Below are 57671 nucleotides of genomic sequence, written 5' to 3' on the forward strand. Positions count from 1 at the left end.
GGGAATGCTTGTGTGAGTGGCTCTTGTGAGATTTATGGCTCTGTTTATGGCAATGCTAAAATCTCATATTGTGCAACAATCTGGGGGCGTGCTTATGGCAATGCAAAAATCAATAAAAAAAGCAAAGTAAGGTTAGTTCCAAAAAATTGTGAGGTTTATGAAAGGGATAAGCTTGTCAATATAACTGATAAAACAGAATAAAAACAGGTATGGGGGGCGTGCATTCTTTATGGTTATAAACGCATATAAAATGCATTGCTATAAACATATCATAAAAGAGAGAGTAAAATAAAAAAAAAGCCGTGCCAAATGATATGACGCGGCTTTCAAATAACGATTATAATGATAAAAAATAATCATCCACAATGGAGTAATGAATGCATATATACAAAACGTATCATATTGCAAGTTCTCTATTAGAGATATGAAAACTTATCAAAAGGAATGTAAATGTGCGTATGATCTTTAATCACTCATTTGAATGAGAGAACCTATAACGCTTGTTATGGCTATTAAACATATCAAACAAATCAAAATGCTCGGTAGCTTTAACAATCCAATCAAAAGCAAATGCATATTAAGTGAATATCTTATAACAAAACGGTTTTTTACATTTACGAGCATTGGTTTTTAAAAGCAGATTTTTATAAGAAAAATAAACAAACGCTTTTATAAAATGTAAGGTTTTCAAGATTTTGCTCTGCTGTGAAAGCTAAATCTTAATTTTCTCATAAATGAAACGTTTTTAAGAGCAAATGATAACTAAGTTATAACTGTTATAAAAAAAGTTTTAACGTTTCTTATAAAGATCTCATTTTATGTTTCAAACGTTTAAACGTGCATTTAAAGAGGTTCTCATAAGCGTATTTGTACTTTTCATTAAAACCTAATTTCTTTAAATATTAGCCGGTTCATTTTTGGGGATGTTATCTTAGAATAGAGCATTCTTTAAACATTACAGCTTTTGACTCAAAATTAAGTAAAAACCCATACCTTATGATGTTACAATGGTTTTGAAGTTTGTTTGCTTATCTTTGTCTTAATAGCTGCCCCCAAATTTGGAAAGAGCTCTTTTGGTTTCGTATTTTTAAACTATAACTTTTAAAACGTTTTTAGTACCAAATCTAAAGTAGATAGTTATTCTACTGCCATGGCATTATTTGCCTCCATTTTTTTGTGGAAGCGAATAGTTCCATTCTTAAAGACTAGCCTGCAATCTATTCATTAAAAGGCTTTTCATTTCATAAGATATAGCATTTTGAATTTCATGACCTTTATTTCCTACCTCGGTAAAAAATACCGTGGTTATAAAATCGATCTTGTCTTTAAATCCTTTTATGCAATCTTTATAAACTAAACCTATAAGCTTATAAAAGTTTTAAATGATTACCTTCTTATAGGATACTATAACAACTTTAGATTTTGCGCTCCCCAATTTTGAGGACTGCAAATCTTGTGTTTTTATCATGCGATTAACAATCCAATCATTAAAACAAGATGTGATCTTTAAACGTATGTTATCGATAATTCCAAACAACTAAATTTTTAAACAATGCGATTTTGAGTGATAAAAACGTATCATAAAATTTATGAACTGTTATAAATGATAGCTGCTTTTCATTTTATTTGAATACACACATGCGTTATAATATTTACATCATGATTTGCTTTTTATGGTCTATTCATGCATGGCAATCTTATATAAAAAATGGTCAAATGAATCATGCATAAAAGTGTGGGTTCTTAAGTGGATTCATATAAAATAATTGCACACAACATATTGACTTTATTGCGTTTTTTGATATTATATCGAATATGCCTTTAGATAGATACAGATAAGACAGACAGTCTATCACGTGTTCTTGTTCTTCGAACCACCTTTTAAAAAACATCCTTTGAATCGCACTTAGAGCACTTTCATCTGGTACAAAGATTATATATAAAAGGCAATTTAATAAATAAATAAAAACAATTAGTTATTAAATAGAACAAAGATAAACCGCGCTATCAGATGATATTGTAGAGAGTTCTAAGGGAAGAAAAAATTGGTGCACAAACGTGCACGCCGCCCGCATCGCTCTATGTGAATTTTCTTTATTTTCTCATTACTTAGATAGTAAAAACTCTCTTTAAATTTACTGTTTGTAACTCTATAACGATATTATAAAATGATAACTGTAATAATATGAAAGACGAATTAATCCTTCTTTGCTAACAAATATTTCAACCACACCTCGTGAACTAAAAATTTTTCATTCTTAACAATTAAGAATCTGAGTAACTCTTCCTTACCTCCTCATTCTCACTCAAAGTCAAAGCTCCCTTTTTTCACCATAAAATAGTATTTGCAATGCATAAGATTAAAAAATAAAGGCCCTATCAAAGAAATAGGACCTCTTAAATTTAAGCTCCTTTATCCTACAAAACTAGAATTTGTAAGCTATTCCTGCGCGAAAATCATTCGTCTTATACTTAACTTCAATCTCGTCTTTAAATTTCTTTTTACCAAAATCTGAGTAACGGTATTCCGCACGCACAACAAAATGGTCTGTCATTGCAAAATCAACACCACCACCGAGAGTATAACCCATCATCGTTTTTGTTACATCCGATGTCCTATTAAATGGCTCACTTCCCGTAATTACTGTCGACAAAATATCTTGAAACTGTCCATAAGAAACACCACCAGCAATATAAGGCATCACACGCCCTGCAGAAAACCCAACACGCACCCGTGTAGCACCTGTCCATTTTTGTTTTAACGTATGATTAAAAGTTAAACTGTCTTTCTCTTCTTTAGCCTCTGTAGCAGAACGAGAAAAGCCTCTACCCTGTCTCCTGACAAGTTTTGCCCTTTTTTGACTTTTTTTTTCTGTACTTGCATCAGTATCACTACCCGATTCTTTAGTACCCAATCCTTCAGTGTCCTTTCCATCAGTATCAGTCCCACCAGCACTCGATTCATCAGCCTGAAATTTTGTTTTTGTATCCTTTTTTTCCGTTAAAACGATATCCGTATCAATCCCCATAATAAAATTATTACCGAGATCAAAATTAACACCCGCATAAAAACCACCTATAAATCCAGAAAGATCGGGCAGATACTGTTTCTCGATGGGGATCCATGGTTTACTTTTACTCTCCTCAGTATGATGGAGAGGAATATCAACATGAGGCGTTATTGCAGAAATTTTACTTGAAAAGCCCCCAACTTGCCCCCCAAAATAAAAACCTGCCCAAGAAAAAGGTGAAGAAGCAACAACTTCTGAGGCAACATGTACTGGCTCTTCATGAGCCACCACATCTGCAGCCTGTACTATAGAAGGTGAAATTAACGAAAAAACAGATGCTGTTATAAATTTTGTATTCATAAAATTATACCCCATTGCTAAATTTAAATATAATCAAAAATCACATTTAGAAAAACAAAGTTTTATAAAATCTTATGCCGCAAAATCGCATGTACTCCTTTATAGTTACATTTAAATCTATCACTATACTAATATATCATTACATCAAAATTTAATATTATCAAATAAATTTTAAAATATTATAATAATCAATACTTCAAATAATAAATATTTAATAAAAAAACCTATTATATTTTTAAAAGGAAAAAATATAAAACATTTTGTACCAATAATACTGCAAAAAAATCACAAAATAGTACATTTTATGCATTTTTTATGAGAAAAAATTCTAAAAATGATGTAATAATTTTTAGAAAATTGATATTCATTAAAAATATTATAAATACCTCAATAATCTTACATCAAAAATGCATAACTGTAGATTCTACATAGTATAAAAAATCACACCTATTTTATACTAAAATCATACCTTTTTTCTACCATTTTCTAAAGGATGAGATTATTAATTACGCACAATATCATTATCCTTCTAAATCTTGTCCCCAAACAAAAATTCTCAATTATTTTATTTAAAAATTGCTCTTCCCCTATTGATTTCTATATTATCATCTGCCTTTATTGCAAAACGGTCTTTATTAGGAAAAGTTATAAAACATCCCTTCATACAAATTGTAATTGTTTGATGAGTATTTAAAGAAATTTTTGAAGGTATACTTCCTTCAACAACAATGAGAGATTGTATCTTTAAATCAGTATTCTTCACTGTTGCAGCAAAAGCTGTTATGGTAAAAATACTTAACAGAATAACTGTAATCAAAACATAAGTATATTTCAGCATTCTAAGATTCCTTCCTCAGCAAAACGCTTATATAGGCTAAATCGAAGAGCGTTGGTTATATGAGAAGGTGAAGTAATATTAGGCACATAAATAGCCAAATTAAAGGAAAAACTCTTACGATCAAATGCCGTAAAACTCACCTGTGGGATAGGATTTTTTAAAACGCCTTCTGTCGAAGAAGCAATCTCTAACAAAATTTCAACAACATGCTCTGGAGTAACCTTAGATGATACAATAACTGGTATATCAATTCGTCCTACTTTATTGCGTCGTGTCCAATTACTAACATTATTATTAATAAGGCTTGAATTGGGAATAATAATCGTCTTACGCTGAATAGTCTCAAGTTCCGTTGCACGCACACTAATACGCTTAACAATACCAGCTACTGATCCAGATTCTATATAGTCTCCTATTTTAAATGGTCTTCCAACTAAAATAATAAGTCCAGAGACAAAGTTTTGGACAATATTCTGTAAACCAAAACCTATACCCAGTGAAAGTCCTCCAGCAATAAGAGCGAAATTTCTAAGATCCAAACCTGCCATTGATAATCCCGTCAAAGCAGATACAACAATGCCTCCATAACTTATCACTGTTTTGATAGAATTACGTATACCAGAATCGAACTCTCCATGAACCAACACCACACTATCTAACCAACCAATAAATCGGCGAATAAGAAACCAGCAAACACAAAAAGAAATCATTCCTGTTACAAGAGAAATCAAAGAAAGAGTAATATTTCCAATCTGAAAACCGGTCACCGATTGCCACAAAACTGCTTTTAAATCAGAATAGGAAAATCCAAACTGTACAGCAATTGGTATTGCACAAAATATAACAATAAATAAATTGAGAAAAACGCTCACAAAAACTCCCAATTGATTCATCGTTTTTTCTTCTAAATGAAACCTCTGCATCAAAAGATGACCAACCGTTGTTTTCATAAATTGGTCTTTAGTTCCAAGTGCTTGAGCGCTTTGTATTCCTAAATACATGAGAACTAAAAATGCTCCATCAATCATAATTTGCTGCATAATAAAACGCGCAAGACCAACATAACCTAAAAAATTCAATACAAAGAGCAGTAATCCCAAGCCAATAAGAGGAATGCGTATGTAAAATGGACAAAAGTATGGCTCTTTTTTTTCTCCTTGAAAACGCCTACGTCTAAACCGCAAAGGTACAAATGATATTATAAACAGCAATATTGCTACAAGAAAAACAGCAATAAAACTTTTAGCAATTGTCAAAGATAGAGGCGCTGAAATGATTTCATAAATACTATCAAGAACAGCGTCAAATGCCAAAACACCCCCTAAAGAAGTGAGTAAAATCACTAATTGATAAGCAGATGATGGTGCAATACTGAGAAGACGCACATGGGGCATATTCGATGATAAAAGAACAATCGCTAAGCGATTGATTAAAAATACTAAAATAATTTGACAACCTATCATATCAAAAACTGTTGTAAGCTTACCTAGATCTAAGTTAAAACTACGAAACAAAAACAACACAAGATAAACGCAAAGAATACATACAAGTGAAGGTAAGAGAACTGAAATAAAGGCAATCAATAAGCGTTGTAAATAAGATATTTCCTCATTAGACTTCGTAAAGTGGCAATACACATGAACAAGAACTTTTTGAGAAAAATACGAAAGACCCAAAGTAATAAAAAGTGGAATTAAAAAGCAAAGGAATAGTTGTAAAAACTTGAAATAAAATATAAAATTCCACCAAGAATCTAACAACAAAAGAAAATCTGATGAAGCCTCTTTTGTTTTTTGGGCGAGATTTTTAACCATCGGAATCGAAAACTCAAGCCTATACGTAAGCGTGCGTTTAAAAAGCTCCCGAGATTGAGAAATAGAAAGTTCAGCTATTCTATTTGCTGCTAAGAAAATTGCTTCAAAACGAAGCATGATACTGTTAATTTTAGCTTTTTGCTCTATCAAGTAAGAATATTCCTTCACTGAGCTTTTCAGTTTTTTCACGTCACGATGGAGCTCCGTTAATTGATCAAGAAGTGTATTAATCTCATTAAGAGGAGGACGCAAAACAAATGCTGCCTCAATAGCACGTTCACTGATATCTTGTGCACGTAACCGCAATTCTTCTAAAGCACGCTCATCTTCTGGCTTTCTGTCAAAATCTCTTTTTAAAGTTTCAGTATTTTCTTCAAGAGTCTCAATAATCAACAGTTGTTGTTGAATAATTTCATCAACTGAATAAGAAGCTATCGTTTGTTCCACAATTGTATTTTGTGCCCCCCGATTCCCCCATGCACCAGAATTAAATACAAAGATAATCCCCAAAAGAAGGAAAAGTATGTGGATGTTTTTTCTACAAAATGAATACATATCTACCTTACAAGCACAAAAAGGATTTTATTCCTCTCTTTTAAATATGGTATAAAGCAGCTATTTTCAACTTTTATAGAATAATCTTATAAAAGCTTTCCCTTATCCTATAATACTGATAATAAGATAAAAGAATGATAAATAATATGAACTCAATAAGATTAACGAAGGCACTCTAGCATGTTTTTTTTGCACCTTTATTGCAAAAAAGAAGATTTTCTTCCTTTGACAACCTGGATTTTTCTATCCAGTTTAGGTGTATTCTTGACGAGTACCTTAGGAACGCGTGCTTACTTAATCAAACAATCACACACCAATAATATCATTAAAACGAATAGATTTGATTTACAAAATAAGTGTGATCAGTTGAATGCTACCACAACTGAAAACAAAAAACTTGTAACACCCCATGCAGAATCTATTTTTATGAGAACCGTTCAAAGAATCCTAACATTGGATTTCTTTTTAATAAAGGTTCCAGCTGTTGATACACGATTTCGTAACGTTAAAACGCAATATTTCTCAAATAAACGCGCTCCTCCCAATGAACATACTTAATTCTCTTCCTTGAATTATAAAAACGATCATCTTATTTTACTTGTGCTTTTAACTTTGAATAACTGTTAGATTGCCTATTAGCGGAATATATCATGCGTACACCTGGTTGGTTAACTACCCTTTATTGTTTTATTCTTTTAAGCAGCATTTATGTTGCCTTACCCAATTTATTTTCACAAGAACAAGTTAAAAACTCGAAATTCTTACCCGACACCCGTGTAGCACTTGGTCTTGACCTTCAAGGAGGCTCTTCTCTCCTGCTCGAGGTTGATAGCAAAACGTTAAAACGCGATCAGTTACATATAGTTTTAAGCAATGTGCGCAATGTATTGCGTGAAAAACAAATCCGCACCTCAAGTGTGCGTATCGTTGAAGATAGCGTTATTGCCCTTATTTCTGACCCATCGCAAACTGAAAAAGCACTCTCTGCTTTGAAAACATTAATAACCCCCATACACAGTAGCTTTGGCACAACAGAACATAACATCACGATCAGTGCTCAAAATGAAACTCTCCGCGTCACATTAACGGAAGCTGGTATAAAAGACCGTGTAAGCAATGCTATTGAACAAAGCTTAGAAATCATCCGTCGTCGTATAGATCAAGTTGGTGTTTCAGAACCAGCCATCCAAAAGGTTGGAAATGATCGTATTATGGTCCAATTGCCTGGCCTACAAGATCCAAAACAACTGCGTGATCTTTTAGGAACAACCGCTAAGATGAGTTTTCATCTTGTTCCTTCTAATGTGGATCCCAATAATCCCCCTATAGGTGTTTCTATTCTCCCTGGATACACTGATGCAACACAACATTATGCAATTTATGATCAAATTGCTTTAGATGGAAATGTCCTGAAAGATGCCCGTGCAGGTTTTGACCCCCAAATACCAGGACGTTCCATTATTTCATTTACTCTAGATTCCGCTGGCGCAAAAATATTTGCCGATATAACACGACAAAATATTAACCGTCCTTTTGCCATTGTTCTGGATAATAAGGTTTTAACCGCTCCGACCATCAATAGTGTCATTCCCAATGGACAAGGTCAAATTACAGGAAACTTTGACCCCAAAGAAGCCTCAACTCTGGCTGCTCTGCTTCGTGCTGGTTCCCTCCCCGCACCACTCACGGTCATTGAAGAGAGAACCGTAGGCCCAAATCTTGGTGCTGATGCCATCCAAATGGGACTTTACACCGGCATAATTGGCTTTATTCTTGTTGCAATTTTTATTTTTCTTCTCTACCGTATTTGGGGATTAATTGCCAATATAGCACTAGCTCTGCACACGATTTTAACATTTGCTGCACTGAGTCTTTTGGGAGCTACGCTTACGCTGCCTGGTATTGCTGGTATTATTTTAGGCATCGGTATTGCCGTTGATGCTAATATCCTTATCAATGAACGTATCCGTGAAGAAAGTCGAAAAGGTGTGGGTGCTTTTGCAGCCCTAGATCGTGGATTTAAACACGCTTTTGCAACCATTGTTGATGCAAATGTTACGGCAATTATAGCGACTGTCTTACTATTTTGGTTCGGCACCGGTCCCGTTCGTGGTTTTGCCGTAACAATGTTGCTTGGTATTATCATCTCCATGTTTACAAATATCACCATTGTACGCATCATCATGATTTGGATCGTTCGTAAATGGAAAATTAAAAAGTTGCATATTCACTCTGCTTTCAACATCATGCCACAAAACACAACTTTCCACTTTATGAAAGCACGCTTCATTGGTATTGGCGTCTCAATTGTTTTATCAATGGCTTCAGTTTTTCTCTTTTTTAAGCCTGGATTGAATTTTGGTATTGATTTCATTGGCGGAAGCCAAATGAGTATTACCACCAAAGCACCAGCAGATCTAGCAACTCTGCGTTCCAAGCTTTCTACTCTTAATGTTGGTGAAGTTTCCTTGCAAAATATTGATAACGAAAACACCGTATTAATTCGCATGCAGAAACAAAGCGGTAGCGAAGCACAACAAACCATCGCCATTGATAAGGTTAAAACAGCTGTACAAAATATCTATCCCGATACCACATTCGATCAAATAGAAGTTGTTGGTCCCAAAATTTCAGGCGAGCTTGCCACAGCTGCTTTTACTGCTGTTATTCTTGCGGCTATTGCCATGTCTCTCTATATATGGTTACGCTTCGAGTGGTTCTTTGCCGTTGGAGCAATTATCACTCTCATTCTAGACACCACAAAAATGATTGGCTTTTTTGCTTTATTTCAATTTGATTTTAATTTAACAGCTATCGCTGCGCTCTTAACAATTGTTGGATATTCTATAAATGATAAAGTTGTCGTCTATGATAGGATGCGCGAAAATATGCGTCTTTATAAAAAAATGCCGTTGCGCGAGCTGATTGATCTGTCAATTAATCAGGTTCTTGTACGTTGTTTTTTTACATCAGCTACAACAATTCTTGCGATGCTCCCCATGGCGATATGGGGTGGAAGTGCTGTTCATAATTTTGCATTACCCATGGTCTTTGGGATTATTATTGCAACATCATCCTCTATCTTTATTGCTGCTCCTATTTTACTCCTGCTAGGAAATTGGTGGCGTGAGCGAAATAATCGTGCAAATATCAAAGTGAAATAAAAATGCCCTTTAATGCGTATGGTACATCTCGCCTCTCTTCTCATAGAAATATAGTCGTTTTCATTCATTCGCTTTTTGATCAAGAATAGTAAATAATCCATGCTCCACGACACACCACTTATCACAACTATTGTTGCAGGCTTATGTTTAGCATTTCTCTTGGGAATGATTGCTAGCCGTTTACGTATTTCACCACTTGTAGGCTATTTGTTAGCTGGTGTTATTGTGGGACCCAATACAGGCGGATTTAAAATAGATTCCGTCATCATTAATCAACTTGCTGAAATTGGTATTATTTTGCTGATGTTTGGTGTTGGGCTCCACTTTTCATTAAAAGACCTTTTATCTGTCAAAGCTATTGCTGTCCCTGCTGCTATTGCACAAATGGCATTTTCTACTTTTCTAGGTTTGTGCCTTGGTCTGATTATGGGATGGGGCTTCAGTGGTAGTTTGATCTTCGGTCTTGCTTTATCCATAGCAAGTACTGTTATCCTGCTACGTGCTTTGCAAGAGCGTCATCTTATTGAAACAGAAAAAGGACGCATTGCCGTTGGATGGTTGATTATTGAGGATTTAGCAATGGTCCTTATACTTGTCCTCATCCCTTCCTTGGCAAGTGCTCTCAGCAATACCAAAAAAGAAGCGTTGGATCCTCTTGTTCAATGGTTGGATTTAAGTATTTGGGGTATTTTTGGTCTCACCATCCTGAAAGTAATTGTATTTATTGCACTTATGCTCGTCATTGGGCGACGCGTTATCCCATGGCTTTTAAAAATGAGCGCACAATCGGGATCACGTGAATTATTTCGTCTTAGCGTCTTTGCTATTGCATTAGGAGTAGCTTTCGGAGCTGCTCATTTATTTGGTGTTTCCCTTTCTCTTGGTGCTTTTTTTGCTGGTATGGTCATGAGCGAATCAGAATTAAGCCACCGTGCCGCGGAAGAATCTTTACCACTGCGCGATGCTTTTTCTGTTCTCTTTTTTGTTTCTGTAGGCATGTTATTTGACCCCGAGAAACTCTTAACTCATTTTTTCCCTCTCTTAGCAACCTTATTCATTATCGTAATCGGAAAATCTGCTGTTGCCTTTTTCATCGTTAAGGCTTTTCGCTATTCTAATGCAACAGCTTTGACTATTTCTGCAAGCCTTGCCCAAATCGGAGAATTTTCCTTTATCCTTGCTGGTTTAAGTTTAAGCTTAGGACTTTTAAACAATGACGCTCATGATTTAATTCTTGGAGGAGCAATTTTTTCTATTTTGCTTAATCCTCTTGTTTTCATTGCCTGTAATAAAATTAAAAAACGTTTAGAAAAAAATTCTGCATCTTCACAAAATACCCAAACAATTATTGATATTGATCCACAAGATCCTGACCAAGATTTTTTACCAATGACCTTAAAAAATAACCATATCGTAATTATTGGCTATGGTCGTATCGGTAAGTGTGTTGCATTATCTTTAATAAATAGAGGTGAACCTATAGTGATCGTAGAAGAATCAAAACGCCTCTCTGATAAAGCGATTGCAGATGGCTTTGAGGCTATTTGCGGCAATATCATTCAACAAGAAATAATGAACGCAGCAAATATAAATAATGCACATAAAGTTGTTATTACAATGCGAAGTACCATTGAAGTAGGAGAATGTATCGTGAATATCCGTGATATGAAGAAAGATATCCAAATAATCACACATGCATTATCCGACACAGAAACAACATATCTCATTGATTTAGGTGCTGATGTTGTAGTAACAGATGATGAAGAAATTGCCAATGGCATTATAGAGTATATAACAGAACGAAGATCTGTAAGGAATATGCTCAATCATGAAAATTTACAGAAAACATAAAATGGATACAGAATCGTGAAAATAAAGCAATTTATATGGCCATTGATTGGTATCTTAGCAATGCTGGTATCTATTCGAATTCTTTACATGAAGCTCTCTGCCATTTCATTTGGGGATGTATTGGAGCGCTTGAGCAATTTAAATGCACAGCACTGGTTATTAGCCTGTTTATGTTCTCTCCTAGCTTATGCTGCTCTTGCTGGATATGATCGAATTGCCTTGCAACATCTAGGCCATAAAATTTCTTGGATTTTTATCGCTATATGTTCATTTACAACCTATGCTCTTTCACACAATATCGGTGCTTCAGTTTTTTCTGGTGCCGTTGTACGCTATCGCGCCTATAAAATGAAAGGATTAAACGGAACAGAAATCGCAATATTAGTAGGTTTTTGCTCTTTTACTTTTGTAATCGGTACAATCTTACTTTTGGGAATCGTTTTGGTGCTGCAACCCGAAATTATCACCCTCATTCATAAAGAACTTCCTGAATGGCTAGGAACAGCAGCTGGAGCAATTTTACTCAGCTGTATAGCACTTTATACGTTTGGCAGCTGGCTTCAGTTAAAACCCTTACGCTTGGGTAAGAAAATTCAACTTTCCTATCCACGGCTGAAAATTGTTATTCAACAGCTTCTCATTAGCCCTCTAGAACTTTTAGGAGCAGCAGGAATTATATATGCTGTTCTCCCACACAACGCAGATATTCATTTTATCTCTGTTCTTGGTGTTTTCCTAGCATCTTTTACGATAACTCTTCTCTCTAATGCTCCAGCAGGAGGAGTAGGAGTTCTTGAAGCTCTCTTCATCACAGGCATGCCCAATATAAATCCAACCGATGTTATTGCAGCACTTATTGTCTTTAGAATGTTTTATTTGATTATACCGCTCATCATTTCATTATTTGTGGTCGCCATTTTTGAAGCGCAACAATATTGGAAAAGAGCCCCCAAAACACCACCTGAATAAATAAAAGGTTATCAATTACTTCTTTTTGTGTGCCTATATAAGAACAGGATACCATCGTGTTACCAATTTACATATTTTTTTTAAGAAAACTCTCTCAGTGCTCTTCCCCATTACACAACAATACCCGTGAATGGTATAATAATAAAGTCATTGTTGCAACATCATCTTTATACTTAATAAGAGTAAGCCTGCACCATTATACTATTTTCCCAATGTTGTGATAACTTTTGGCGCCTAAGAACGTTAATAAGAATCATTTTTATGCTTTTCTTCAATGGTCTTTATCCGCACGTTAATCCCATTTATAATGCAAAAATAATAATTTTAATTGATTCATTATAAGAGGGATTGAAACAAAAGAAGTTTATGATAGTAAAGTTTAAAAAAAGAATAATTAATCATTATAAATCAATATATTATAATGATTCTGAGCGGCTTTCTTAATATTTATATTTTTAGAGGTTAAGCTAACGGAAAGACAGCATAGCATAACTTCATAGTTTAATATTTTTAAACTTGAAGCCTCATTAAAGCCTATTGTCTTTCGTTTAACAGGTACTAGTTTTAAACAATTAAACTGATCTAATTTTATTCCTGTTATGTCCGCTAAATACTTTATTTTATCTTGATTTACCCTCTTGGAATACTGATGATTATTACAGAAGTTTTTTGTTTAAGCGGGAGAGTTATCAAAAAATATCCACGCTGCTAATACAACTAAAGTGCAAAGTTTCTTCTGTCTTTAAACAATATGCTAAAAATCCAAAAAAAATTTAATCAATTTATATTAAAAGAAGTGAAAACTGTTGATTTTTATACCCCTTTAAATAAGATAATTGTCGGTAAGAAGCTTCTCCTTACCAATTGCGACTTTAAAAAAAAACAATACGCATTAAAAGATCTTTAAATGTCCTTTGGAAGTTTTTTGAGTCCCCTAAAAAGTACAAAAACCGATGACTAAGCTATATCAACAATCTTCACTTTTAAACAAACAGATATGGGGAAATCCTACTGCCCAATTTTATTTAGAAACTCGTATCTTAAAAAAATTTACGCAATCAATGAGTTATTTACGGTATAAAATAGAATGGTGGGTGATGAGGGGATCGAACCCACGACCCGCTGATTAAGAGTCAGCTGCTCTACCGACTGAGCTAATCACCCATAAGCTTCTCAAAAGACGAGAATGAGCGTTTCTATAACGCTCCTAAGGATGGATGTCCAGATATTTTGTTGTTTGTTATATAAACTCATTGTCTGTAAGGTTAAAAATATGATATTCACCACTTGATCTTATATAAAAATAAACCCATTATAAGAAGCTTTATAAATAAATGTTCTGATTGTTACACAGAACCTATAATTAGAGGATTATCGAGCATAATGCCCGAGCAAAATTTAGAGGGACCTTCTTGTGGTTGTAAGCGGGATGGGGCATCATTTTGTTTTATCAGCAATCACATGCATTCAAGCAATATTGTGTTGTTTTTTTCTTTGAATATAAGTTTTCTTACATACAATGTTCATGATCCAATATACGAATAAAAGCCTATGAATTTTTTTTGTCAATCGCGCGCTTTTAAGCTTATAAAAGGTAAGGAATGATGGAATGGATCACTGATCCCCATGCGTGGTTTGGTTTGATCACGCTGGTTTTTCTCGAAATTGTTTTAGGAATAGATAACCTTATCTTTATTGCAATTTTAGCTGAAAAATTGCCACTGCATTTGCGTGACCGCGCACGCTTTATAGGTCTTACTTTAGCATTAATTATGCGGCTTTTCCTCCTTACAGTTATTGGATGGGTTATGAGACTCGATAGGGTCATTCTTTCACTTTCATCTTTTGTATTTAGTTGGCATAGCTTTATTTTAATCGGTGGTGGAGCCTTTTTGCTAGCAAAGGGAACGCTAGAATTACATGAAAGGTTAGAAGGGGTATCACATGAAAGAAAAACAGGCCTTGGTTATGCTGTTTTTTGGCAAGTAATCGTCCAAGTCGTAGTGCTGGATGCCGTTTTTTCACTAGACAGTATTATTACCGCAACAGGTATGATTGCAAAAGAGCAGGCAGCAGTTATGTATATCGCAGTCATAGCTGCTATGGGAGTAATGATGTGCGGATCTGGTGCTCTTATGCGTTTTATTAATCGTCATCCCACTATTGTAATCCTTTGTCTTGGTTTTTTGATGATGATTGGTTTTACTCTCATTGTTGAAGGATTTGGTTTTCATATTCCAAAAGGGTATTTATATGCTGCTATTGGTTTTTCTGTTCTCATCGAAGTTTTTAATCAAATTGGACGTCGTAACCGTGAAAAAATGATTAAAACGAATGATCTACGCAGTAGAACAGCTGATGCTGTTTTGAGGCTCTTAGGAGGAGGAAGCAAAGATAGTCACCTTGCTGAGACTGTAGATGTTATTGCTGAACAGGCCGCAGCATCTGAGTTGTTTAGACCAGAAGAAAAGGAGATGATTCGTGGTGTTCTCGATTTAGCTGATCGCCCTGTTCGCTCTATCATGTCGCCGCGTAATGAAATTGAGTGGTTAGATTTAAATGCTGATGAAAATGAAATGCGTGAAGAATTACAAAAGGTTAAACATAGCCGCTTAATTCTTGCGCGTGAAAAAGTGGATGAATTTGTTGGCGTTGCGTTGACAAAAGATCTTCTTTTGAATTTGGCTGAGGGAAAAAAGATTAATTGGAAAAAAGCTATGCGAGAACCCCTCGTTGTTCATGAAAACACAAGTGTTTTACGATTGATGGAGCAATTACGTCATTCTTCGATTCAGCTTGCAATTATTGTTGATGAGCATGGATCTTTTGAAGGAATTGCAACACCAACCGATATTCTTGAAGCTATTGCAGGAGACTTTCCTGATGACGATGAAGAACTCATGATCGCAGAACAACTTGAAAATGGCAGTCTTCTTGTTGAGGGATATGCTGATATCCGCCGTTTAAGTGGTTATCTTGGGCGTAACCTTGTGGATGAAGCAGATCGTTATACGACTCTGGCAGGCTTTATGCTTTGGCAGTTTGGTCATTTACCAAATGAGGGAGAAAGCTTTGAAACTGATGGTTTACACTTTAAAGTGATTGAAATGGAACGCCGAAACATATCTAAAATCCTTATTTCTCCACTTGTATCACCAGAAAAAAACTAATTCTTTTTATAAGCAAAACGAATAAAAAGATTTTTTTATGATTAAAAATTGAAAAAAATAAGAAGTTGATAACTCAATTGCATTTCATTATTTTTATATTTTTTTAAGCGTAAAATAATGAACATACAAAAGTTATGTTATCAATGAACTTTCCATTACAAAAAATTTTCATTGATGATTGACAAAAAGCTGGAAGAGAGAAAATGATGCAAAATTATTTGTCAATGGTCATTAATCTAAAAAACAATGAATATATACAACATATTGATTTATAATAATTATTTATTACAATATTACCTTTATATCAAGAAAGCCTCTTTCAAACATCAGATTTCCGCCAATGGATAAAACTCCACCATTGTTGAGTTCACTCAACTGATGATGGCAGCTTTAAACCAGACTCTGGCTCCTATAATCTTTTTAGATCTTCTTGATATTTCTTAAGGAGCTATTCCTTATCTTTTGTTTCGATAAATTTAGCTATTTTTTTCCTTCCAAGAATGAGACTCAACCTCTCTGGAAAGTCCCTTATTAAGAACTTTGTTTTTCTTCTAGATAGCTCATATTTTTGCTACTTTTTAATTAAAGCGTAGCTGAGCTGCTTAGATTTCACCACTTCTTTGACTAAAGCCAATGCACGTTCAGATGAATCTGTTGGGTATTTTCATCAAAGCCTAAATGATCCTCTGCACTGAAACTTTGATAATAAGATTGTAAGGTTGCAACATCACCCAATAAAGACAGTGCACCAATATGAAGTAAGCTATAATCTGCATCATATACCTTGATAACCTTTATGTGCCTCCAACTTCACTCTATCGCCAAGGTGGTGCTCCATATCTGGAATAAAAGCATTTATGAAGATCAATTTTTTCTATCGCCTATTTCAAGACATAATCAAGCTTAATTCCAACCAATCTGCATTATATTTCTTCTTCACAAACTCTCCACCCCTTTTTATCAAAATCAAGCTGTAGATCTTGTAAGTGCTGAGAATTGATAGGGATCAATTACCACGCAGGCAGCAGCTAAAATACCAGTCGTAATCGAAACTCCAAAATCAAATTGCGGATAACCTTTGATAATTGCGTCATTATAAAGAATTTGTACTTCACAATCTGGTAGTTGGTAACGTGCTGAATAATTATCTACCTCTTTAATTTTTCAACAGACCAATCAAGATTTTTGAAGAGCACTGTTGTACTCTCCATGATTAAAAAATTCTTTGCTCTACCTCAAAAGAGGTTGTATCCATATCAAAAGTCAAAAGCGAAGCAGATTTTTGCAAACAAAAGTGATAACGCCGTGTAAGAGAAGAATCTTATCAATAAGGTCTTTGGTGATTTCTTTTGTAACGTCTAAACGAGATGGAATCTTATTCATAAAAAAACACAATAAAGTCAATAGGTTTTGTGCAATTATTTTATATAAATCCCATTTAAAATCTATACTTTTATACGTGATTTAATTGACCATTTTTTATAAACAATTACCATGTATGAATAGACCACAAAAAGCAAATCATGATGCAAATGTTATAACGCATGTAAACATTCAAATGAAGTGAACAGCAGCTATCATTCATAACAGTTCATAAATTTTATGATACGTTTTTATCACACACAAATCGTATTGTTAAAAACGTAATCGTTTGAAATTATCGATAAACATAAATTGCATACGTTTAAAGAATGGTATGGGGTTTACTCTTTTTTTGAGCTAAACCTTAAAAAAATAATCATTTGAAACTATCATAAGATAGGTTTTAATTCATTAAGGGCACATAAAAGGATTTAAAGACAAGTCAATTTTAAAGCACCACTTACTAAAAAGTTAGTAAATGATAGGCAGACATTATGGAGATACTATCATCACAACAAGTCTTGCATTGCCATATACATTACCTCTAATCACGATATAATCAGGAGATCTTGGCATTGCCATAAACAGAGCCGTAGACCTTAGTATGACACCCCACACTAGCATTGCCCTAAACCTTGCCTAAACAACCGCATGATCATAAACCGCGGCATTGCTATAAATACGTACAATACCGGATAATTTTTCATTCCCATAAACCCACGCATAATGATAAACTCAACCGTTATAAAAAAGATGAGCATTGTCATAAACATGAGCACCAAAATACACATAGGTTTTATCACATATAAGGGTATTGCCATAGACATAGCCCCCAATGGCAGTATTGCCATAGCCCCTTGTATTTTCATAAACACGACCAGATTTTACAACACAGGCATTATCAGCAACCCAGCAATTGCCATCATGAGAGAGGTTGCTTTCAATTTCAATAAAAGCATCTAGATCGCCTTTTTTACATCACCAAAATCTCTTAAAGTACGAATGCGATATAATGCCAGTCACGAAATCCTTTTGATTGGTCAATTCATATTTTGGATGGTTTTTCTTATTAACAGGAGCGGTTTCATTTGTAATGGAAGAAATAACGGAGGTGTTTCTTAATATAGTTGTTATAATTAAGCCTATATGTTTTTAAAAGTTTTGAACAGACATTAAGCCAACTCCAAACCAAATGTTTGTTGAATCAAGTGCTCTGTTCAAACTAATAATAACATATTCATTACCTAGTAGTAGAATACCAACTCCTACACCTGCATAAAGCGAAGCAATAACCCAGCCCATATGGCTATGCTGTATGACTATAATAGAACCCAAAACCATCATTGCTACACTCGCAACACCAGCAGCAAAACGGATCAAAAGAACTAAGTATTAACGCCATGGAAATAATTAAGTGCACTCATTACTATACTGTATAAGATAGCATACGAGGAGCAAGAGATATATTCCAAATTCTGCCAAACGTAAAGAACATACTCCCAACTAAATAACCATCATAATTAGCGCTTGGTATATAAGAACGTTGATTAAAGGTAAACAATCCCTCATCCAACATAACTGGCAATATTGGTGTATAGAGAAATCACCAGATACCCATATCAAAACCATACCGAATACAGCATTTTGAAACAATTCAAATCTTGAAGGTTGTTTTTCCTCCTTATTGTTCCTTTAACTGGTGATATTCCTCATCTGCGTTCCATCTCACCATAACAGCCTTTAGCTCCAAAAATAGAATAAAAGAAAATTTAGCTATCTATTTTAATGCTCAAAACAATATATTTAGCGATCTACTATCAACATCGCCAGATCAGTTGTACAATAACATATTGAATTAATATGTATTTTTATGTTATAAATGTTTATAGTTAAATTGAAAGCATATTTAGATAATCTTGTTTTTTATCTCGATATTCAAAATGACTAACCGAAGAATTTATATACGCAGCCGTAAATTTTGCTTCTCTTAAAATCATTTGCTTATTCGCTAAAAAACTTAATAAACAACTCAAATAACCATTTTCATAAAAGAGGAAATTGGCTTCTTTTTAGGTAATATTGTTATTTAGGATAATATGAAGTTGAAAAATTTGGTGCACCCGACAGAATTCGAATCTGTGACCTCTGCCTTCGGAGGGCAGCGCTCTATCCAGCTGAGCTACGGGTGCTTCACACTGATTATTAAAATCAGTTATGGTCTTTTAACTAATCATACTCTTAGCTTCAATGCTAAATTATCATTCTAATAAAAAAATTACTTGTTTGTGATTTATCTAACGACGCACTCCTTTTACTTTTTAATGATACTTTACCTTGAAATAACTTCTCTTTATTCAATGCTCTTTTTATTATAAAAAGAGCTTTTATTACAACTTCAAAACTCTCATAAATAAGTTACAACATAAATTATAAGTATCAGGATAATTTTTAAATGGCTACATTACCAAGTCGCTTTCATTTTATTTCCGCAGAAACTGAGGAGGCTATCAAAGCTACCCATAAATTAATTTCCGTTTATGGTCATTCTTCTCTGGAAGAAACTGATATTGTTGTTGCAATCGGTGGTGATGGGACAATGTTACAAACCGTACGAGACGTCATGAACACAGGCAAACCTATTTATGGCATGAATCAAGGTTCTGTAGGATTTCTTATGAATGAATTTCATGAAAAAAAATTGCCCAATCGTATTGCTGCCGCACATAAAAAAGAAATCCATCCCCTGCGCATGATTGCAAAATCTGAATGTCAAGATTCTATCGAGGCGCTTGCAATTAATGAAGTATCCCTCTTTCGGCAATCTTATCAAGCCGCAAAAATTCGCATCACCATTGATAACAACGTACGCATGGAACAATTAAGTTGTGATGGTGTCCTCGTCGCTACACCAGCTGGATCAACCGCCTATAATTTATCAGCGCAAGGACCTATCTTACCTCTTATGGCTCCCCTTATGGCCCTCACTCCTGTTAGCCCTTTTCGCCCTCGGCGTTGGCATGGAGCTTTGCTTCCCAATACAGTAACAGTGCGCTTTGATATGCTTGAACCTGACAAACGCCCTGTAAATGCTGCTGCAGATAATATTGAAGTTAAATCTGTCCATTCAGTTACTATTTCAATGGCAACAGAAGTAACAGCTTCAATCCTTTTTGACTCAAATCATTCATGGGATGAGCGCATTTTATCAGAACAATTTCGCTATTAATGATTGTATTATGCGTTTTATGTGTATATGATTGTTATAGTTAATTTTTTGTAAAAACATCTTAACACTTTTAAAGAGTGTAGAATATTGGTTATAATTATCATTTAGATAACGCAGTTAAAATCACAGAGCAGTTGATAAAAAAATGATACCATCTTTAAACAGTTTTGATGATTTAGGTCTTTCCGCAAAGGTTATTAATGCGGTGAAATCAGCGGGGTATACAGCTCCAACACCTATTCAAAGCGAAACAATTCCGCATGTCCTTCAAAGAAAAGACGTTTTAGGAATCGCCCAAACGGGAACAGGTAAAACTGCCTCTTTCGTATTGCCTATGCTCACTCTCCTTGAAAAAGGTCGTGCAAGAGCACGAATGCCCCGTACGCTCATCTTAGAACCAACAAGAGAAATTGCAGCTCAAGTTGAAGAAAATTTCGATAAATACGGAATAAATCATCGTTTAAATGTTGCTCTTTTGATTGGTGGAGTTTCTTTTGAACTCCAAGATCGCAAACTTGAACGGGGAGCTGATGTTCTTATAGCAACACCAGGGCGCCTTCTTGATCATTGCGAGCGCGGTAAACTGCTCCTGATGGGCGTTGAAATCCTTGTGATTGATGAAGCTGATCGCATGTTGGATATGGGCTTTATTCCTGATATTGAACGCATCTGTAAGCTAACTCCTTTTACGCGTCAAACTTTGTTCTTTTCTGCAACAATGGCGCCAGAAATTACAAAACTAACGAAACAATTTTTACATTCTCCTGTATCTGTTGAAGTTACAAAAGCATCCTCAACTGCAACCACAATTACACAGCGGCTTGTCAAATCTGGAAATAAATCATGGGATAAAAGAGCGGTTTTACGAGAGCTTATCCAAAATGAAGGTGCAGAGCTTCAAAATGCAATCATTTTCTGTAATCGAAAGAGAGATATCTCTGAACTTTTTAGATCGCTCATCAAACATAACTTTAATGTAGGGGCACTTCATGGAGATATGGACCAATATTCGCGCATGAACACCCTAGCTGATTTTAAAAATAATAAACTTACACTTCTTGTTGCTTCTGATGTTGCTGCCCGTGGACTCGATATTCCAGCTGTAAGTCATGTATTTAACTATGATGTTCCTACACATGCTGAAGACTATATCCATCGAATTGGTCGTACAGGGCGTGCAAATCGCAGCGGAAAAGCTTTTACAATTGTCACAAAAGCTGATCAAAAATATATCAATGCCATCGAAGAAATGAGTAATGAAAAAATTGAATGGCTCAATGGAGATCTCTCAACTTTAATAGCTGATGATCAAACAGAAGATATTGTTGTAAAGAAAAAATCTTCAAAACCATCAAAGAAAACTGCTCCAAAAGAGCCTGTTGTTCACACTAAAAAATCTGTAGAAGAGAATAAAATAGAATATATCAAAAATGCAAATAATAAGGAGAAGCCATCTGAGCAACAACGCTCACGAAAAAATAAGAATTACACACCCATTGGATTTGGTGATGATATTCCTGCTTTCATGCTTATAAAAACGTGTAAATAAACCCGTTCTTTACTCTCTTTAAGAGTGAAATGAACGAAATACTTTTAAAAAATCCGCTCTTATTTCCTAGAGAGCCTTTCCGTTACCTTTTCACGCCCTAAAAGCTGCAAAATTTTTCCCATTTCAGGTCCATGATCCATGCCCGTAAGTGCCTGACGTAATGGCATAAATAAAGCTTTTCCTTTTCGACCTGTTTTTTCTTTTAATGCTGTTGTCCAAATTTTCCAACTTTCCTCATTCAAAGCACCTTCAGGTAAGAAATCGAGTGATTGGTGCACAAAAGCACGATCCTCTAGTGCTACTGTATCAAAATTCTGTTCATCATGAATGATTTTCCACCAAAAAACAGCATCATTGACTTTATTAATATTGCTTCTTATCGCGTTCCAGAAATATTCCGCCTTATCTCCCTCAATAGAAAGTTTTTTAAGGCGCATTTTTACTTCCTCATAGGTTAACTCATGGACAAGATGACTATTCAAAGCAAGAAGATCAGCAATATCAAATTTTGCAACGGATCTTGACGTATCTTGGAGATTAAAATGCTCTAAAAGCGCAGCTTGATTGGGATAGGGATGCACATTTTGCGATGTCCCAATCAAAACTGCAAGGCATTGAACAGCTATAGATTCAAATCCTTCTTCCCGTAGAGAACGAATAGAAAGATCATTATTACGTTTTGAAAATCCTTTTCCTAAAACTGTCGCCAATAAATTGGTATGAGCAAAAACCGGTAATTCTGCATTAAGAGCTTTAAAAAGAGCAATTTGAGCGCCTGTATTTGTAATATGATCATCCCCACGAATAATATGCGTAATAGCCATATCTACATCATCAACAATAGACGGCAATGTATAAAGATAGGTTCCATCTTCACGAATAAGAACAGGATCTGAAAGAGAAGCTAAATCAATCGTCTGCTTTCCCTTTATTGCATCATTCCAGCAAACTTCTGTTCGCTTTGTGTGTAAAGGATCACTTTCAAAATTAGGAAGAAGAAAACGCCAATGGGGTTTACGACCTTGTGATTCAAAGTTTTTTCTCTCTTCTGTTGTCAACTTCAATGCTGCACGGTCATAAACAGGAGGCAATTTGCGTGAAAGCTGGATTTTACGACGCCGCTCTAATTCCTCTGTTGTCTCATAACAAGGATAAAGAAGACCACGTTGTTTGAGAATTTCTGCCACTTCATCATATCGATTAAATCGCTTGGATTGGTAATAAATTGCATCTGGTTGAATACCAAGCCATTCAAGGTCAACAGCAATAGCATCGATATATTCTTGTTTAGAACGTTCAATATCTGTATCATCATAGCGTAAAATAAATTCTCCCTTATACGCTTGCGCATAAAGCCAGTTGAAAAGCGCAATACGGATATTGCCAATATGAATATAACCTGTTGGAGAGGGAGCAAAACGAACTTTAACCATAAAATAATACTCAATTTTTATCGCGAAAATGATTGACTATGGGATAGCGACGATCGCGTCCGAAATTTTTGTAACTGATTTTTACACCAGGCGCAGATTGACGCCTTTTATATTCGGCACCATAAAGAAGCTGTTCAACTTTCGCAACAGTTTCTCGTGAATGTCCACGTTTAACAATATCACAAATACTCATGTCATTTTCTACAAGAGATTGTAAGATATCATCTAGAATAGGATAAGGCGGAAGAGAATCTTCATCTTTTTGATTTTCTCGCAGCTCTGCAGAAGGCGCTTTTTCTATAATATTGGATGGAATGACAATCCCTTCTGGTCCTCTTAAATTGTGCAAGTGATTTTTATTGCGCCACTCAGCTAATGCATAAACCTGCATTTTATAAATATCTTTAAGAGGATTAAACCCGCCATTCATATCACCATACAGTGTCGCATATCCCACAGCCATTTCTGACTTATTGCCTGTCGTTACCACCATTGAACCGAATTTATTTGAAAGAGCCATTAAAACTGTACCGCGTATACGACTTTGAAGATTTTCCTCTGTGACGTCAGAGGGTAACCCTGAAAAAACAGGTGCCATTGTTTCAAGAAAAGCTTCAACAGCTTGCTCAATCGGTATGATTTCATAACGACATCCCAAAAGATCAGCACATTCTTTAGCATCTTTTAATGATTCTTGCGAAGTATAATGATAGGGCATCATAATGGTGCGAACCCTCTCAGCACCAAGAGCATCCACCGCCATTGCCGTACACAGGGCTGAATCAATTCCTCCTGAAAGACCAAGAATAACATCCTTAAAGCCGTTTTTATTAACGTAATCTTTCAACCCCAAAACACAAGCTTGATAATCAGCCGCTAATCCATTGAGAAGACTTTCATTAGGACCTGAAACACAGTGCCATCCCGTCGTTGTTTTTTGCCAATGGCTTAAAGCAATATGGCTATCAAAGTGTTTCATTTGAAATATCTTTTTGCCTTGTCCATTCAAGGCAAAAGACCCGCCATCAAAAACGAGCTCATCTTGACCACCAACTTGATTAGCATAAATAATTGGTATCCCAGATCGTAGAGCTTGCGTATGGATAACATCTATACGTTTTAAAGTTTTATTACGATAGTAGGGAGATCCGTTAAGGACAAGAATAATTTCCGCTCCTTTATCTTTAAGCTCTGTACTAAGAGAGGAATCATTCCAAAGATCCTCACAAATGACTATTCCTAATTTGTTTCCATGATAGACAATAGGCTGAGGACGTGGACCTGAAGAAAATAAACGCTTTTCATCAAATTCAGCATAATTAGGTAAATCAAACTTCAAACTTTCGGCTATGACTCTCCCTTCATCAAGAACCATGACAGCGTTGTAAATATTACCATTGCGCCTTAATGGAAGACCAATGACAATTCCTGGTCCGCCTACGGTTATCTTTGCTAATTTCTCAACAGTCTCTTCACATGTTTTTGTAAAAGCAGGTTTTAGAACAAGATCTTCCGGCGGATAAGCGCTTATAAAAAGTTCCGTGAATAAAACAAGATCAGCCCCCTCTTCTTTGGCCTTTTGATGCGCCATGACAGCTAAAGAAAAATTCCCCTCAATATCACCGACAATAGGATTTAATTGGGCAATTGATACCCGAAAATCATTTTTCATAAGCCTTTGTATCATTTCATCAGTTTAGCAACCACAACTTTATTCCTCATCATCGGAAATATCACTTTTTTAAAAATTCTCTTCTGCCATAATGACCTAAAAAAAATATTAAGTAAATTTTTGCCTACCCCTCAGCAGCAATTGCTAACGAGTCAGTCGCACGATTTTTTTTAAGGAGTTCAGCAACAAGAAAAGCCAATTCTAACGCTTGATCTGCATTTAGCCGAGGATCACATTGCGTATGATAACGATCAGATAGATCGTCCACAGAAATGGCATGCGCCCCTCCTGTACATTCAGTAACATCACGACCTGTCATCTCAATATGAATGCCCCCTGGATAAGTTCCTTCTCCACGATGCACTGCAAAAAAATTCTCTACTTCTTTTAAAACATAATCAAAGGGACGCGTCTTATAACCATTGGCAGTAATTGTATTGCCATGCATTGGATCACATGACCATATAACCGCACGCTTCTCGCGTTCAACGGCACGGATGAGTTTAGGCAGATAACGTTCAACTTTATCATAACCAAAGCGCGTAATGAGAGTAAGCCGCCCCAACTCGTTTTCAGGATTTAAAATATCAATTAATTTTAAAAGCTCATCAGACTCAATGGAAGGACCACATTTTAATCCTATAGGATTTTTAATGCCGCGACAATATTCAACGTGAGCATGGTCAATCTGACGCGTACGGTCACCAATCCATAGCATATGACCAGATGTTGCATACCAATTTCCTGAAGTTGAATCAATCCGAGTCAAAGCCTCTTCATAACCAAGCAACAGTGCTTCATGACTGGTATAAAAAGATGTTTCACGCAATGAAGAATGTGTTTTGGATGTAATCCCTATAGAACGCATAAAATCAATTGCTTCAGAAATACGCTCTGCCAATAATTCATAACGTTCCCCCTGCGGACTGTTAGAAACAAAACTCAACATCCATGTGTGAACATTTTCTAAATTAGCATAGCCACCTTGTGAAAAAGCACGCAATAGATTAAGTGTTGCCGCAGATTGGCGATAAGCCATAGACATCCGTTGCGGATCTGGAATACGAGAACCGGCTTCAAATTCAATGCCATTAATAATATCCCCACGATAAGCAGGAAATTCAACCCCTTCTTTTCTTTCTATATCAGAAGAGCGAGGCTTTGCAAATTGACCAGCAATACGACCAATCTTAACAACCGGTTTAGAACTACCAAAGGTTAAAACAATCGCCATTTGCAAAAATACGCGAAAAAAATCACGGATATTATCAGCTTCATGTTCTGCAAAGCTTTCGGCACAATCACCACCTTGTAATAAAAAAGCTTGGCCTTTCGCAACGGCTGCTAATTCATTTTTTAAATCACGTGCTTCACCGGCAAAAACTAAAGGAGGATAGCTTCTCAGTTTTCGCTCAACATCTTCTAACATAGACTTATCCGGATAAGTCGGAACTTGTTTAATTGGCCTTGTTCTCCAAGTGTCAGGCGCCCATTCTTTTATCATTACACTCTCTCTAAAGATTAAGCTTAAAGATTAGCATATCAAAAACTTTTTACCATAATATATGCTGTTTAACTTTCTATTTTCTTCCCATTTTCATATATATAACTTGGTTTATACATTGTTACCAATTCTTCTGCCATCGTTGGATGCACTGCCATCGTCTCGTCAAAAATATCCTTCGTCAGCTTACCCTTGAGAGATATCCCTATAAGCTGTGCCATCTCACCAGCATTTTCCCCTAAAATATGAGCGCCCACAACAATACGGCTTTCACCATCAACAATGAGTTTCATAAGCATTTTCTCTGAACTACCAGAAAGAACATTACGCATAGGACGAAAAACTGTACGATAAATTTCAAGACGCTTATAACGCTTTACCGCCTCTTCTTCTGAAAGACCCACCGTTCCAATCTCTGGCTGTGAAAAAACTGCTGTTGTAATTAAATCATAATCAGGTGTTGTGGGAATATTCTCAAATGCTGTCTTAACAAAACACATTGCATCATGAATCGCAACAGGTGTTAATTGAATATGACCTGTTACATCACCAACAGCCCAAATATGGGGGATATTTGTTGTCATTTTCTCATCAACAACAACTGCACCAAATTCATCCACTTTAACACCTGCCCTATCAAGTCTTAAACCCGTTGTATTTGGTACACGCCCCGTAGCCAACATAATCTGATCGGCACTGATTATTTTCCCATTTGATAAAACAACTTCATAACAATTTTCTGCAGCCTGCACTTTAGAAATTGTTATTCCGTAGAGAATAGAAATCCCTTTTTCAATCATTGCATCGCTGAGCAATTGCCGCAAATCATGATCAAAATTACGAAGGATTAAATCACTCCGATGGAGGAGTGTTGTTTTTACACCTAATTCATGAAAAATATTAGCAAATTCAACACCAATATACCCTCCACCAACAATGACTATTGATTTTGGGAGTTGATCAAGGTCAAAAATCTCATTAGAAGTAAGGCAAAATTCACCACCTTCTATGGGAGTATTTTGTGCAAATTTTGCTCCCGTTGCAATCAAAATTTTTTCTGCACTTACCCGCTCACCCGTGGCAGAAAGCTCTAATGTGTGATCATCTATAAAAGTAGCACGACTTTCATAAATATGCACATTGTTATTTTCTAATCCCTTACGATACAGCCCTTCTAACCTTGATATTTCTTTATTTTTAGCTGCAACCAACTTTTCCCAGCTAAAAATTGGATCCGCATATTCCCACCCAAAACCAACACTTTTCTTAAATTCTTTTACATATTGTGATGCATAAACATAAAGTTTTTTGGGAACGCAACCACGAATAACACAAGTGCCCCCTATACGATATTCCTCTGCTATAGCGACCCGCTTGCCAAGACCTCCAGCAAGCCGTGCTGCACGCACTCCACCAGAACCACTTCCAATAACAAATAAATCAAAATCAAAAGAGCCCACGAATTATTCCTTCTTATATAGCTGCAAGAGTAGGCTAAGGTCTTTTATTATCAAATGAAAGTCTTTTTTTCTTTTGAAGAAGCATTTTTTATAAAGCAGTATTCTAAAAAGACCTACTCTCATTAAAATATTAAAAACGGCGGGAAAACCGCCGCTATTAAAAAAATCAGAAATTGCCCATTGTTGTCATGATATCGATCAAGCTATTTTTTATTTTCTGAAGATTCTGATTTTATTGGCATATTTGTAGGCATAGTAGAATTATTCAAATTAAGTGTTTCAGACATCTCTTTTTTCACATTTTCTACAAGATCCCGCATAAGAGCAGTACGCCATATATCAAATGCTGAATAAGAATCACGTGCAATATTGGGGACTTCTGTCAAAAACTTTTTACCGGTATCAGAATTATAAAATGTTGTTATCGCATCAAGCTCTTTTTGAGTAAAATATTTTGCATATACATGAGCAATCTCTTTTTCTAGATCAGAGCGCCTTTTAATTAAAGCAAGCGCCTGCTTATCAACAATATCAGAAATAGCTGTTGCTAAATTCGGATCATCGCTGATCAGTTCATTTTTGAAATCATGGACCGCATTTGGTAAAAAACTATCAAATTGATCCGTTGCATGAATAGCTCTGATTGCCTTTCGCGCTGAATCCAAATGTTGATCACTCACACCTTGTGCATAAACCGTTCCAACATTTACAAAAAAAATAGCAATTACACCAAAATATACGACAAAACGCTGAAAAGAAAATATTATTTTCATTTAATGATTACCCCGATAGCTAATTATAATTTTAATTCGTTATTCTACCTAAAATCTTTAAGACCCTTTATTTACTGTGCTAACATATCATCATGTAAATGCCTTTTCTAAAAATCAAACGGTTCTAAAACTTTTATTTGACCATCAGCCATAGCGACAATTGCACGTGAAGCCAACCCCAAAAAAAGGCCATGCTCAACAACACCAGGAATAGCAAGAAGTGCATCCGATAATGGTTTTGGTTGCAAAATGCAGCCCCAAAATGCATCAAGAATAAAATGGCCACCATCTGTTTCAAAAGGATCTTTTCCATTCATTCGCAATGAAATTTTCCCAGAAAGCCCTAAATCATCAGCGACTTTTTCAATGGCTCTGCATGTTGTGTGGATACCAAATGGATTAACTTCAATTGGTAGTGCAAAAGCACCAAGTCTTTTTACCACCTTTGTTTCATCCGCAATGACAAGCATTGCACGAGATGCCGATGCTACAATTTTTTCATACAACAATGCTCCCCCTCCCCCTTTAATGAGCATCATCTCAGGACCAATTTCATCTGCTCCGTCAATATCAAGGTCCAGCTCAGATATTTGTTCTAAAGTGCTAACAGGCACTCCAAACTTATGACAGAGTTGTTCAGAATATCTTGAAGTAGCAACACCAGTCACACGCAAACCATCCGCAACACGCTCACCTAGAAGACGAATAAATTCATTGACTGTCGAACCAGATCCGATACCAAGCCGCATACCATCTTCAACAAACTCAAGCGCTTTAATAGCTGCCATTTTTTTTAACTGCTGAACATTCATGAATGACTTTGCCTTCTATCCGCATAAGCAGCATTTATCACCCCTATTACCACCGATAATAATGATAATAAAAGATAACCTCTTGACGCAATCTATTTAAATTTACCATCATCTTTTGCTTGAAGAGATGTTACCCGTTATAGAAATATATGATAAGAATAAAATAGAATAATCAACAATTATCTTTTTTATTTCTTTGAGAAGATTTGTTAGCATTTTTTTCATTCAATAAGAATTTTTGATTTATCTTGTGCTATCAATAGGATGCACAAAGATGCACATATCAATTTTTTTGAAAAAATTAAAATGATCAGATATAAAAAATCATCTATTTCTAGAAAACTGTAGATTATTATCTCGTTTCAATGACGTTGATAAAATTACCAATCTAAATACCGTAAAATATTATGAGAAAAGTCTTCTGTTATTTTTTGTTTTGTCATTATCCAAATGTGAAGCAAAATATGACCGATTATATGTTTTTATGAATGCTGTCTGTGCATATTCCATGGTCTATGAAACCCTAGAGAAGACCAAATAATATCTCCACCTTTGGTCATCATAACGCTTCCTCGTGATAACAATTGTTGAGGCATAAATATTATTTTTGCCTTCTTGTAACAAGTTGGATTATGCATCACAAATGTCTGAATGATAATATCTGCCTCTACACATTGATCTGTTTCTCTCTGTAAAACGATCACTTTTAATCCATTATCCAATAAAGATGTACATACATGATAATCACAAATAAATTGTCCGTGCAACGAAGGACCATATTTTGTTGGTTTAATCGTTTCATTCACACGAAATGACTTTTTCCATATGGATGTCGTGAACTTAGAAATATGGTAACGATCAATATATAATTTTTTATCATGGATAACGCCCACGAGACGCATATTATCTGCTATAATCAGTTGTACAGGTGAATGCATTACACAAATAGAAATACCTGCCAAAATAAACAAACTAAAAAAGAGCCGGATGGGTGTTTTGCAAAAAGTCAGTCCAACCAAGCCTATACTCAATAAAACTAACGCTGATAACGGCATAAAACCAGGATTCAAATCAGGAGAAATAGCCTTGATAGCATGTGCAATCTTTATTACAAGATCAACTCCAAAACCCATAATTTGAAGAGGAAGCCATTCGAATTCTCCTAACATTGCAAGAACTGCGATTAATCCAAAGGGAATGACAAAAATTGAGATGACAGGCAAAGCAAAAGCATTACTAATAATGCTCAAAGATGCCATATTAGAAAAATGATAAGCAGCATAAATTCCACTTGCACTCCCTGCAACAAAGGAAGAAGCACATGTTGAAAGCATCGATGAGAAAACAAAATTTATCACTCCTCCTCCAACATAAGAGGGAGTTGTTTTTCTTTTACGAAAAAATGACCTTCCACTCCACCAATCAAAAAAAGCGATCAAAGCAGCAGTCGCAGAAAAGGACATTTGAAAGCTAGGACCTAATATTTCATGGGGTGTCATCGCTAGAGTTATCAACCCTGCAATGGAAAAATTACGCATTGTTATAGCAGAGCGATTACACAATATAGCAACCAACATAACAGCAATCATCACAAAACTTCTTTGCGCTGATATTGCTAAGCCCGACAATAACAAATAAAAAGCTGTTATCATAAAAGCAACGATAGCAGCAAATTTTTTACTGGAATAATAGGAAGAAAAAACTGGAAAAAATGCTAAAAAACTACGGATACTCAAAAGAACTATGCCGCTTAACAACGCCATATGTAAACCTGATATTGATAAAATATGAGCTAATCCAGCTGTACGTAATGCTTCATTTGTCTCATTTGAAATACCAGCACGCTGCCCTGTTATGAGGGCAGCTGCAACACTCCCCTTTTCTCCTTCAAGGGCTATATGGATTCTTTGTGTCATCTTCGTGCGTAAATTTTCAATTTTCTGTAGAATGATAGCGAATATTCCATCAGGCTGCGAAACGAATATTTTTCTTGGTTTTTCTAAATAAACGCCTTGTGCTCCAATTCTTTTAAAATAATTATGAAAACTAAAATCGTAGCCTCCTGGACGCACAGGCCCAGAGAATGCACGAATCTTAACTTTTCCATGCAGTCCATCACCAATCGCTAAGCCAGATGGCAAATATCTTGCCGATAAACGAACACGATGAAGACTATGTCGTAATACAGGATTTTCTGTATTCAAAATCTCCAAAACTAAACGAAATCCTCCTTTGGCACCTGACTCAATAGAAACAATTCTTCCCGTCAATGTAGTGACAATGTCACTGCTTAGCATGGGTGTTGCAATACGCCACGTTTCTATTTTTGCCGCTAAAGCACCCAATATAATACAAAACAGAAACCCCACGGGAATCCATATTTTTCGATAAAAACGTGCAACATAGAATATTCCCAGAAAAATACTGACCAACGCCCCCAATTGTCCCCAACTTGGTTCCCACTCTAAATGAAAATAGAAAATGATTCCTAGGGCAAAAAAGACTAAAATCAGCGAAAAAAGGATACCAAAAGAAACTTCTTTATTGATACAATCTTCTAACCATTTGCGAAAAAAAATGATTACTTCTTTTAAGAGTGTCAATAAAAAAAGTTTTTGTTGGTTATAGCTACCGTTCTTTGCATCATCATATCTAGAAAAAACACTCTGCCCTATCTGACATGGCTTTTTTCCTTCTGTAACAGATTTTTCGGATAAACCCTCTTTACTTTTATAAAACATCAGTCCCCCACTTTAACTCGCAATACGGCTATTGCACGCCCCATCACTTATGCTAACATGACTTTTCTATAAAATTCCATAAGTAATATCTTAGTTTAAAGGAAAATATTCGTGTCTGTTATTACTCGTTTTGCCCCTTCACCCACTGGCTTCCTTCATATTGGTGGTGCTCGTACTGCTCTTTTTAATTGGCTTTATGCAAAACATACCGGTGGAAAAATGCTTTTACGAATTGAAGATACAGACCGAGAGCGTTCAACAGAAGCAGCTGTAAAAGCCATTATAGATGGCTTGCACTGGATGGGTCTTAGTTACGATGGCGCCCCTATTTCGCAATTCGAACGTGCAGAACGTCACCGCCAAATCGCTGAACAGTTGGTCAAGAATGGTAAAGCATATTATTGTTATGCTTCACCTGAAGAGTTAGCTGAAATGCGTGAAAAAGCCCGTGCAGAAGGGCGCCCACCACGTTATGATGGACGTTGGCGCGACCGTGATAGTTCTGAAGCTCCTAAAGGTGTTAAGCCTGTTATTCGCATCAAAGCCCCTCAAGATGGAGAAACGATTGTACATGATCGTGTTCAAGGTGATGTCCGTTTTCCTAATAAAGATCTCGATGACTTCATTATTTTGCGTTCTGATGGTTCGCCTACCTATATGCATGCTGTTGTCGTTGATGATCATGATATGGGCATCACACATATTATACGTGGTGACGATCATCTTACCAACGCAGCCCGACAAACGATTATCTTTAAAGCAATGGGATGGGACATTCCTGTTATGGCCCATATTCCTCTTATCCATGGTGAAAACGGTGCAAAATTATCAAAGCGACATGGTGCGCTCGGTGTTGATGCCTACCGAACAATGGGATATCTTCCTGCTGCTTTGCGCAATTACCTTGTCCGTTTAGGTTGGAGTCATGGTGATGACGAACTGATGTCACTTAAAGATATGATTTCTTGGTTTGATATTGAGGATATTAACAAAGGTGCTGCTCGTTTTGATCTCAAAAAGCTCGATTCCATCAACGGACACTATATGCGTATGAGTAATGATCAAGAACTTTTTGATGCCACTCTTAATATTCTACCAGAAACCGATAGGGGAGCACAAATTATTGAAAAACTTGATGAAAAACGCCGTGTTCAATTTTTAAAAGCAATCCCGCATTTGAAAGAACGTTCAAAAACACTGTGCGAACTGATTGACAATGCCTCCTTCATTTTTACGCAACGACCTTTACAACTTGATGAAAAAGCTCAAATGCTCTTAGATAAAAATGGACAAACCATTTTAAACGATCTTTATCTTGCTCTGAAAGCGTGCCCCTCTTGGGATACAAAAACTCTAGATGAAACACTTCGCTCTTTTGTCCAAACACAGAATCTCAAATTTGGATCTATCGCCCAACCACTTCGCGCAGCTCTTACAGGATGTGCAACATCACCAGGTGTTTTGGATATTCTTATTTTATTAGGACGCGATGAATCCCTTCATCGCATCAAGGACCAACTTATCACAACAATATGCCCATGATGTGCACTGAGTATATTTCCTCAAATAAGGATCTATACAGATATCTCAACGCGCCTTAAAAGAGTTTTTTATGTTATATCATTGAAATACATTTCTTATTGAGTAATAATGATCAATAAGGAAATATTTTTAGATTGCATGTACTCACTTTTAGAGGCAATCTACCCTTAATATAAGTAAGAAAAGCTTCAGTTATACATCCCCCACTCTGATGAAGCAGAGTCTTAATTTTTAGAAGTGAAGGATCTGAAAGGAATACCGAATGTCTGAGAATAACGCATATATTATTGTGAATGATAAAAAAGTAGAGCTTCCCTTGCGTAAAGGCACGAGTGGACCTGAAGTCATTGAAATTGCTTCTCTCTACAAAAAAACCGATATTTTTACTTATGATCCTGGTTTTACTTCAACTGCTTCTTGTGAATCAAAAATTACTTATATCGATGGTGATAAAGGCATATTGCTTTATCGTGGTTATCCTATTGATCAATTGGCTGAAAAAGGAGACTTTCTCGAAAGTTGTTATCTTTTACTTTATGGTGAACTCCCAACACAGCAAGAAAAAAATGAATTTGATCGATGTATTATGCAGCATACCATGGTACACGAACAGTTTGCACGCTTCTTCCATGGCTTCCGTCGTGATTCTCATCCTATGGCCGTCATGGTTGCCTGCCTTGGCGCTATGTCTGCGTTCTATCACGACTCTATTGATATTACAGATCCTCACCAGAGAATGATTGCTTCTGTTCGTCTTATCTCAAAAGTTCCAACGCTTGCTGCTATGGCCTATAAATACAGTATCGGACAAGCATTTGTTTATCCACGTAATGATCTTAGTTATGCTGCAAATTTCCTCCATATGTGCTTTGCAGTTCCTTGTGAAGAATATAAAACAAACCCTGTGCTTGCTCGGGCGATGGATCAAATCTTTATCCTTCATGCAGATCATGAACAAAATGCTTCTACATCTACGGTACGTCTTGCTGGGTCCTCGGGTGCTAATCCGTTTGCCTGTATTGCAGCAGGAGTTGCATGCCTTTGGGGACCAGCACATGGTGGTGCCAATGAAGCATGTCTAAAAATGCTACAAGAAATAGGTTCTATTAAAAGAATTCCTGAATTTATTGCACGTGCAAAAGATAAAAATGATCCTTTCCGCCTTATGGGCTTTGGGCACCGTGTCTATAAAAATTATGATCCACGTGCAAAAATCATGCAAAAAACCTGTCATAAAGTTTTAAAAGAACTCAACATTCAAGATGACCCTCTTCTTGATATTGCAATAGAGCTTGAAAAAATTGCCTTAAGTGATGAATATTTTATTGAAAAAAAGCTTTATCCCAATGTTGATTTCTATTCCGGCATTACATTAAAAGCTCTAGGTTTTCCAACTGAAATGTTTACTGTCCTTTTTGCATTGGCGCGCAGTGTCGGGTGGGTGGCACAATGGAAAGAAATGATTGAAGACCCTGCACAAAAAATTGGTCGTCCTCGACAACTCTACACAGGCTATGCTATGCGTGACTATGTTCCTATAGATGAACGTGCAAATTAAAAAAGAGATCAATAAAGCTTCAGTTTACTGAAGCTTTATTGAGAGTAATCAAAAAACATCCTTTAAGAATTTTTATAAAACGTGATTTTAAAACTCTTTCTACAGAGATAACATCATCATAAAAATTTACTAAAAAATTCTAAGTTTTAGCTCTGTAAAGAAATTGAGAATACTCTTCTGCGAATTAGCCAAACATTTAGCAAAAAGAAATTGAAAATTTTACCTTATAATCCTCATTATCTTTAATGGAAATGTATTCCCTATCATTCCCCCATGTTTAAAAGCCCTATTACATATTAAAATCTAGCAATGTCAGAATTTTTCTTTCTATCTTCTTCAGATAAAATTGCAAAAGACTTACATTAAGTGCTTCTCTAAGATGCCAAAACTTCTTATCCCTCTTCAAATAGATTCGAATAAAAATACTTTACATTTTGTCCTGTTAAGAGCTGAAATTTTCTTTGTATTTAAGTTAATAGTTTTTCTTTTAAAGATAAATTATTGATTTTTTAAGTAAAATCATTAAATCATATAATCAATAGAGGTGTCCTTCTTTCCTGTATTTTTTATTCCCATACTTGATAAAAAGAAATTATTTTTTGACAATGATATTCAGCATAATGATAGCAAAATGACCACAGATAAATTTTTTACATTGCTCCAAAAGAGCTTACAGATTATAAAAATTCATGATGGTTTCATATTTGCCAGCTTATCTAATAGGAGAACATAATGAAATTATTAGCAGGAGTTCTTATAATAAGCGCGACACTATTTACCCTATCGGCCAATTCTCAAACGCTGAAAATTGCAAGTGATGCTTCTTATCCGCCATTTAGTTATATTGACTCAAATAACGAACTTCAAGGGTTTGATATTGATATATCTTATGCTCTTTGCAAAAAAATGAATGTTGAATGTACTATTGTCACACAAGACTTCGAGGGGATGATTCCCGGTCTTCTTGCCAAAAAATACGATGCTATTGTTTCTTCCCTTTCTCCTACAAAAGAGCGCTTACAAAAAATTGATTTTACAGATCCTTACTACAATACAGCACTCGCTGTTATTGTTACCAAAAATTCGGAAATTAAAGAAATCTCAACACAAGCCTTTAGAGGTAAAAACCTTGGTGTACAATCAAATACAACACAAGCTGCATATGCGGAAGATCATTATGCCTCTGAAGGAGTTAATATCAAACTTTATCCTACAGCAGCAGAAGTTAATCGTGATCTTTTAAGCCATCGGCTTGATATCATCATCTTTGATAAATTAAAAGCATTAAATTGGCTTGAAAATGAAGGAAAAGACTGCTGTCTCCTATTGGGAACTCTAGAAAAAACAAATTTTCCTATTGCAATTGCACTCCGTCAAAATAATAATGATCTTAAAAACAGTTTTAATAAAGCAATAGAAGAAATCCGCGCCGATGGAACCTATGAGAAAATTATGAGAAAATATTTTACTTTCGATATCGATTAGATCTCACTATGAATTAAAATTCAATCTGTATATTTAAGGAGTATCTTTAACTCTTTATTGGACATGCAGGTATAATTGGAAATTCGGCATTTCTATAAGAAAATTTACATTTATCAAAATAATTTTTAATTGTTCCTCAATATTTAAACACTTTATAGAATCTAATGACAACGATAAAGTTGTATTTTTATCGTATCAAAATCTATTTTTTTGATAATAATGCCCAACATAATGATCTAAAATAAGCATTAATAAATTTTTGAATTGCTCCAAAAAAGCTTACAGATTATAAAAACATAATGATTTCATATTTGCCCGCTTATCCAATAGGAGAACATCATGAAATTATTAGCAGGAGCTCTTATAATAAGCGCCGTACTATTCACCCAATTGGCTGATGCGAAAACATTAAAAATTGCGAGTGAAGGCACCTACCCTCCCTTTAGTTATATTGACTCAAATAATAAATTGCAGGGACTTGATATTGATATATCTTATGCACTTTGTAAAAAAATGAATGTTGAGTGTACTATTGTTACACAAGACTTCGAGGGAATGATCCCTGGACTTATTGCAAAAAAATATGATGCTATCATTGCTTCCCTCTCTCTCACACAAGAGCGCTTACAAAAAATTGACTTCACAGATCCTTACTACGATACAGCACTGGCTGTTATCGTTACCAAAGCTTCGGGAATTAAAGAAATCTCGACACAAGACTTTAGAGGTAAAAATCTTGGTGTGCAATCAAATACAACACAAGCTTTCTATGCAGAAGATCATTATGCTTCTAAAGAGGTGAAAATCAAACTCTACCCTTCCACAATAGAAGTGAATCGTGACCTTTTAAATCATCGACTTGATGTGATTATTGTTGATAAATTACAAGCATTAAATTGGCTTAAAAATGAAGGAAAAGATTGCTGTCTCCTCTTGGGAACTCTAGAAGAAACAAGATTTCCTATTGCAATTGCAGTCCGTCAAAATAATAATGAACTTAAAAATAAGTTCAATAAGGCGCTAAAAGAAATCCGTTTGGATGGAACTTATGAAAAAATTATGAGAAAGTATTTTACAGGTGATGTTTATTAAATATCGATATGATATTTAAATGAAACCTACTGGTTATTGCTAAAAAATATTATCGAACTCTTTCATGAGGAACACAGGAATGATTGAAAATTTAGCATTGCTATCATTTAGCAATGGTGGATGGGGAGTGGTTATACTTTCCAGTGCAGGAATGACTTTGTCATTGGCATTATGTTGTGGCTTTCTAGGATTTCCTCTAGGACTTCTCAATGCAGTGATGATTCGATCCAATATTAAGATGGCCAAAGCCATGGCACGCCTCTTTTCAACAGTATTCCGTGGGCTACCAGAGCTTTTAACTTTGTTTTTAGTTTACTACGGATTACAAAGCCTTATTCAAAATTTATTTGACTATTTTAATTTTGAAATCATGTTCAGTATCAATGCATTTGTTGCTGGTGTTCTTGCCCTTAGTATGGTTCTTGCAGCTTTTTCTTGTGAAGTTTGGCTTGGAGCATTTAATATTTTTGATAAAGGTCAATATGAAGCGGCTAAAGCTTTAGGACTTTCACGGTCAACCACATTTTTTCGTATTGTCTTCCCTCAGCTCATCCGAAATGCCTTGCCAGGACTTTCTAATAATTGGCTTACTTTACTGAAAGATACATCCCTTGTTTCTACCATCGCGCTTGTTGACCTCATGCGACAAACGAATTTAGCTGTCGCTGCTACCAATAAACCCATGCTATTTTATTTTGTAGCATGCTTACTCTATTTGTTATTTTCAGCGGTTTTTACTGCAATCTTACGCCATTTGGAAACATACACTCAAATAGGCTATAAAAAGGTGCTAGGTCAATGATTCCTGAGTGGCTTTATTTCCTTTTTAATCCTGATCTTTTAAGCCATTATGGACCCAAATTTATTAATGGCTTTATTGTTACTGTTGAGCTTGTTTCTATCTCTTGTTCTCTAGGTCTTTTTCTTGGTATGCTTATCGCTTTTGCTCGTCTATCAAAGAATACATTTTTACAATATTTTGCAAATGCTTATGTCTATTTTTTCCGTGGCTCTCCTTTATTAGCTCAACTCTTTCTTTTTTATTATGGGCTTGGTTCAATGAATAGTTTTTGGCAACAGGTGGGACTATGGTGGTTTTTTCAAAATGCGTGGTATTGTTGTCTTTTTATTTTTACACTCAATTCTGCTGCCTATCAATCTGAGATCTTTAAAGGAAGTTTTTTATCCGTAACAACTGGACAGCGTGAAGCATCAAAAGCTTTAGGTTTAAGCAACTCTGTCACATTTTTTAGAGTTATTCTTCCACAAGCAATGATTGTAGCATTACGCCCCCTAGGAAATGAGTTGATTTTAATGATTAAATCCAGTGCTGTTGCCTCACTTATTACTGTTTATGATTTAATGGGAGTTGCTAAACTCACTTATTCACGGACTTTTGATTTTCAAGTTTACGTTTGGGCTGCTCTTATCTATCTCTTTATCGTTGAACTCATTCATCGTTTTATTGTTTTTATCGAACAGCGCCTCACTCGATATTTACGTTAAATAAAATGATCATAAAAAACTTTACCAAACCAAAATGTTGAATTAATCACGTTATTCATCAATGAAAGAATAAAATAAGATGAATTTGAAAAATAATAAATCGATCTCTCCCAATAAAAAACCAGTGATCTCTATTCAAAATCTAAATAAATGGTATGGAAACTTTCAGGTCCTACATGATATCAACTTTAATGTTCAAGCTGGTGAACATATCGTTATTTGTGGACCATCCGGATCAGGAAAATCAACGTTAATTCGTTGTATTAATCAATTAGAACAAGCACAAAAAGGTTCAATCTGTATCCATAACGTTGATATCCATACCGCTCCTATACAACAGCAAAAAAAAGTTCTTCGTAAGATAGGAATGGTCTTTCAGAATTTTAATTTATTTCCCCACATGAGCGTTATACAAAATTGTATTTTAGCACCTATGACCGTTCAAGGACTTTCCAAACAACAAGCACAAGAACGGGCAATTCGTTACTTAACACATGTTGGTATTGAAAAACACTGTGAAAAATATCCTTTACAACTTTCTGGTGGGCAACAACAACGTGTTGCGATTGCCCGTGCACTTTGTATGGAACCTGAAGTCATGCTTTTTGATGAACCAACCTCTGCTCTTGATCCAGAAAGTGTGGGAGAAGTTTTGGAAGTGATGGCTCGATTGTCCGACACAGGGATCACAATGCTTTGTGTTACCCATGAAATGGGCTTCGCACGTAAAGTATCAGAAAGAATACTCTTTCTAGAAAATGGAAAAATTGTTGAAGATACAGCCTCTGAAGAATTTTTTACCAATCCTAAAAGCCAACGTGCTTGTAATTTTCTTGCTAAAATTAAATATTAATCATTAAAATATTGCTTTATTTATACAATTTTATTCCTGTTTTTTAAAAGAGCGATAATTGTTTGTGCGCCAACAACCCCCGATGGTACTTCAGTTTTCATTTTCTGTTCTACCATCTCAAAGGCATCAAGTTGTGCCTGTCGCAATAAAGGATTAGCCAAAAGTTGTTCTACTTGTCTTGCTAACATACCAGGACGGATTAATTCATTCAAATATTCCGAAACAATAGGCTTATCAGCAATAATATTTGGAAGAGCAGCACTCCATAACATCATTTTAGGAAAAATAAATAATTTAGAAAAACGATCAAGTTTATAGCAAAGAACCATAGGAATTTTTGCTAAGGCTAATTCAAGTGAAACAGTTCCATGTGCCGCAAGAGCAACATCTGCTTGTGCAAAAGCACGCCATTTTTCATCTTCACCAACGACAATTTCTATCTTGCTTTTCCAGCCTTGCACAAAATCACGGATTCTATCTACCAAATGAGGTAAGGTTGGTAAAATAATACGTAAATGAGGAATACGTTGTACAAGAATCTCTACTGTTTCTCGAAAAATAGGCATTAAGGAACGAATTTCTAAATTGCGTGATCCTGGCAAAATAACTAATGTAGGCGATGATATTTGTGTATCGATCAAATTTCTTTGTTCTAATTGGCTTTTTTTTTCTGACTGAACTCTCAAAAGGGGAGGATATGTCAAAAGACGATGTCCAACATAGGTCGTGGCAGGGCCTCCCAAATCTTGCATAATCTTTTCTTCAAAAGGAAAAACCGCTAAAACATGATCAACAAATCCACGCATAGCTTTTGCACGCTCTGGCCTCCATGCCCAAACGGTTGGTGCAATATATTTAATAATAGGAATAGAAGGCGCTAAAGCACGTACCTTTTTTGCAATACGATGTGTGAAATCAGGACTATCAATAATAATTAAACAATCAGGTTGTTCTTGTGCAATAAATTTGGATAAATTGCGAATATGTAGCAACAACAATGGTAGTTTTTTCAATACTTCCTTTAAACCTATTAAAGCAATATCATGGGAATCAAAAAAGCTTTTTAAACCTAATGCCTTTAAATGCCTCCCCCCAACACCAATCAAATGAATATTGCATCCTATCTGTTGTGATAAACAAGTAATTAAATCGGCCCCAAGTAAATCACCAGATTCCTCACCTGAAACCACAGCAATCTTTAAGAAACAATTATTCATGACCAAACCTTTCAAATGTCTCTATAAATAGAGAATATTTGTTGGCTTTTTCTATTGTTGTTTTCACCGATAATATTAGACTTCTATTTGCCTCCACCGCAACACCAGATAAACCACTCTTTGCAATATTCATTATTGTCGCTGGCCCAATTGATGGCAAATCAACGCGATTATCCTGTTGTGGTTTTGCACATTTTACAAGAATGCCACCTTTAAGGGGAATTTGCCCTCTTTCTCGCATTTCACAAACACGCCACAGCATATTATCAGTTCCCTCAGCACCCTCCAGAGCAACCACCCTTCCTTGGACAACGACAACGGCTTGCCCGATATCTAATTGACCTAAAAGCTTTGCTGCTTCTACTGCTAAAAAAATATCTTTTTTCTCTTTTGGAGTAGCGCGCCGTACTGTTAAATTAAATTCTATGGGAGCTAAAAGATCTGGGACTATTTCGTGAGCACCGATAACACAAAAACCGTGTGCTTCAATAACCCGTATAAAAGCTTTTAATAACGCATCGTCCCCCCTCTTCAAAGCTCCGATTAACTTAGGAAGAGCTAAAAATGTTGTCCAGTCCAGTCGCAATTGTTTAAGAAGTGGACGCTTTTTCACACCACCTGCCAAAACAACATTATATACACCAGCCTCTTTTAAAATTTTAACGAGTCGCGCTAACTCTACAATTGATAGCTCGCAATGCTCATAGCGATAAAGAACAGAATCTGCCTCACCATGCAAAAGCACAAGAAAAGGATTTTCTCCATTCTTCTCAAGAGTCTGCGCAACAGTAATCGGTAGAACACCATTTCCTGCTATAATAGCAGTACGGCCGGAAAGAAAACTTCTGGCTCCCCAAATAGGCATTTTTAATCCTTATGTTCTTTTATTTTATCACCTTCAAATTTTGGTGTACAATAAAAACGCTTTCCTTCTTCTTTAATAAAATTAACAACTTCAGAAACAGACTGAGAAGAAGAATAAAAAGAAGCAACATCACTAACACGCTCTTTAAATGGTTTGCTATGATCAAAAAGCATGGCAACCGCATGACGGAGTGCATGAATATCTTGACGCTCAAGTCCTGCACGCTTCATGCCAATAATATTGAGGCCGGCAAGTTTTGCCTGCACACCAACAGCTGTTCCATAAGGTATCAGATCACCAACCAGTGCAGATACGCCGCCGATAAATGCATGATGTCCAACACGAACAAATTGATGAACAGCAGCACCACCACCAATAATCACATAATCACCAACAGTGACATGACCAGCAATCATTGCGTTATTGGCAAATGTTACATGATTGCCTACATAACAATCGTGAGCGATATGCGCATAACAAAAAAATTGGCAATTATCACCAACAACTGTCATTCCTACACTCGAATCGGAACCCCTATGCATTGTTACACCTTCACGAATCGTACAATTCTTACCAATAAAAAGAGTTGTAGCTCCTCCTTTATGTTTATTATTTTGCGGATCTGCCCCCAAAACAGCATGAGAAAATACTTTACTCTTGGCTCCTAATGTTGTCTTTCCCATTATTACAACATGACTTGTCAAACTACATTCATCACCAATAACAGCCTCTGAACTAATATGGCAAAATGGTCCAACGCGTACATTCTCACCAAGCTGCGCTCCCTTCTCCACAAGAGCAGTTGGATGGATTTTCGTACCGGACATTTTTAAATTCCCATCAAATATCGTTTATTCTTCTTCGACAATCATCGCAGCAATTTCTGCTTCAGCGACGCGGACATCTTCTACTTTTGCAACACATGAAAAACGTCTCATACCAGATCTTTTTTTCAAAAGCTGAACATGAATCTTGAGCTGATCACCAGGCATAACCGGCTTACGAAATTTCGCATTATCAACCGTCATAAGGTAAACTAAATTTGTTTGCTTATTGCCTAAATTTAAAAGTGCTATTGCTCCTGCCGTTTGTGCCATAGCTTCTAAAATCAAAACTCCAGGCATAACAGGCTTTGCGGGAAAATGTCCCGTAAAATGTGGCTCATTAATCGTTATATTTTTAATACCAATCGCTTCTTGTTCACCATCAATATCAACGATACGATCAATCAATAAAAATGGATAACGGTGCGGTAATATTGATAATAGTTTTTCAATATCGACAGCCTCTAAGTTTTTAGTTTTTTCACTGCTGATCATATCAGCGTTTCTCCTTTTTAACTTTTCCCATACTGCGCAACGCCGCTACTTCACGAAACCATTGTTTAAATGGTCGCGCTGGACTACCTCCCCATTTTTCGCCATCCGGAATGTCATTCATAACACCACTACGAGCAGCAATCTGAACAGATTTACCTATTATGATGTGATCAGCTACTCCCACACTTCCGCCAAGCTGAGACATATCCCCTATAGATGTACTTCCCGCAATGCCACATTGAGCGGCAATAAGACAATAGCGTCCAATTTTTACATTGTGGGCAATTTGTACAAGATTATCAATCTTGCTTCCTTCACCAATAACAGTATCTTGAAATGTCCCACGATCAATTGTCGTGTTCGCACCAACTTCTACACCATCCTCAATAATAACACGACCAAGCTGTGGAATTTTCTCGATTCCAACTCCACCTCCAACATAACCAAAACCATCTTGTCCAATGCAAACGCCAGGATAAAGCTGAACCTTATCACCTATTATAGAACACTGAACTGTTACCTTAGGAGCAATATAGCAGTCACATCCAATACGGCAATTTTCACCGATAACAGCTGTGGATGAAATAAGAGTTCCTGCACCAATCTCAACATTTTTACCAATAACAGCTCCAGCTTCAATACACACATCATGTGCCAACTTAGCCGTTGGATGAATATGCGCATGTAATGAAATCCCCTTCTGCCCCAACCAAGGCATTGGCTTGACAGAATCTGGAAACAAAATACGACCAATCTGAGCAAAGTCACGCTGTGGTGTGGATGTCACCAAAATTGCCATAGTTTCGGGAACTTTAAAAACAATCTCATTCGTACACAAAACAGCAACAGCAGAACTGTCCAGTAAAGCATCAGAAAACTTCCGATGCTCTACAAAAACAAGCGAACCTTCCACCGCACTCTCAAGTGAAGAAAGAGTATTGATAACTTTATGAGAAAACTCTGGATTAAGAAGCTTTGCACCCGTCAACTCAGCAGCATTTGCAACTGTCAATCGTCGGGACGGCGTAAAAAAAAATGTATCCGCCATCAAAACACTTTCTCTCCCAGCTTAAGCTATTCTCTTCAAATTTTTCCTTCTTAAAATCGCTCAAATCAGAACTTCGTAGAAATACCAAAATTCAATTGTTGCAAACGATCACCTTCCTGCTTCGTTATTGGCCAAGCATAATCAAAACGCAAAGGACCAAACGGAGAATCCCACATCAAACTCACACCTGCAGATGAACGCCAAGCACTTTTGGTATTGGTAACAGACGGTTCACCCTGAAAAACGGCTTTATAATTATTGCCATAAAGCGTGGCAATATCCGCAAATAAAGCACCGCGCAACCCGAATCCTTCAGGCACAACAGGGATAGGAAACTGTACTTCAGCAGTCGCATTCATATATGTCGTTCCCCCCAAGAAATAAACCTCACCCTTACTGGAAACCTGGCGCGGACCTATTCCATTATATTTGAACCCTCGAATCATATCAGAATTTACTTTAAACATATCGAAAATACGAACACCTTCTTTGCCTACTTCATGGATATAACCACCCCCAAAGGAAAGCAAACCAACGATATCCTTCTGGTCAGAAAGAGTCTTGTACATCATCGCCTTACCCGTGGTCTTCAAGAACTTTGCACTCCCACCAAGCCCTGCATATTCCTGAAGCAGATGCACGTACCACCCATCATGGGGGGATCTCATATCATCAATCGTATTATAGGTGAAACCATAACTAATTGATGAACGTTTCCAAGGGCTGTGTTTTGCAGCTTGAACAATCGCCCCAGAATATTTCCCATATAATTCTATTATGTCACCCTCTTTGTCAAAATCATACTCTCCGCCAAAATCATATTCTTCCTGCACATAAGAATAAGCTACATTAGCAGATAATTGATTATTAATAGGTAACGAAAACCGCAGCGATCCACCTGTCTGCCGTACATCATAGGCTTTATCAGCACGATAAGTACTACGAAAAACATCAACGCCAGCAGATAAACGATATCCTAAGAAATAAGGATCAACAAATGATAAATTATAATTACGAGATTTTTCTTGCCCCGCACCTAATCCTAAACGAACATATTGACCACGTCCCCCAAGATTACGTTCAGTAACAGAAACTTCAAGTGACATACCAGGACTTGTTCCCCCTGTTGTATACCCTCCAGAAAGAGAGAGATCTCCTGTTGAAGCTTCAACGACATCTATTACCAAAACAACTTGGTCAGATTGATCTGTGGGAACCATTGAAATATTAACGGCTTTGAAGAAACCTAAACTTTCTAGACGACGTTTCGCCCGCTGTAGTAAAGTTTGATTGTAAGCATCTCCTTCATTTAAATCAATCTCACGGCGAATGACGTAATCACGCGTTTTCTCATTGCCACGTATATCAATACGTTGAATATAAGCACGTGTACCCTGTTCAATATTATATAAAATTGAAATTGTATGATTTGCTAAATTACGATTTCCCCGCGGTTCAACTTTAGCAAAAGCATATCCCGAATCAGCAACTTTGTTATTAATAGTTGCAACAGACTGTTCAATATCTTCTGCACTATAAACATTACCTGGCTGGGTTTTAAGCACCCTTTTCACAGATTGAACGTCAATTCCATCAACATCACTTTCAACCTGAATATCGCTAATTTTATAGAGCGCACCCTCATCAAGAACGAAAGAAATTTTATACGTATTGCTTGCTGCATCAAAAGTTGCTTTAGAAGAGACTACACGAAAATCTGCATAACCACGGTTATAATAAAAGCGACGTAAAGCTTCTTCATCAACAGCGAGGCGCTCTTCACTGTAAACATCACCTCCCAACAACTTCGAAAAAATTCCTGAAGTTTTTGTTGAAATCACATCACGCAAACGGCGACTTCCAAAGACACTATTGCCCTTAAAAGTGATATCACCAATCTTTGTTTTTTTCCCTTCAACGACATTAAATACCACATTAACCCGCCCTTTTCCAAGGTTAATCGTTTGAACGTTAACAGTGATATTATTACGACCAAGAGTTTTATAAGCCTCACGAATTGTATTTATATCAGCAGAAAGCTTAGCAGAATTAAAAGGCTCATTCGGTTTTAAAGAAATAAACCGCTTAAGATCTGGGTCTTTAAAAGATTTATTTCCTTGAAACAATATTTGATTGACAACCTCATATTCTTTTACGAATACAACCAATTTATCACCCACCGGATTTATTTTAACATCATAAAATAAACCCAATTCGAAAAGGTTCTTCACAGCACTATCAACATCACCACTGGAAACACCTTGCCCAACCTTAATCCCCATATTGTCTCGAATCGCCTGAGAACTTACAAACTTATTCCCACGAACCTCAATAGAGCGGACTACAGACGCTTGTATTTCTCCGACCGCAGCAATTGACATAAAAACCGTTGCTGGGGCAATCATCCCCATCTTTAACACCAATACAGATGCTGCATTTAAAAACTTTGAATTCGTAGTCATTGGCTTTTTTACCTTACTCTCGTTCCTTGGACATGATGCCTTAAAAAGCTAACTGCCATAACAACCTTTTTACAGCGAGACTTTTCATTCCTTAATTACTCATTATAATCTACAACGCCACAACATTTTGTAGACATGGTAAACAACCTTAAATTTGTTTTTGCTATTATTACTTAATTTATAAAGCGTTTTCCATAATTTAATTAGCTAAACCAACAAAAATAATCATTAAAAAAGACAAAGATCATAAAAAGGAGAAGAATGGAAAAACCTAAACGAAAAACAATTCCCTGAATTTTGGTAGATATTCTCCTCCCAGTAATGACCTCAATGACATGCAATAAAAGATGCCCACCGTCAAGCGGTAGAATCGGAAAAAGGTTAATAAGCCCAACACTTATTGAAAGAAAAGCTGCCAAATTCAACAAAGAGATAAAACCTGTCTCGCTCACTTTCCAAGCAATTTTAACGGTTTTAGAAGGTCCACTTAGCCGACAACGATCCTCTTTGCCTCCTATTAAACGACTCATAAAAAGAACGGTTTGAGTGGCGATAAACACAGTACGGTCTGACGCTTCTCTTACAGCTGTTACAAAACCATAGCGAATATGTTTTATATAAGTTGGATCTAAATGTGCTGGATTATTTAAATCAACAGGAACACCTACACCTATCATAGCACTTCGTGTTCGATTACCAAATCCATCATCTCGCTCAACGACTTTCGGGGTAATCATGGTTGTAAAGACTCGCCCCATGCGTTCTATTTTAAACTCTATGGGTTCTCTTCCATGAAAAGCTACATAATTCATCAAATCTTCAAAGCTTTCAACCCGTCGTCCATCCATTTCAACAAAACGATCACCTAATTCCAAACCGGATTGAAGAGCAGGGCTATCTTTTACCAAAGAACCAACAACGGGCTCAATGGCTACACGACCATAGATAAAGAAAAAAAATGTTAGAATAACAACAGTAAAAAGGGCATTGAAGAAAGGACCGGCAAAAACAGTTGCTGCTTTTTTCCAAGCATGCGCACTAGCAAATGAACCATCGACAATCAGAGATGATTGGAATGATTCCGTATCGATTTTTTCCTCATCCCCAACAAATTTTACATAACCTCCTAAGGGGATAAGTGCTAAACGCCACTTCGTGCCATGCTTATCTGTATAACTCGCTATTTCTGGTCCAAATCCAAGCGAAAAAATTAACGCCTTAATACCACACCACCGACCAATGAGATAATGCCCAAATTCGTGCACAAAAATGATAATCATAATGATGAAAAGAATACTCAAACTTCTTAAAAGAAAATCACCCATAGTGACGATATGATTTAAAAGTTCCAAACGATCTTCTCCCAATTAGATCATACTAAAAAGATTAAAAGGCGCATCCATATCAGACATAAATGAACCAATTAAATAAAGAAGAAAAGCTGCCCCTACCAATCCATCTATACGATCCATAAAACCACCATGTCCAGGCAATAAAGAACTAGAATCTTTAACAGAAAACCGTCTTTTGAGCCACGATTGCCCTAAATCACTCAATTGTGAAACAATTGATAAAACAAGTGTAAGGAGTGGCACAAAAAAACTAGCTAAATTTATATCAAAAAATCCAAAAGCAACCCATATACCACCGAAAACTCCGACAAATGTACCACCAAGTGCTCCTGACCATGTTTTATTAGGAGAAAATTGTGGTGCTAATTTAGGGCCCCCTAATGCACGTCCGATAAAATAACCACCAATATCTGTTCCCCACACTATCGTAAATAAGAAAATAACAACTTGGAACCCCAACATTTCATGATCCCGTAGAAAGCATAAAGCAACAACAGGAAAAGATGCATATAAAAAACCACAAAAAACCCAACCACTCTTTTTTATAGATATAATAGCCAACACCGCAGCCAAAACGATTAAAACACAAAAAATCAACGGAGCAGATACACTCAACACTAAAAAAAAGCCAAAGATCAAGTAAAAGATACTTGCTAATATTTTTTGTAAAACACACCACTTCTCTTTAGTAATACTCATCCACTCATAAAGAACAAAACCGCCAATACACCATACAAATAAAAAAAAGAAGTTTCCTCCCAACCATGTTAGATACAACGCAATAACGCCAAAAACAAAAGCTGTCAGAATACGATAAACCAAATTAGACAAAACAACATCCAAACAATAAAAATAGAAAATACAAGCCCTGAAATTAACGCAAGAAAAATTCCCCTACGCAGTGTTTTTATCTCATACCTGTATAATTTCTCTTATAATTTATCATAAATAATTCAGTCTACTAAGATAGCGCTTATGAGACTAATAATCAATGAAAACAGCTTCAAAAATCTCAGTCAAGATTAATCCTAAATATTTTTTTAATATTTTCTCAAATATAAAATGAAAAAGCAGCTATCTCTGCCCCATACAAATTAACTAATATAGGTTTCGTATAAAAACACTTTTCTATCAACTATTCGTCATTAAAAAACGAATTATGCCACATAACATCTGCTTGATCGATCATACCCACATGTTTTATAATGAGAAATAAGAGAAAGGTTAGGCTTAATATTCTTTCCCCAACCTTCATCTTAGAATATTTGAATAATTTCTAATAATGCTTTCATTATGCAGTTTAACAAAGACGTACTCAACTAAAAGCCCACACTATGCTGTTAAATAGTGTCTTCCAGCAAAGGGCATGATTTACCACGCAGATTAAAAAATTTAAACATCCGCCCTTTCAAATCAGTCTCTCCCATATCAAAATGATAGAATACCTTCCTGCATCACACCTTGCTATCACAGAACACACCACCCCTCCTATTATCCCTAGAAACAATTTACAGGCTTGGGAGTGTAACATCCTTTTTCTAGCGACAAAACCGTCTTAAACGTGCATAATTTCAGATTCTTTTACGGCTAAAATTTTATCAATATCAGCAATAGTTTCATCTGTGAGTTTTTGAACTTTTTCAGACAAACTATGGGCTTCATCTTGTCCAATTTCACCATCTTTTTCTAACTTTTTCAAATTGTCCAAACCATCCCGACGGACATGACGTGTAGCAACACGCGCTTGCTCTGCATAGTGATGCGCAATTTTTACAAGTTCTTTACGGCGCTCTTCATTCAACTCAGGCAAAGGAATACGTAGATTCGTACCATCAGTTATGGGATTTAAACCAAGACCAGAATCGCGAATAGCGCGCTCTACAGCTCCGACCATCGTTTTATCCCATACAGAAACAGAAAGCATCCGAGGTTCGGGAACAGAAATATTAGCAACCTGATTTATATGCACAACAGAACCATAAGATTCAACGGTCAACGGCTCTAATAAACTGGCCGATGCACGTCCAGTCCGCAAACCACCTAATTCATGTTTAAAAGCCGTAATGGCACCATCCATGCGACGTTTCAGATCATCCATAATTGATGTAACATTCATATTTCTGTCTCCTTCAATTGTCCTTTGAAGCTTACCCTTATTCCGATACTATTGTAAAGCGTCCTGTTCCATTCAAGACCTTAGCCAAACCGCCTTTTTCATGAATGGAATACACAATAATCGGTACATTGTTCTCACGTGCTAAAGTGACCGCCGTTGAATCCATAACAGATAATCCCCATTGCAAAACTTCAACATGTGTTAATTGGTCAAAACGCTTAGCCGTAGGGTCTATTTTTGGATCTGCTGAATAAATACCATCAACTTGTGTTCCTTTAAGAAGGACATCCGCACCAATTTCTGCTGCACGTAAAGTAGCAGCAGAATCAGTGGTAAAAAATGGATTTCCTGTACCACCTGCAAAAATCACAACTTTTCCCTGATTCATATAAGCTATTGCTTTACGTTGCGAGAAACTTTCACAAATTTGTGGCATAGCAATCGCAGAGAGTACAACAGTTTCAACCCCTAATTTTGTCAAAGATGTTCGCAATGCTAAAGAGTTAATAGCAGTTGCAAGCATTCCCATATGATCACCTGTCACTCGGTCCCCACCATGCGAAGCAACAGCAACGCCACGAAAAATATTTCCCCCACCGATAACAACCGCAACTTCTATCCCCATTGTGCGCACTTCTGCAATATCAGCGGCAATACGGTCTACAACAGAAACATCAATGCCAAAATTCTGCCCTCCCATAAGAGCTTCACCAGAAGCCTTTAAAAGAATACGTTTATACGGAAGTGCTAATGCCATTAATAATCTCCCCAAAAGCCCATTTACTTTTTGCTTTTGACATCACGAAGGGCACCACTTTTTTCACGTGACGCCCTCTCAACAATTACATTGTTCCCCTCAGAGATTCTACAACCAACGATATGACTTTAAATCTCTGTTCAAGAGTTTGCAATAACTAGCCTTTTACAGCAGCAGCAACCTCTGCAGCAAAATCAGACTCCTCTTTTTCCACACCTTCACCTAATGCAAAACGAATAAAGCCTGTAATTTTTGCTGGAGCACCAATTGATTTCTCAGCATCCTTTAAAGCGGCCTCAACAGTTATATCAGGATTCATAACAAAAGCTTGAGAAAGCAAAACAACCTCTTCAAAAAACTTACGCATACGTCCTTCTACCATTTTTTCAATGATATTTTCAGGTTTTCCAGACTGACGTGCTTGATCTGAAAAAATTGCTTTTTCACGCTCAACAGCAGCAGCATCAACATCTTGAGCTGTAAGTGCTAATGGATTGGTTGCCGCAATATGCATCGCGACCTGCCGACCAAAAGCAAGAGCAGCTTCCTTATTTCCTGTTGTTTCAATCGCAACCAAAACACCAAGTTTTCCAAGCCCATCAGCCACACTATTGTGTATATAAGTCGCAACAACACCATTCTCAACAGACAATTTAGCGGAACGACGAAATGTCATATTTTCGCCAATTGTACCAATTGCATCTTTAATCGTAAGCTCTACAGTCTTCTCAGAGCCTGGATAAAGAGAAACAGAAACAGATTCAACATCCCCTGGCGTATCTAAGGCAGCAGTTGCTACTTTACGCACAATGTCTTGGAATCCATCATTGCGTGCAACAAAATCTGTTTCAGAATTAATCTCAACCAAAACTGCATGTGAATCTTTTGATACGACTCCGATTAATCCCTCAGCTGCTGTACGACCAGCCTTTTTATCTGCTTTAGCTATTCCTTTTTTACGAAGCCAATCAACAGCAGCTTCCATATCACCATTGGTCTCTGCTAGAGCGGCTTTACAGTCCATCATACCAGCGCCAGATAATTCTCGAAGTTCTTTTACTTGTGCAGCAGTAATGCTCATATTTGCCTCTTTATTTTGTAACGGTGAAAGCGCGCAAAATCCCTCTGCACGCCTATAACTTCTTCTTTAGACAATAAAAGTACCTTAATTAGGCGTTTTATATTATTCAGAAACTTCTGAAACTGCATTTTCTTCCAAAATAGGCTCCACAGGTGCATCAACTTGAGCTCCTAAATCGATACCCATTGCTCCTTGCTGGCGTGCAATACCATCAAGAGCTGCACGGGCAAAAAGATCGCAATAAAGAGAAATTGCACGTGAAGCATCGTCATTACCTGGTATTGGATGTGTTACGTCATCGGGATCACAATTGGTATCAATAATAGCAATCACTGGAATACCTAAACGTTTTGCTTCTTGGAGTGCAATATTTTCTTTATTCGTATCGATAACAAAGATAAGATCTGGAACAGAACCCATATCTTTAATACCACCAAGCGCACGATTAAGCTTTTCACGATCACGTTCAAGATTTAAACGTTCCTTTTTGGTAAAGCCTTGCGCTTCAGCAGCAAGAATTTTATCAAGCTTCCGCAAACGATGGATCGAATTGGAAATCGTTTTCCAGTTTGTGAGCATGCCGCCAAGCCAACGTGCATTAACGTAATACTGGGCGGAACGATTTGCCGCATCTGCGATAATGTCAGATGCTTGCCGTTTCGTACCAACAAAGAGAATACGACCACCACGCGCTACAGTATCTGAAACAAGTTTAAGCGCTTGGTGTAAAAGTGGAACGGTCTGAGCAAGGTCAATAATATGGATATTATTACGCTGACCATAAATATAGGGAGTCATTTTGGGATTCCAGCGATGAGTCTGGTGACCAAAATGCACACCGGCTTCTAAAAGCTGGTGCATAGTAAAATCGGGTAGTGCCATAAATCTTATCCTTTCCGGTTCAACCTCCGCGGAAAAAGCAGAAAGACCTGCTACCGGCGGATGCTTGCTAGAATTTTCTCACAGATCATTTGCAAACACCCAGACTCCGCGTGTGGAATAGCGCAAACATACTAATATTTGATTCTTTTTCAAGTTATTTTCTTTAATCATTTAATATTTGCATTTTCACATTGATTAAGATCTTTTCCAAGTTCCAAGAATTCGAGACTGTTCAATTTTGCACGCACTGAAAAAGTTCCATAATCTATATGAAGATCACGCATGACACCATTCTCATGTAAGAGAAAACTGCTACGATAAACCGGCAAACCATCTTTATTTTCTCCATCATCAAAATAAGAAATTGTAACAGGCCAATATTCTTCTTCATCCAATTTTCTTACTTTTTCCGTTTCGCTATCAGATAAAAGCGTCTTCTTTTCCCCTATGACGATACTTTCTTTTATAACTTTATCTGCTTTATTTGTCCCATCAAATACAGTAACATTGTAAAAATGATCTCCTGCTTTTGCATGGCGGATAATATTTTTTAGTTGCATTATTGGAAATTCAGCCATTGCAAGCTTATACTCTTTTTCCTTTGGCTTTTTTAAGGTAACTGTAATACCATCTTGAGTACGCTCCGCAACCCCCTCGGCACGATGCACAACCTCTTCTCCCTCTTGATCTGTGATATTAAAACGAAATGTACGGCTGTCTCCTGTCTCATAACTCGTCGTCTGTTGATCAGTCAAACGTACTGGCATATCTTCAATGTGAACACGGCTAATGAAACGAAAACGTGTGCTATAGCCTTGGCATGCCGAACCAGTAAGCTCGTAAACCATTCGTCCTGACATCGCAGAAATTGTCATTTCATGAGAAACACTATCGAGATGAAAATCATAAATTGCTCGATGAGGCACAATAAAAATGGGCTCTTCAGCTCTCGCAGTACATAAAAAAACAATATATAAAATTATTATAAATAATGATCTAATCATTCCCAACTTCCGAACTTTATCCCCGTTGCATAACATCATACAATAAGGCAAAAAAGGCTAATTTCTCAATTAACCACACATTTTCTTAAATCAAAAAATAGATTATGCAATGAATATATTTATAGAGCAGCTATGGAGTTAACATTATGACCAATATGATTGAAAAAAACTTAGAGAAGTTCGGAATCACTCTTCCTGAAGTAATCTCCCCCCTTGCCAATTACATCACCACTTCACAAAGTGGCAATCAACTCTTTATTTCTGGACAACTCCCTCTTATTAATGGAAAACCAATAGCCATCGGTAAAGTTGGTGCAACTGTGAATACCGAACAAGCCCAAAAAGCATCCGAAGCTTGCGCTCTCAATATTCTCGCGCAACTCAAGGCAACTCTGGGTGACTTAAATAAAATAAAACGTGTGGTAAAAATTACTGTTTTTGTGGCTGTAGATTCTCATTTTACCGATATTCCTTTTGTTGCCAATGGAGCTTCTAATTTATTCGTCAATATCCTTGGTGAAATTGGAAAACACGCCCGTTCTGCTATTGGTGTTGCCTCTCTTCCTATGGATGTTCCTGTAGAAGTTGAAGCCATCATAGAAATTTAAACCTTCATTAAGACAGTGCACCATCCTAAATATAACTGAAGTCAAAATACTTCTTTGTCTTACACTCTGATAAAACTTGCATTTTTTCGTTTTTAAATTAGAATCTTAAACTTACAATAAAAGGAAATATTTGTATGAAACAAGCTTACGACAATAACAATATTTTTGCTAAATTGATTCGCAATGAAATCCCTTCTGTTCGTGTCTACGAAGATGATGATGTTATTGGATTTATGGATATCATGCCACAGGCACCAGGTCATACGCTAGTCATTCCTAAAAAAGGCTCGAGAAATTTACTTGATGCGGATACTGAAACATTATTTCCTGTTATTAAAGCTGTTCAAAAAATTGCAAATGCCGTCAAAAAAGCCTTTCAGGCAGATGGCATAACTGTCATGCAATTTAATGAAGCAGCTAGTCAACAAACCGTTTATCACCTCCATTTTCATATTATACCACGTATGAAGGGAATAGAACTTACCCCTCATAATGATATGATAACGCCTACAGAAATACTTGAGGAGAATGCAAAAAAAATCCGTGCTGCCTTATAACACACTCTTAAGTTGTTGAGCTTTTTTTTCCTACACGTTTTTTTGTAAAATTTTCCATTTTACTTTTCTTTGAACTTACAGATATATCGGAAGATGAAATTTCTAACTGTAAGCTTTCTTTTTTACCATTTGATTTTTGTGTCAATACGCGAACGGTACCACCATTGCGTAACTTTCCAAATAAAATTTCATCAGCTAATGGCTTTTTAATATATTCTTGTATAACACGCCCTAATGGGCGTGCTCCCATCTGAGAATCATATCCTTTATTGGAAAGCCATAAAGTTGCAGAAGGGCTTAATTCAAAACAAATTCCCCGATCAGCTAATTGTGCTTCAAGCTGAAAAATAAATTTTTGCACTATCTGATTGATGATTAAATGAGATAAAGGTGCAAACGGAATAATTGCATCTAACCGATTACGAAATTCTGGTGTAAATAACCGATTGATTGCTTCTATATCCTCACCATCACGATGTACTTTCCCAAATCCAATAGCTGATTTTGCCATATCTGAAGCACCCGCATTGGTCGTCATAATCAAAATAACATTGCGGAAATCAATTTTCTTACCATTATGGTCTGTTAATCTACCATAATCCATTACCTGCAATAAAATATTAAATAACTCTGGATGCGCTTTCTCAATCTCATCTAGCAATAGAACTGCGTGAGGTTTCTGATCAACGGCATCTGTAAGGAGACCTCCTTGATCAAACCCTATATAACCTGGAGGTGCTCCGATTAAACGTGCTATCGTATGCCGTTCCATATATTCTGACATATCAAAACGCAATAATTCAATGCCTAAAGATGATGCAAGCTGTTTTGCAACTTCAGTTTTTCCTACACCTGTTGGTCCTGAAAATAAATAACTTCCTATTGGTTTATCCGGTTCGCGTAAACCTGCTCGCGCCAATTTTATGGATGAAACTAAGACGGAAATTGCCTGATCTTGACCATAAACAACATGTTTGAGTTCTCTTTCAAGCTTACTCAGTATCTTCTGATCATTCCGAGAAACTGTTTTTGGTGGAATTCTTGCAATTGTAGCAACAGTCGCTTCAATTTCTTTAACACCTATACTCTTCTTGCGTTGTTTTTGTGGCAAAAGCTTTTGCGCTGCGCCACTTTCATCAATAATATCAATTGCTTTGTCAGGTAACCTACGATCAATTATATAACGTGAAGATAATTCTACAGATGCCTTCATCGCCTGATCTGTATATTTAATCTGATGAAAATCTTCAAAGTAAGGCTTCATCCCTTGCAAAATCTTAATCGCATCTGTAACAGAAGGTTCATTAATATCAATCTTCTGAAAACGACGCTCTAAAGCACGATCTTGTTCAAAGAATTTGCGATATTCTCTATAAGTCGTCGAACCAATACATCGCATAGTTCCAGAAGATAATACAGGTTTCAAAAGATTTGCTGCATCCATATTTCCCCCTAATGTCGCTCCTGCTCCAATTAAGGTATGAATTTCATCAATAAATAAAATAGCATCGGGATACAGCTCAAACTCTTTAATAACTTGCTTTAAGCGTTCTTCAAAATCACCGCGATAACGTGTACCTGCAACAAGTCCCCCCATATCAAGAGAAAATATTGTTGCATTTGATAAAACTTCAGGCACTTGCCCATCAACAATGCGCTTTGCCAATCCCTCAATTATAGCGGTTTTCCCCACTCCAGGATCACCAACCAAAAGCGGATTGTTTTTCGACCTTCGACATAAAATCTGAATCATGCGTGAAATTTCTATTTCACGGCCAATTAATAAATCAACTTTTCCATTACGTGCTTTACAATTGAGATCAACACAATAATTCGTTAAAGCACTTGTTCCTCTTTCACCATTATCCGAAATCTGCTGATCTAATTGCTCTTCAAGTCCTTCAAGTAACATGGATAACCCATCATCACGCGTGACACCCTGTGAAATAAAACGTACAGCATCATAGCGTGTCATTCCCATCTCTTGAAGAAAATATGCTGCATGGCTTTCACGTTCAGAAAAAATTGCAACAAGAACATTTGCCCCCGATACTTCATCTTTTCCAGCCGATTGTGCATGAATCACCGCACGTTGGATAACAC

The 57671-nt window shown here is 36.4% G+C and carries 44 protein-coding genes, 2 tRNA genes and 1 pseudogene (1 of these 47 running past the window's edge); 17 read left to right on the top strand and 30 right to left on the bottom strand.

The features are described 5' to 3' along the window. Positions 1–201, top strand: a pseudogene (locus ACFIK3_RS06690) (hypothetical protein); the annotation flags it as partial. Positions 202–2426: 2225 nt separating this feature from the next. On the opposite strand, the gene ACFIK3_RS06695 reads toward ACFIK3_RS06690, so the two are convergent. The 3 genes from ACFIK3_RS06695 to ACFIK3_RS06705 all read right to left on the bottom strand — a co-directional run bounded on the left by ACFIK3_RS06695 (position 2427) and on the right by ACFIK3_RS06705 (position 6578). After that, positions 2427–3371, bottom strand: coding sequence for an outer membrane protein (locus ACFIK3_RS06695; RefSeq protein WP_375670835.1), 945 nt, complete (start codon positions 3369–3371; stop codon positions 2427–2429). A gap of 565 nt (positions 3372–3936) precedes the next feature. Beyond that, positions 3937–4209, bottom strand: a complete 273-nt coding sequence (locus ACFIK3_RS06700; protein WP_273790700.1) for a hypothetical protein — start codon at positions 4207–4209, stop codon at positions 3937–3939. Beyond that, on the bottom strand, positions 4203–6578 hold the full coding sequence (locus tag ACFIK3_RS06705) for a mechanosensitive ion channel domain-containing protein (RefSeq protein WP_375676440.1): 2376 nt from the start codon (positions 6576–6578) through the stop codon (positions 4203–4205). The genes ACFIK3_RS06700 and ACFIK3_RS06705 overlap by 7 nt, the downstream gene beginning before the upstream one ends. 180 nt (positions 6579–6758) lie before the next feature. On the opposite strand from ACFIK3_RS06705, the gene ACFIK3_RS06710 reads away from it, so the two are divergent. From ACFIK3_RS06710 to ACFIK3_RS06725, 4 genes are all read left to right on the top strand, one after another. Then, entirely contained in the window at positions 6759–7136 is a 378-nt protein-coding gene (locus ACFIK3_RS06710) for a hypothetical protein (protein WP_273790698.1), read from the top strand. A gap of 92 nt (positions 7137–7228) precedes the next feature. Beyond that, positions 7229–9742, top strand: coding sequence for a protein translocase subunit SecD (gene secD / locus ACFIK3_RS06715; RefSeq protein WP_375631221.1), 2514 nt, complete (start codon positions 7229–7231; stop codon positions 9740–9742). A 99-nt stretch (positions 9743–9841) separates the two neighbouring features. Beyond that, on the top strand, positions 9842–11593 hold the full coding sequence (ybaL, locus tag ACFIK3_RS06720) for a YbaL family putative K(+) efflux transporter (RefSeq protein WP_375631222.1): 1752 nt from the start codon (positions 9842–9844) through the stop codon (positions 11591–11593). A gap of 15 nt (positions 11594–11608) precedes the next feature. Next, positions 11609–12562, top strand: coding sequence for a YbhN family protein (locus ACFIK3_RS06725; protein ID WP_273790695.1), 954 nt, complete (start codon positions 11609–11611; stop codon positions 12560–12562). 1088 nt (positions 12563–13650) lie between these two features. Here the strand turns inward: ACFIK3_RS06725 and ACFIK3_RS06730 are convergent. Next, positions 13651–13726 (bottom strand) — tRNA-Lys (locus tag ACFIK3_RS06730). Positions 13727–14163: 437 nt separating this feature from the next. Between ACFIK3_RS06730 and ACFIK3_RS06735 the strand changes: the two genes are divergently transcribed. Next, positions 14164–15732: a TerC family protein gene (locus ACFIK3_RS06735; protein ID WP_273790694.1), complete on the top strand. Its 1569-nt coding sequence runs from the start codon at positions 14164–14166 to the stop codon at positions 15730–15732. Between the two features lie 624 nt (positions 15733–16356). Here ACFIK3_RS06735 and ACFIK3_RS06740 read toward each other — a convergent pair. From ACFIK3_RS06740 to ACFIK3_RS06760, 5 genes are all read right to left on the bottom strand, one after another. Further along, a complete protein-coding gene (locus ACFIK3_RS06740) occupies positions 16357–16530 on the bottom strand; it encodes a DUF6990 domain-containing protein (RefSeq protein WP_375631244.1) in 174 nt (57 codons plus the stop codon). Positions 16531–17711: 1181 nt separating this feature from the next. Next, positions 17712–17963, bottom strand: coding sequence for a hypothetical protein (locus tag ACFIK3_RS06745; RefSeq protein ID WP_375660839.1), 252 nt, complete (start codon positions 17961–17963; stop codon positions 17712–17714). Between the two features lie 283 nt (positions 17964–18246). Further along, positions 18247–18474 (bottom strand): YbfB/YjiJ family MFS transporter, encoded by a 228-nt coding sequence (locus ACFIK3_RS06750; RefSeq protein WP_375654512.1) that lies wholly within the window; start codon positions 18472–18474, stop codon positions 18247–18249. A gap of 46 nt (positions 18475–18520) precedes the next feature. Beyond that, on the bottom strand, positions 18521–18670 hold the full coding sequence (locus tag ACFIK3_RS06755) for a YbfB/YjiJ family MFS transporter (protein ID WP_375676447.1): 150 nt from the start codon (positions 18668–18670) through the stop codon (positions 18521–18523). 536 nt (positions 18671–19206) lie between these two features. Further along, positions 19207–19283, bottom strand: a tRNA-Arg gene (locus ACFIK3_RS06760). Positions 19284–19546: 263 nt separating this feature from the next. Here ACFIK3_RS06760 and ACFIK3_RS06765 point away from each other — a divergent pair. Next, complete coding sequence (locus tag ACFIK3_RS06765) at positions 19547–20320, top strand: NAD kinase (RefSeq protein WP_273790691.1); 774 nt, start codon at positions 19547–19549, stop codon at positions 20318–20320. Between the two features lie 145 nt (positions 20321–20465). Continuing rightward, the gene (locus tag ACFIK3_RS06770) at positions 20466–21869 is read left to right on the top strand and encodes a DEAD/DEAH box helicase (protein WP_375631225.1); all 1404 of its coding nucleotides are present in this window, start codon (positions 20466–20468) and stop codon (positions 21867–21869) included. Positions 21870–21928: 59 nt separating this feature from the next. On the opposite strand, the gene gltX (ACFIK3_RS06775) is transcribed toward ACFIK3_RS06770, so the two are convergent. The 7 genes from gltX (ACFIK3_RS06775) to ACFIK3_RS06805 form a co-directional block, all read right to left on the bottom strand. Beyond that, on the bottom strand, positions 21929–23302 hold the full coding sequence (gltX, locus tag ACFIK3_RS06775; RefSeq protein WP_273790689.1) for a glutamate--tRNA ligase: 1374 nt from the start codon (positions 23300–23302) through the stop codon (positions 21929–21931). A 10-nt stretch (positions 23303–23312) separates the two neighbouring features. Further along, complete coding sequence (locus ACFIK3_RS06780; protein WP_375676441.1) at positions 23313–24974, bottom strand: NAD+ synthase; 1662 nt, start codon at positions 24972–24974, stop codon at positions 23313–23315. A gap of 124 nt (positions 24975–25098) precedes the next feature. Next, positions 25099–26478 carry a class II 3-deoxy-7-phosphoheptulonate synthase gene (locus ACFIK3_RS06785; RefSeq protein WP_273790687.1) on the bottom strand — a complete coding sequence of 460 codons (1380 nt, stop codon included), beginning with the start codon at positions 26476–26478 and terminating at the stop codon, positions 25099–25101. Positions 26479–26546: 68 nt separating this feature from the next. Beyond that, complete coding sequence (gene gor, locus ACFIK3_RS06790) at positions 26547–27938, bottom strand: glutathione-disulfide reductase (RefSeq protein ID WP_375643541.1); 1392 nt, start codon at positions 27936–27938, stop codon at positions 26547–26549. 203 nt (positions 27939–28141) lie between these two features. Beyond that, a complete protein-coding gene (locus ACFIK3_RS06795; RefSeq protein WP_273790685.1) occupies positions 28142–28711 on the bottom strand; it encodes a DUF2059 domain-containing protein in 570 nt (189 codons plus the stop codon). Between the two features lie 107 nt (positions 28712–28818). Beyond that, positions 28819–29523 (bottom strand): ribose-5-phosphate isomerase RpiA, encoded by a 705-nt coding sequence (gene rpiA / locus ACFIK3_RS06800; protein ID WP_375676442.1) that lies wholly within the window; start codon positions 29521–29523, stop codon positions 28819–28821. A gap of 482 nt (positions 29524–30005) precedes the next feature. Next, positions 30006–32264: a ComEC/Rec2 family competence protein gene (locus ACFIK3_RS06805; protein WP_375676443.1), complete on the bottom strand. Its 2259-nt coding sequence runs from the start codon at positions 32262–32264 to the stop codon at positions 30006–30008. 111 nt (positions 32265–32375) lie between these two features. Between ACFIK3_RS06805 and gltX (ACFIK3_RS06810) the strand changes: the two genes are divergently transcribed. From gltX (ACFIK3_RS06810) to ACFIK3_RS06840, 7 genes are all read left to right on the top strand, one after another. Continuing rightward, complete coding sequence (gltX, locus tag ACFIK3_RS06810) at positions 32376–33806, top strand: glutamate--tRNA ligase (RefSeq protein WP_375676444.1); 1431 nt, start codon at positions 32376–32378, stop codon at positions 33804–33806. Positions 33807–34068: 262 nt separating this feature from the next. Then, positions 34069–35364, top strand: a complete 1296-nt coding sequence (gltA, locus tag ACFIK3_RS06815) for a citrate synthase (protein ID WP_375676445.1) — start codon at positions 34069–34071, stop codon at positions 35362–35364. Positions 35365–36096: 732 nt separating this feature from the next. Further along, a complete protein-coding gene (locus ACFIK3_RS06820) occupies positions 36097–36849 on the top strand; it encodes a transporter substrate-binding domain-containing protein (RefSeq protein WP_273790680.1) in 753 nt (250 codons plus the stop codon). Between the two features lie 339 nt (positions 36850–37188). Further along, complete coding sequence (locus tag ACFIK3_RS06825; RefSeq protein WP_375631231.1) at positions 37189–37941, top strand: transporter substrate-binding domain-containing protein; 753 nt, start codon at positions 37189–37191, stop codon at positions 37939–37941. Positions 37942–38020: 79 nt separating this feature from the next. Beyond that, positions 38021–38743 (top strand): ABC transporter permease, encoded by a 723-nt coding sequence (locus ACFIK3_RS06830; RefSeq protein ID WP_273790678.1) that lies wholly within the window; start codon positions 38021–38023, stop codon positions 38741–38743. Continuing rightward, positions 38740–39447, top strand: coding sequence for an ABC transporter permease (locus tag ACFIK3_RS06835; protein ID WP_273790677.1), 708 nt, complete (start codon positions 38740–38742; stop codon positions 39445–39447). The genes ACFIK3_RS06830 and ACFIK3_RS06835 overlap by 4 nt, the downstream gene beginning before the upstream one ends. A gap of 79 nt (positions 39448–39526) precedes the next feature. Continuing rightward, positions 39527–40300, top strand: coding sequence for an amino acid ABC transporter ATP-binding protein (locus ACFIK3_RS06840; RefSeq protein ID WP_273790676.1), 774 nt, complete (start codon positions 39527–39529; stop codon positions 40298–40300). Between the two features lie 20 nt (positions 40301–40320). Here ACFIK3_RS06840 and lpxB read toward each other — a convergent pair whose 3' ends face one another. The 13 genes from lpxB to ACFIK3_RS06905 form a co-directional block, all read right to left on the bottom strand. Further along, positions 40321–41517 (bottom strand): lipid-A-disaccharide synthase, encoded by a 1197-nt coding sequence (lpxB, locus tag ACFIK3_RS06845; RefSeq protein WP_375643546.1) that lies wholly within the window; start codon positions 41515–41517, stop codon positions 40321–40323. Then, positions 41510–42382 carry an LpxI family protein gene (locus ACFIK3_RS06850; protein ID WP_375643547.1) on the bottom strand — a complete coding sequence of 291 codons (873 nt, stop codon included), beginning with the start codon at positions 42380–42382 and terminating at the stop codon, positions 41510–41512. Before ACFIK3_RS06850 ends, lpxB begins: the two co-directional genes overlap by 8 nt. 2 nt (positions 42383–42384) lie before the next feature. Further along, the gene (lpxA, locus tag ACFIK3_RS06855; RefSeq protein ID WP_273790673.1) at positions 42385–43209 is read right to left on the bottom strand and encodes an acyl-ACP--UDP-N-acetylglucosamine O-acyltransferase; all 825 of its coding nucleotides are present in this window, start codon (positions 43207–43209) and stop codon (positions 42385–42387) included. A 24-nt stretch (positions 43210–43233) separates the two neighbouring features. Continuing rightward, a complete protein-coding gene (fabZ, locus tag ACFIK3_RS06860; RefSeq protein WP_273790672.1) occupies positions 43234–43701 on the bottom strand; it encodes a 3-hydroxyacyl-ACP dehydratase FabZ in 468 nt (155 codons plus the stop codon). 1 nt (position 43702) lies between these two features. Further along, entirely contained in the window at positions 43703–44749 is a 1047-nt protein-coding gene (gene lpxD / locus ACFIK3_RS06865) for a UDP-3-O-(3-hydroxymyristoyl)glucosamine N-acyltransferase (protein WP_273790671.1), read from the bottom strand. 65 nt (positions 44750–44814) lie between these two features. Next, positions 44815–47211 (bottom strand): outer membrane protein assembly factor BamA, encoded by a 2397-nt coding sequence (bamA, locus tag ACFIK3_RS06870; RefSeq protein ID WP_273790670.1) that lies wholly within the window; start codon positions 47209–47211, stop codon positions 44815–44817. Positions 47212–47414: 203 nt separating this feature from the next. Then, positions 47415–48563, bottom strand: coding sequence for an RIP metalloprotease (locus ACFIK3_RS06875; protein ID WP_375631234.1), 1149 nt, complete (start codon positions 48561–48563; stop codon positions 47415–47417). 15 nt (positions 48564–48578) lie between these two features. Then, the gene (locus ACFIK3_RS06880) at positions 48579–49394 is read right to left on the bottom strand and encodes a phosphatidate cytidylyltransferase (RefSeq protein ID WP_273790668.1); all 816 of its coding nucleotides are present in this window, start codon (positions 49392–49394) and stop codon (positions 48579–48581) included. Between the two features lie 724 nt (positions 49395–50118). Beyond that, a complete protein-coding gene (gene frr, locus ACFIK3_RS06885) occupies positions 50119–50679 on the bottom strand; it encodes a ribosome recycling factor (protein ID WP_273790667.1) in 561 nt (186 codons plus the stop codon). Between the two features lie 37 nt (positions 50680–50716). After that, entirely contained in the window at positions 50717–51436 is a 720-nt protein-coding gene (gene pyrH, locus ACFIK3_RS06890; protein WP_273790666.1) for a UMP kinase, read from the bottom strand. Between the two features lie 157 nt (positions 51437–51593). Next, positions 51594–52517, bottom strand: a complete 924-nt coding sequence (gene tsf / locus ACFIK3_RS06895) for a translation elongation factor Ts (protein ID WP_375630041.1) — start codon at positions 52515–52517, stop codon at positions 51594–51596. Positions 52518–52619: 102 nt separating this feature from the next. Beyond that, the gene (rpsB, locus tag ACFIK3_RS06900) at positions 52620–53399 is read right to left on the bottom strand and encodes a 30S ribosomal protein S2 (RefSeq protein ID WP_273788135.1); all 780 of its coding nucleotides are present in this window, start codon (positions 53397–53399) and stop codon (positions 52620–52622) included. A gap of 167 nt (positions 53400–53566) precedes the next feature. Continuing rightward, positions 53567–54403: a cell envelope integrity EipB family protein gene (locus tag ACFIK3_RS06905; protein ID WP_273790664.1), complete on the bottom strand. Its 837-nt coding sequence runs from the start codon at positions 54401–54403 to the stop codon at positions 53567–53569. A 146-nt stretch (positions 54404–54549) separates the two neighbouring features. On the opposite strand from ACFIK3_RS06905, the gene ACFIK3_RS06910 reads away from it, so the two are divergent. After that, positions 54550–55011: a RidA family protein gene (locus ACFIK3_RS06910; protein ID WP_375607219.1), complete on the top strand. Its 462-nt coding sequence runs from the start codon at positions 54550–54552 to the stop codon at positions 55009–55011. 134 nt (positions 55012–55145) lie between these two features. Next, positions 55146–55568: an HIT family protein gene (locus tag ACFIK3_RS06915; RefSeq protein WP_273790662.1), complete on the top strand. Its 423-nt coding sequence runs from the start codon at positions 55146–55148 to the stop codon at positions 55566–55568. A gap of 7 nt (positions 55569–55575) precedes the next feature. Here the strand turns inward: ACFIK3_RS06915 and clpA are convergent, their stop codons facing one another. Then, positions 55576–57671, bottom strand: the 3' portion of a protein-coding gene (gene clpA, locus ACFIK3_RS06920) for an ATP-dependent Clp protease ATP-binding subunit ClpA (RefSeq protein WP_375643549.1). It continues 256 nt past the right edge of the window; 2096 of the gene's 2352 nt are visible here — the last part of the coding sequence; its start codon lies beyond the right edge, outside the window — the gene reads right to left on this strand; the stop codon is at positions 55576–55578.

The sequence above is a fragment of the Bartonella sp. CB10SXKL genome (genome assembly GCF_042195515.1).
Classification (GTDB): Bacteria; Pseudomonadota; Alphaproteobacteria; order Rhizobiales; family Rhizobiaceae; genus Bartonella.

What these genes read in the sequence shown, in the direction of transcription:
- ACFIK3_RS06695 (WP_375670835.1), bottom strand. Translation starts at nt 3,371, where the DNA reads ATGAATACAAAATTTATAACAGCATCTGTTTTTTCGTTAATTTCACCT.
- ACFIK3_RS06700 (WP_273790700.1), bottom strand. Translation starts at nt 4,209, where the DNA reads ATGCTGAAATATACTTATGTTTTGATTACAGTTATTCTGTTAAGTATT.
- ACFIK3_RS06705 (WP_375676440.1), bottom strand. Translation starts at nt 6,578, where the DNA reads ATGTATTCATTTTGTAGAAAAAACATCCACATACTTTTCCTTCTTTTG.
- ACFIK3_RS06710 (WP_273790698.1), top strand. Translation starts at nt 6,759, where the DNA reads ATGTTTTTTTTGCACCTTTATTGCAAAAAAGAAGATTTTCTTCCTTTG.
- secD (WP_375631221.1), top strand. Translation starts at nt 7,229, where the DNA reads ATGCGTACACCTGGTTGGTTAACTACCCTTTATTGTTTTATTCTTTTA.
- ybaL (WP_375631222.1), top strand. Translation starts at nt 9,842, where the DNA reads ATGCTCCACGACACACCACTTATCACAACTATTGTTGCAGGCTTATGT.
- ACFIK3_RS06735 (WP_273790694.1), top strand. Translation starts at nt 14,164, where the DNA reads ATGATGGAATGGATCACTGATCCCCATGCGTGGTTTGGTTTGATCACG.
- ACFIK3_RS06745 (WP_375660839.1), bottom strand. Translation starts at nt 17,963, where the DNA reads ATGAAAATACAAGGGGCTATGGCAATACTGCCATTGGGGGCTATGTCT.
- ACFIK3_RS06755 (WP_375676447.1), bottom strand. Translation starts at nt 18,670, where the DNA reads ATGTTGGATGAGGGATTGTTTACCTTTAATCAACGTTCTTATATACCA.
- ACFIK3_RS06765 (WP_273790691.1), top strand. Translation starts at nt 19,547, where the DNA reads ATGGCTACATTACCAAGTCGCTTTCATTTTATTTCCGCAGAAACTGAG.
- ACFIK3_RS06770 (WP_375631225.1), top strand. Translation starts at nt 20,466, where the DNA reads ATGATACCATCTTTAAACAGTTTTGATGATTTAGGTCTTTCCGCAAAG.
- gltX (WP_273790689.1), bottom strand. Translation starts at nt 23,302, where the DNA reads ATGGTTAAAGTTCGTTTTGCTCCCTCTCCAACAGGTTATATTCATATT.
- ACFIK3_RS06780 (WP_375676441.1), bottom strand. Translation starts at nt 24,974, where the DNA reads ATGAAAAATGATTTTCGGGTATCAATTGCCCAATTAAATCCTATTGTC.
- ACFIK3_RS06785 (WP_273790687.1), bottom strand. Translation starts at nt 26,478, where the DNA reads ATGATAAAAGAATGGGCGCCTGACACTTGGAGAACAAGGCCAATTAAA.
- ACFIK3_RS06795 (WP_273790685.1), bottom strand. Translation starts at nt 28,711, where the DNA reads ATGAAAATAATATTTTCTTTTCAGCGTTTTGTCGTATATTTTGGTGTA.
- rpiA (WP_375676442.1), bottom strand. Translation starts at nt 29,523, where the DNA reads ATGAATGTTCAGCAGTTAAAAAAAATGGCAGCTATTAAAGCGCTTGAG.
- ACFIK3_RS06805 (WP_375676443.1), bottom strand. Translation starts at nt 32,264, where the DNA reads ATGTTTTATAAAAGTAAAGAGGGTTTATCCGAAAAATCTGTTACAGAA.
- gltA (WP_375676445.1), top strand. Translation starts at nt 34,069, where the DNA reads ATGTCTGAGAATAACGCATATATTATTGTGAATGATAAAAAAGTAGAG.
- ACFIK3_RS06820 (WP_273790680.1), top strand. Translation starts at nt 36,097, where the DNA reads ATGAAATTATTAGCAGGAGTTCTTATAATAAGCGCGACACTATTTACC.
- ACFIK3_RS06825 (WP_375631231.1), top strand. Translation starts at nt 37,189, where the DNA reads ATGAAATTATTAGCAGGAGCTCTTATAATAAGCGCCGTACTATTCACC.
- ACFIK3_RS06830 (WP_273790678.1), top strand. Translation starts at nt 38,021, where the DNA reads ATGATTGAAAATTTAGCATTGCTATCATTTAGCAATGGTGGATGGGGA.
- ACFIK3_RS06835 (WP_273790677.1), top strand. Translation starts at nt 38,740, where the DNA reads ATGATTCCTGAGTGGCTTTATTTCCTTTTTAATCCTGATCTTTTAAGC.
- ACFIK3_RS06840 (WP_273790676.1), top strand. Translation starts at nt 39,527, where the DNA reads ATGAATTTGAAAAATAATAAATCGATCTCTCCCAATAAAAAACCAGTG.
- lpxB (WP_375643546.1), bottom strand. Translation starts at nt 41,517, where the DNA reads ATGAATAATTGTTTCTTAAAGATTGCTGTGGTTTCAGGTGAGGAATCT.
- ACFIK3_RS06850 (WP_375643547.1), bottom strand. Translation starts at nt 42,382, where the DNA reads ATGCCTATTTGGGGAGCCAGAAGTTTTCTTTCCGGCCGTACTGCTATT.
- lpxA (WP_273790673.1), bottom strand. Translation starts at nt 43,209, where the DNA reads ATGTCCGGTACGAAAATCCATCCAACTGCTCTTGTGGAGAAGGGAGCG.
- fabZ (WP_273790672.1), bottom strand. Translation starts at nt 43,701, where the DNA reads ATGATCAGCAGTGAAAAAACTAAAAACTTAGAGGCTGTCGATATTGAA.
- lpxD (WP_273790671.1), bottom strand. Translation starts at nt 44,749, where the DNA reads ATGGCGGATACATTTTTTTTTACGCCGTCCCGACGATTGACAGTTGCA.
- bamA (WP_273790670.1), bottom strand. Translation starts at nt 47,211, where the DNA reads ATGACTACGAATTCAAAGTTTTTAAATGCAGCATCTGTATTGGTGTTA.
- frr (WP_273790667.1), bottom strand. Translation starts at nt 50,679, where the DNA reads ATGAATGTTACATCAATTATGGATGATCTGAAACGTCGCATGGATGGT.
- pyrH (WP_273790666.1), bottom strand. Translation starts at nt 51,436, where the DNA reads ATGGCATTAGCACTTCCGTATAAACGTATTCTTTTAAAGGCTTCTGGT.
- tsf (WP_375630041.1), bottom strand. Translation starts at nt 52,517, where the DNA reads ATGAGCATTACTGCTGCACAAGTAAAAGAACTTCGAGAATTATCTGGC.
- rpsB (WP_273788135.1), bottom strand. Translation starts at nt 53,399, where the DNA reads ATGGCACTACCCGATTTTACTATGCACCAGCTTTTAGAAGCCGGTGTG.
- ACFIK3_RS06905 (WP_273790664.1), bottom strand. Translation starts at nt 54,403, where the DNA reads ATGATTAGATCATTATTTATAATAATTTTATATATTGTTTTTTTATGT.
- ACFIK3_RS06910 (WP_375607219.1), top strand. Translation starts at nt 54,550, where the DNA reads ATGACCAATATGATTGAAAAAAACTTAGAGAAGTTCGGAATCACTCTT.
- ACFIK3_RS06915 (WP_273790662.1), top strand. Translation starts at nt 55,146, where the DNA reads ATGAAACAAGCTTACGACAATAACAATATTTTTGCTAAATTGATTCGC.